Source organism: Streptomyces sp. NPDC006283 (genome assembly GCF_040613325.1).
In the GTDB taxonomy this organism is placed as follows: Bacteria; Actinomycetota; Actinomycetes; order Streptomycetales; family Streptomycetaceae; genus Streptomyces.
The window spans coordinates 1-57,671 of the sequence record NZ_JBEXRZ010000013.1; the positions used below are offsets into that span (position 1 = coordinate 1).

Consider the following 57,671-nt stretch of genomic DNA (forward strand, 5'->3'; position numbering starts at 1 on the left):
CGGTCGAAGGGGCGGATACACTCGCTCGGGGACAGCGCGCGAAGCTGGCTGAAGACGCTCCATAGCGTGATGTCGTGGCAGTGGTGTACGCCGCCGCCGCCGCAAGCTGGCCACCCGCGCCGACAGCGCGTTCCCCGAGGCCGCCGCCCGACCGCACCCGCAGCCGACGGCGGCGCCCGTTCCGGTTCCGGCGACGCCGACGGCCGCCCAGCAGAACGGGCCCCGGATCCCCGCCGACCGCACCGACAGCCGCACCGAGGGCAGGGCTTACGCGATAGGGGCGCCGGACGAGGGTGCGGAGGGGCCCCAGCCGTTGGACGGCCCCGGTGGTGCGGTCGAGGTCGCCAACCGGCCCCAGCCGTTGCCCGTCGACGACGAGCTGCCCCCGGAGCCGCTCGACAACCCGCGGCGGCTGCTGGTGTGGCCCGCCCCCGATGTCTCCACGCAGCAGGCGCTCAGCGACCGCGGCTACCGGCCGGTCGTCGTGCACTCGCGCGAAGAGGTCGACGCGCAGATCGCGGCGTTCCCGGCCGCTCTGTTCGTGGACCCGCTCACCGGGCCGATCACCCGGACCGCGCTGCAGTCGCTGCGGCAGGCCGCCGTGGCCGCCGAGGTACCGGTGCTGGTGACGGCTGGGCTCGGGCAGGCCACGCGCGAGGCCGCGTACGGCGCCGACCCGGCCGTGCTGCTCAAGGCGCTGGCCCCGCGGGACAGCGAGCAGCACCCGTCGCGTGTGCTGCTGATCGAGGAGCACGAGGAGATCGCCCTCGCGTTGACCTCCACCCTGGAGCGGCGCGGCATGCAGGTCGCGCGGGCGGGAGCGGACGCGGACGCGGTCACGCTCGCGACCCAGATGCGGCCCAACCTGGTGGTGATGGACCTGATGCAGGTACGCCGCCGCCGTGCCGGGATCATCGACTGGCTGCGCGCGAACGGCCAGTTGAACCGCACGCCGCTGGTCGTCTACACCTCGGCCGGCCTCAACCAGGCGGAGCTGCCGCGGCTGTCCTCGGGGGAGACGGTGCTGTTCCTCGCGGAGCGCTCCACCAGCGACGAGGTGCAGGCCCGGATCGTCGACCTGCTGGCGAAGATCGGCACCAACTGAGACCGGCCCGAAGGGGACCAACCGAAACCGGCCCGACCAGGACCGGCACCAACTGAAACCGGTATCAACCAACACGAAGGGGGCCGGCGGTGACGACCGCCGGCCCCTCACGCATCTCTTCCGCTGCTACAGCTCGGTGACGTCCAGCTCGCCGTCCGCGTACTGCCTGCGGATGACCTTCTTGTCGAACTTGCCGACGCTGGTCTTCGGCACCGCCGGTATCACCGCCCAGCGCTCCGGCAGCTGCCACTTGGCGATCTTCGCGGACAGGAACGTCCTCAGCGTGTCGTAGTCCGCGGTCGAACCCTCCTTGAGGACGACCGTGGCCAGCGGACGCTCGCCCCACTTCTCGTCGGGTACGGCGACCACAGCAGCTTCCGCGACCTCGGGATGGGCCATCAGCGCGTTCTCCAGCTCGACGCTGGAGATCCATTCCCCGCCCGACTTGATGACGTCCTTGGCGCGGTCGGTCAGGGTCAGGTAGCCGTCGGTGCTGATCACGCCGACGTCGCCGGTCTTCAGCCAGCCGTCCTCGCTGAACTTGTCCTGCGGCCGGAAGTCCTCGCCGCCCGCGCCACCGTAGTACGCGCCGGCGATCCAGGTGCCGCGCACCTCCAGCTCGCCGGCCGACTCGCCGTCCCAGGGCAGGATCTCACCGCCCGGGCCGACCAGCCGCGCCTCCACACCGGCGGGGAAGCGGCCCTGCGTGATGCGGTACGGCCACTCCTCCTCCGCGCTCAGACCGGCCGGGGGGTGGGCCATCGTGCCGAGCGGCGAGGTCTCCGTCATGCCCCAGGCGTGGCAGAGCCGTACGCCGAGCTCGTCGTACGCCTCCATGAGGGAGGGCGGGCACGCGGCGCCACCGATGGTGACCTGCTTCATAGACGACAGGTCGCGGGGGTTCGCCGTGACCTCGGCGAGCAGGCCCTGCCAGATGGTGGGGACGGCCGCGGCGTGGGAGGGCTTCTCCCGCTCGATCATGTCCGCGAGCGGCGCGGGCTGCAGGAAGCGATCGGGCATCAGCATGTTGATGCCGGTCATGAATGTGGCGTGCGGCAGGCCCCAGGCGTTCACATGGAACTGCGGCACGACCACGAGGGTGGTGTCGCTGGCGTTCAGGCCCATCGACTCGGCCATGTTGACCTGCATGGAGTGCAGGTAGATGGAGCGGTGGGAGTAGACGACGCCCTTGGGGTCGCCGGTGGTGCCGGAGGTGTAGCACATGGCCGCGGCGCTGCGCTCGTCCAGTTCCGGCCAGTTGAAGCTGGTCGGGCGGCCGGCGATCAGCTCCTCGTACTCGTGGACCTGCGCCTCGGTGTCGGCGAGGAGGGAGCGGTCTCCGGGGCCGGAGACGACGATGTGCTCGATCGTCGGCAGATGCGGCAGCAGCGGGGCGAGCAGGGGAAGCAGGGAGCCGTTGACGATCACGGCACGGTCCGCGGCGTGGTTGACGATCCAGACGAGCTGCTCCGCGGGCAGACGGAGGTTCAGCGTGTGGAGCACGGCGCCCATGGAGGGGATCGCGAAGTACGCCTCGACGTGCTCGGCGTTGTTCCACATCAGGGTGGCGACCCGCTGGTCGCCGTCGATGCCGAGCTCGTCGCGCAGGGCGTTGGCCAGCTGGGCCGCCCGCCTGCCGGCCTCGGCGAAGGTGCGCCGCTGCGGCTCGGGCTCCCCCGTCCAGGTGGTGATCTGTGATGTGCCGTGGATCGTCATCCCATGCTGGAGGATGCGGGTCACAGTCAGCGGTACGTCCTGCATGGTGCTCAGCACGGCGTCCTCCCGGTGGGCGCTAGCGCTACGTGGCAGAAAAGGTGGGAAGATTCTGCGCACATACCACGCGGTATGTCACTACCCAGGGGTAAGGAATCCCGGCACATCCCCGCGCAATGCCGCACAACAGCGCACAGAGGATCGCGTCGGCGGCCCTGTGGCGTGGCCTGAAACAGGCCTCAGCGAACCGGGGAGAGCCCCGGGTCCTCGCGGAGCTTGCCGAGCGCACGGGAAACGGCGCTCTTGACCGTACCGATCGAGACGCCGAGCACCTCGGCCGTCTGTGCCTCGCTCAGGTCCTCGTAATAGCGGAGCACGACCATCGCCCGCTGGCGGTCCGGCAGCTTCATCACCGCGCGCCACATCGCGTCGTGCAGCACCTGCTGCTCTGCGGGATCGGTCGCCGGCACGGTCTCCGGTTCCGGGAGCTCGTCACAGGCGAACTCGTCCACCTTGCGCTTGCGCCACTGCGACGTACGCGTGTTCACCAGGGCGCGGCGCACATATCCGTCGAGCGCTCGATGGTCCTCGATCCGCTCCCACGCGACATAGGTCTTGGTGAGCGCTGTCTGCAGCAGATCCTCGGCGTCACTCGGATTCGAGGTCAGTGACCGCGCGGTGCGCAGCAGCACGGGCCCCCGCGCCCGTACGTACGACGAGAACGATGTGTACGGCGTGTACGACGGCACCGGCGCGGCGGCCTTGGAAGCGCTCGTACAGACTGGCGTGGTCATGACTCCACGCTAGGAGCGGACCCCCGGCCGCGGATCGGCCCCAGGTCCCGAAGCCTTGTCCCCCTCAGGTTGTAGGGGTGGCGCGGGCTGCACCTCCTGAAGGTGGAGGGCACCCTCAGGGGCTAAGCCCGTCGGCCCCGAGGACGAGCCCCGAGGTGGGGACGCCGGTGCCCGCCGTGACCAGGGCCCTGGCCGCGCCCGGGATCTGGTTCACCGACGTGCCGCGCAATTGCCTGACCGCCTCGGCGATGCCGTTCATCCCGTGCAGATACGCCTCTCCCAGCTGTCCTCCATGGGTGTTCAGCGGCAGCACGTCCGCTGCCACGAAGTCGGCGCCCTCCCCCGGCTTGCAGAAACCGAACTCCTCCAGCTGCATCAGCACGAACGGCGTGAAGTGGTCGTAGACGATCCCCACGTCGATATCGCCCGGGGCGAGACCGGAGGTCCGCCACAGCTGTCGGGCGACGACGCCCATCTCGGGCAGGCCGGTGAGATCGTCACGGTAGAAACTGGTCATCTGCTCCTGGGCCCTGCCCGCACCCTGCGCGGCGGCGAGGATCACCGCAGGCGGCCGAGGCAGGTCCCGGGCCCGCTCGACACTGGTCACGACGAGCGCCTGGCCGCCGTCGGTCTCCTGACAGCAGTCCAGGAGCCGTAGCGGCTCGACTATCCACCGGGAGGCGGCATGGTCGGCCAACGTGATCGGGCGGCCGTGGAAGTACGCGGCGGGATTCGTGGCCGCGTACCGCCGGCCGGCGACCGCGACCTGGCCGAACGCCTCCGGGGTCAGCCCGTACGCGTACAGATAGCGCTGGGCGGCCATCGCCACCCAGGAGGCGGGAGTGAGCAGGCCGAAGGGAAGGTTCCAGCCGAGGGCGGCGCCCTCCGCCGACGGCTCCCTGTGCTGCACTCCGGAACCGAAACGCCGACCGGAGCGCTCGTTGAACGCGCGGTAGCAGACGACGACATCGGCGATCCCCGCGGCGACGGCCAGCGCCGCCTGCTGCACGGTGGCGCACGCCGCACCTCCGCCGTAGTGGATACGGGAGAAGAAGGACAGCTCACCGATGCCCGCGGCCTGGGCGACGGTGATCTCGGGGCTGGTGTCCATCGTGAAGGTGACCATGCCGTCGACGTCGGCAGGGCAGAGACCGGCATCGTCGAGCGCGGCACGCACGGCCTCCACGGCGAGCGTCAGCTCACTGCGTCCCGAGTCCTTGGAGAACTCGGTCGCGCCGATGCCCACGACGGCCGCCCTGCCACCAAGAGTGTCCTTTCCCCGGATGCTCATGCGCCGGCCTCCGGGAGGGTCGGCAGGGTCGGGAGGGTCGGGAGGGTTACCGTCACCGTGCCGGTGACGTGGTTGCCGAGGCTGTTGGCGCCGACCACCCGCACTTCGGCCGTCGTCCCGTCGAAGGCGCCGATCGTGCCGCTCAACACCATGGTGTCGCCCGGGTAGTTGGGGACGCCGAGCCGTATGGCGACCTTACGGAGCACGGCACGGTCGCCGAAGTAATCGGTGACGTACCGGCCGACGAGGCCGTTCGTGGTCAGGATGTTCATGAAGATGTCGGGCGAGCCCTTCTCCTTGGCACGCTCCGCGTCGTGGTGAACGTCCTGGTAGTCACGTGAGGCGAGTGCTCCGGCGACGATCAGCGTGCGCGTGACGGGAACGGTCAGGGGCGGCAGCTGCGTGCCGGCGGGAGGGACCGGACCGGTCGGGCCCGTGGCGGTCGTCGGGGTCATCCTGGTCTTCCGGGTCATCGGGTTTCCTCCTTCGCGAGCAATGCGCCTGGTTCGGACAGAACTTCGACGCCGAGCCCACGACAGGCGGTCGGCGGGAGTCGATGTCAGCCGTCACCGCCCCGTGCTCCCCGGAAGACGGGCAGCTCGAACTCGCCCTCCACGCTGAGGAATTCCAGCTCCACCGGCATACCGATGCGCACCGCGTCGTACGGCACACCCACCACGTTGCTGACGAATCGCACGCCCTCCGCCAGCTCGATCAGGCCCACCGCGAACGGCGGATCGAACGCCGGGAACGGTGGGTGGTGCATGACCACGTAGGAGAAGACGCTGCCCAGGCCGCTCGCCTCGACCGTGTCCCACTCGGGCGAGCCGCAGGAACCGCACCCCGGCAGCCAGGGCAGGCGAAGCGTCCCGCAGCCGCCGCACCGCTGGATGAGCAGCCGCTGCGCGGCCACTCCTTCCCAGAATCCGGCGTTGTCCCTGTTGATCACCGGCCGCGGGCGCGTTCCCTTGGGCCTGCGCTCCCGGGGGGCGTACTTGAGGATCCGGAAGCGGTGCGTGCCCGCGAGCCGGCCACCGGCTCGCACATCCATCCGGGTGGTGACGAAATAGCCCGTCCCCAGCTTGGTCGTCTTGCGCTCCGACACGGACTCGATCACCGCCTCGAAGGTGATCCGGTCGCCGGGCCGAACGGGCCGCACATACTCCTGCTCGCAGTCGGTGGCCACCACGGAGCTGTACCCGGCGCCGTCGAGCAGCGCGAACAGCTCGTCCTGCGCGGCGGTCCGACCAGTGTGACCCGTAAGACCACCCATCGTCCACGCCTGGAGCATCGTCGGCGGCGCGACGGCGTCCGGCCCGGCGTAGGCGGGGTTGGTGTCCCCCATCGCCTCGCACCAGTGCCTGATCATCGGCTCGTTGACGAGATCCTTGCCCACGCCGGAGGTGACGGCGGCCCGGCCCTCGTACGTCCGCAGCTGTGCGTGCAACTCGTCCGTAACCACGCATCTGACTGTCCGTCAGTTTTGTGGTCCCGTCAAGGTCACGACAGCGGGCCGACGCCCCCGCGCCGGAACACGCCTGCGCGACGGCGCCCCCAAGCACCGCCGCGCAGACGATCACCCCCGGCTCAACCTCTCGACTCCTCCCCTCGACTCCCCCTCTCCTGACGCCCCTCCCCTCGGGCCGGCCCTCCCCTCCGGCTCACCCTCCCCTCGAGCCGGCCGTCACCACAGGCCCGTCGTCCGCGAACCCGCTGTTGTCGGCCTGGGCGACGCCACCGAGGAGCACGATCGTGAGGGGCGGGGCGGCGGCAGCGGCGAGGACGCGGGTGCGGGCTGAACGGATGCTTGCCATGTCTTTTCCTCCATGTACCGGAACTGCTCAAGTGCTTCGCTTTTCGGCGCGGTTGACCGTCCGCTTCGGGCTTGATCACGACGTCGCGAGATCAGAGTTGCCCACGCGATCCCCGTCGAACCACCCCGGACGGGGCATTCGCTCGCAAGCGTGATGACTTGTCGATAAACCCTCTTCTTGCTCGCGAGATCGCCATGAGCGCATCACCCCTTGGGGCCACGGGCCCGTTCGGGCCGAAATCAAGCCTTCACCCCGCATTCGGCCCGCCTCCCCTTCCCTTCCTCGAACATGTGTACGAACATGGAGCCATGGCCATTACCACCCGGCAGACCGCCACACTGGCCCTCGCCCACGCTCTCTCCGCCGCCGAGCGCGGGCTCCCCGTCATTCCCCTGTCCGCGACCAAGCTCCCCGCCCTGCGCTCGCCGCACCGTGGCGAAGCCCAGCCGGTTCTTTGCCGTGGCGAATGCGGCCTCCCCGGCCACGGCGTCCACGACGCCACCACGGACCCCGCGGGCGTACGCGCCCTGTTCGCCGCCGCACCCTGGGCCACCGGCTACGGGATCGCGTGCGGACGCCCGCCGCACCACCTGATCGGCATCGACCTCGACACCAAGTCCTCGACCGACTCCATGGCCGAACTCCAGCACCTGGCGCTGCGGCACCTGTTCACCATCCCGGAGACGGTCACCGTCCTCACCCCCAGCGGCGGCCGCCACCTCTGGCTGACGGGTCCGTCCGACGTCGTCGTCCCCAACTCGGCGAGCCGGATCGCTCCCGGCATCGACGTCCGCGGCACCGGTGGCTACCTCGTCGGCCCTGGCTCGGTCACCGCCCACGGCGCCTACCGACTCGCACCGGACACGGCACATCTGCCGCCCGCACCCTGCCCACGCGCCCTGCTGCGCCTCATCACGCCCCCGGCCCGCCCGCGCTCCACGCCCGCACCGGCCCACGAACGGGGGCAGGGCCTCGTCCAGTTCGTCCTCGCGGCACACGAGGGCCAGCGCAACACCCGGCTGTTCTGGGCGGCCTGTCGCGCGTACGAGAACGGGCTGGGCGACTCCCTGGCGGAGGCCCTCGTCGACGCGGCAGTCCGCGCCGGCCTCACCGAACGCGAGGCCCGCACCACGATCGCCTCCGCCGACCGCCTCACCTCCGGCCGCGGCCTCCGCTGACGCCTCGCCCTGCTCCGGTAACGGCGGTTCAACGGGCCGCTCGGCCCCGGCGGATATTCCCGGCAATGACCTTCACCGCGTACCTGCACGAGTCGGCTCATCCCTGATGCCACTCCGGCGGAGCGAGTACAAACCTTCTCTACGGGTTCAAGGCGGCCCGGCTCCAGCGTCGGGCCCCGACGCTCCTGCCTCCGTCCCGCTCCGGGCCCCGGCTCCGCCGGCCGCGCGGCTGAGCGAGGCATGGGGGCGACCCTAGTCAGGACCCACAGCACACGCGGTCACTTTCGTAGTCCGGCATAGGCGCCCCCGTGCCCCTCGCGTGCCCCATCGAGCAGGAACCCACGGGCTAGAGCGGTCGGTCACGGGGAGCGGACACGGGAAAGGCCCCTGACCGTGTCACCTGGTCAGGGGCCGTTCACCTGGCGGTGGGTGTGGGATTTGAACCCACGGTGACTCGCGCCACGACGGTTTTCAAGACCGTTCCCTTAGGCCGCTCGGGCAACCCACCTTCGCTCCGCCCACCTGGGACGGAGCGAATACAGCGTACCGGCCTCGCGCGGTGTGCGGGGGCCGTGGTCCGCCGGCGGCCCTCGAAGTCCTGCGGTGCCCCGCCCCGCCGGGGCCGACGTGCGCGGCGGGGCGAGCAGGAGAACACTGAAAAGGGTGGGGCCACTCCGCGCCCGTACCGATCCGGGCACGATGGATTCGCGCACCACGCCCCCGCCCACCCGCCTGGACGTCATGCGCCTTCATCCGTCCGCCAGTTCTCCCGGCCTCACATCCCACACAGAGGTGTTCGGCCATGGGCGGTATCAACGGAACGGCTGTCGCAAGTCTGCGCGAGGCACTGCGGGGACCCGTCGTCGGCCCGCAGGATCCGGGCTACGACGAGGCCCGCAGCATCTACAACGCCATGATCGACCGGCGGCCCGCCGTCTTCGCCCAGTGCACGGACGTGGCGGACGTGCAGGCGACGCTCTCCGTTGCCCGGGACACCGGCGCCGAGCTGGCGGTGCGCGGCGGCGGGCACAGCGGACCGGGGCTGTCTCTGGTCGACGACGGGCTCGTGCTCGACCTGACGCCGATGCGCTGGGTCAGGGTGGATCCGGAAGCGAAGATCGTCCAGGTCGGTGGGGGCAGCGAACTCGGTGACGTGGACCATGCGAGCCATGCCTTCGGCCTCGCCGTGCCGTCCGGGATCATGTCGACGACCGGCGTGGGCGGTCTCACGCTCGGTGGCGGCCACGGCCACCTCACCCGCAAGTACGGCCTGACGATCGACAGCCTGCTTTCCGCCGATGTCGTCCTCGCCGACGGCAGCTTCGTCACCGCGTCGGCAAAGAACCATCCGGACCTGTTCTGGGCCCTGCGGGGCGGTGGCGGCAACTTCGGCGTCGTCACCTCGTTCACCTTCCGGCTGCACCCCGCGCACACGGTCGGGGTCGCGGTGACCGTGTGGCCGGTCGACCGCACGCCCGAGGTGCTCCGCTGGTACCGGGAGTTCCTGCCTGCCGCGCCGGAGGACCTCAGCGGGTTCTTCGCTGTGCTGGCCGTGCCGCCCGGGCCGCCGTTCCCCGAGTCGATCCACGGGCAGAAGATGTGCGCGGTGGTGTGGTGCTACACGGGCGACCTCGAAGGCGACCGTCTGGAGCAGGTGCTCGCCGTGGTGAACGAACCGGCACCGCCCGCCTTCCACTTCACCACCCCCATGCCGTACCCCGGCCTGCAGACCATGTTCGACGAGCTGATCCCCAAGGGGCTGCAGTGGTACTGGAGGGGCGACTTCTTCGATTCGATCTCCGACGCCGCCGTCGACGTGCACAGCAGGTACGGGGAGGGCCTCCCGACCGGCCTGTCGACGATGCACCTGTATCCGGTGGACGGTGCGGCCCACCGGGTGGGTGCCGACGACACGGCCTGGGCCTACCGGGACGCCGTCTGGTCGGGCGTGATCGGCGGGGTCGACCCCGACCCCCTCAACGCCGAGCTGATCCGGCAGTGGTGCGTCGACTACTGGGCGGACCTGCACCCGCACTCGATGGGCGGCTCCTACGTCAACTTCATCGGCGAGCAGGAGAGCGCGGACCGGGTCCGGGCCACCTACCGCGGCCACTACGACCGGCTCGCCTCGGTCAAGCACGCCTACGACCCGGACAACCTCTTCCGCGCGAACCAGAACATCCCGCCGGCGACGGTGTGACGCGGTGCCCGTCGGTGACGGGACACACACTCGCCCCCGGGGCGCGGCAGCATCCCGGGGGCGAGAGGGTGACTCAGCAGGGCGGGTGGGTGGCTCTGGTGGGACGAGTGGGTCAGCTGTCGCCCTTGCGCTCGCCGAGGACCAGTTCCACGGACTGCGGCTTGCCGTCCCGTTCGAAGGTCAAGGAGACCTTGTCACCGGGCTTGTGCGTCCAGATCTCGCTGATCAGGGTCGGGCCGCTGTCGATCGGCTTGCCGTTGAACTTGGTGATCACGTCGCCGGGCTCGAGTCCGGCCTCCGCCGCCGGTCCGTTCGGGGTCACCGCCGGGCTGCCGCCCGAGCCCTCCTCCGTGATCTTCGCGCCGGAACCCTGCTCCGACATGTCGACCGTGGCGCCGATCACCGGGTAGACCGGCTGGCCGGACTTGATGAGCTGTTCCGCGACCGTCTTCGCCTGGTTGACCGGGATGGCGAAGCCGAGACCGATGGAGCCCGCCTGGCTCTGGCCGTAGCCGCCGCTGCCCGCCGACTGGATGGCCGAGTTGATGCCGATCACCGCGCCGCGCGAGTCCAGCAGGGGGCCGCCGGAGTTGCCCGGGTTGATGGACGCGTCGGTCTGCAGCGCGCTCATGTACGAGTTCTTGCCGCTGGAGCCGTCGCCGGAGGCGACCGGGCGGTTCTTGGCGCTGATGATTCCGGTGGTGACGGTGTTCGAGAGACCGAAGGGCGCGCCGATCGCGATGGTCGAGTCACCGACCGCGACCTTCTCGGAGTCGCCGAGGGCGAGCGGGTGAAGGCCCGAGGGGGGGTTCTTCAGTTTGAGGACGGCGACGTCGTAACCCTGTGCGCGGCCGACCACTTCGGCGTCGTACTTCTTCCCGTTGGAGAAGATCGCCGACACGGTGCCGCCCTCCGCGGCGGAGGCCACCACGTGGTTGTTGGTGAGGATGTGGCCTTCCTTGTCGTAGACGAAGCCGGTGCCCGTGCCGCCTTCGCCCTCGCCTTCGGGGCCGTCGATGCCGCCGCCGCCCGCCTTGGCCTCGATGGTGACCACGCTGGGCAGCGCGCCCGCGGCGACCGCGGCGACGGTCCCCGGGTCGCGCTTGAGGTCCTGGGGGCTGGTCGCGGACACCGTGGTGGAGCTGGAGCTGTTGTCGTTGCGCTCGGCCGCCCAGTAGCCGATGCCGCCGCCCACTCCGCCGGCGACCAGCGCGGCGACCAGGACGGCGGCGGCCACTCCGCCGGAACGCTTCCGCCGGGGCTGCGGCTCCGGGACAGGCGTGCCCCAAGCGGGACCTCCGCTGCCGCCGCCCCCGTAGGAGGGGAGCGCGGGCGGCGGCGCGGGCCAGTCGGCGCCGGCGTGCTGCGCTTCCATGGGCGCGGTTGTCGGTGCCGTCGGCGGGGTCTGTCCGCCGACGACGGGGATCGGCGCCGTGGCGGGCTCGGGCTGGGGGGAGCGCCCGGCCTGCGCAGCCGAGGCTCCCGCCGTCGGTTCATGGGCGGGCGGGGCGGGGTGCGCAGGAGTGGACGGCGAAGGGGCGCCGGAGGCGGAGTCCGCCGCGTCGTGCGCCGACTGGTGCGGTCCGGCTTCCGGCGCCGGGGACGTCGGGCCCTGGGGAGCGGCGCCCGGCACAGGAGGTACGGACGGGGCGGCCGGGACCGCGTTGCCCTCGTTCTCGGTGCTCACAGCTCTTTCTCCTCAGGTTCCACGTCGAATTCCACAGATTCCGCGTCGGTCTCCGGGCCGGGCGAGGAGCTCCCCCGCGGCCGGCGGGCGGTACGTCGTCATGACTTCCGCTGTTCAAGTGTGCGGGGTTCGTTCAAGTGTCGGGGGTCAGCTTTTCCCACAGCACGTCAGGCCACTGTAAGCAGGACCTGTGCGTATTCCGGCAATCCTTTACTTCGGACAATACGGGCGCACTTTCACAGCGCCCTTCGGGTCACCCCCGCCACCGCCCCGGACGCGGAGGAAACGCTTTCCGGCACCTGGCACCCGCCTGCCCCGTCGCGGTGACACCATGACGCGGTGACCCAAGCACGACAGCACAGCATCCAGGTCGTCGCCCACCGCGGCGCCTCCGAAGATGCCCCCGAGCACACCCTGGCGGCCTACCGCAAGGCGATCGAGGACGGCGCGGACGCCCTTGAGTGCGATGTACGGCTCACCGCCGACGGTCATCTGGTCTGCGTCCACGACCGCCGCATCAACCGGACCTCCAACGGGCGGGGCGCCGTGTCCGCCCTCGAGCTCGCGGACCTCGCCGCCCTCGACTTCGGCTCCTGGAAGGACGCGGCGGAGAGCCCCGACTGGAAGGACCCGTCCCTCACCTCCGTGCTCACTCTGGAACGGCTGCTGGAGCTGGTGGCCGACGCCGGGCGCCGCATCGAGCTGGCCATCGAGACCAAGCACCCGACCCGCTGGGCCGGCCAGGTCGAGGAGCGGCTGCTCCACCTGCTGGGGCGCTTCGGCCTGGCCTCACCGGTGTCCCCCGCCGACTCCCCGGTGCGCATCATGAGCTTCTCCGCCCGCTCGCTGCACCGGGTCGTGCTGGCGGCGCCCACTGTCCCCACGGTGTACCTGATGCAGTTCATGACGCCCCGGATGCGCGACGGACGGCTGCCGGCCGGCACACGGATCGCCGGTCCGGGGGTACGGATCGTACGCAACCACCCCGAATACGTCGCCCGCCTCCACAACGCGGGCCATCGCGTCCATGTCTGGACCGTCAACGAGCCGGAGGACGTCGAACTCTGCGTGGAACTCGGGGTGGAGGCCATCATCACCAACCGTCCCCGACAGGTTCTGTCTCAACTCGGCCGCCTTTGACTCGTTTCACTGGGAGTGCACCGGCGCGTTCGGGGCGTATTCGAGCATGTCGAATGCGTCACAGGTCCGGGCTTGGCCGGTTTCCGGTCCAGTCCATTGGGGCATTCACACCGTGGCGTGGGGCAAAGGAGGTCTCGGGGGTGGCGTTTGTGGTGGCACAGGAGGTGCCAACGTCGTCGAGCATGGCCGTACCCCATGGCCCTGCGGGCGTGGGCGAGGCGCGACACAGGATGCGCGAACAGTTGAGCCGCAGCGGGGTGTCGGAAACGGTCGTCGACGACGCAGTTCTGATCCTTTCCGAGCTCCTCAGCAATGCGTGCCGACACGGCAGACCGCTGGGACATGCCGACGCGGGCGACGGAGACGTACGGGCGGCATGGCGAGTCGACAAGGCAGGCCGGCTCACGGTCGAGGTGACGGACGGAGGCGGGCCGACCCGGCCTGTTCCGTCCACGCCCTCGGTCACCGCACGCGGCGGCCGCGGGCTCAACATCATCACAGCGCTGGCGCAGGAGTGGGGCGTTCGCGACAGCGCGACCGGTGAGGTCACAGTGTGGGTGATCGTCACGGACGGGCACCGCCGCGAGGACTTCGCTACGCGCGTCGCCGGCCCGTCCTTCGACTTCGCGGACGCCTTCGAAGACCTCGACTGATGCCCCGGGTCGGCGGCCTGGGGCCGGATCCGCCCGCCCCAACCGGTGCGGATCCGACTGCCGGACCGAAGCGGATACGACCGCCGGACCGAAGCGGATATGACCACCGCGGGCCATGCGCGACGACCGTCGGCGGTGACCGGTCGAAGACACCACGGCCGGCCCGCATCACCCCGGCAGCGGCGCCACGTTGGGACCGCACCGGCCCGCTGCTCACCCGCGAAGGCGGCGTACGGCTAGGCTCGCGCCCGACACAGCACCGCCGCAATCGGGAGAAAGCCACACCATGGCCAAGAAGCGCCCCCAGACGAAGGCGACGAAGCCTCAGCTCAAGAACGGGGCCGGCGCCACAGGCGTCAACGAGCCGGTTCCGGTCGTGGGAGCCCGCGAGCCCTGCCCCTGCGGCTCCGGCCGCCGCTACAAGGCGTGTCACGGCCGGGCGGCCTCGCACGCCCTGACCGAGCTGGTCCAGCGTCCCTTCAAGGGCCTGCCCGGCGAATGCGACTGGGTGGCCCTGCGCGAACTGGTTCCGGCCGCGACGGTCGAGCTCACCCTCAAGGACGGCCTGCCCGAAGGTGTGCCGTCGGTGACGCTAGCGACGGTACTTCCCATGGCGTGGCCCGCGTTGCGCCGCGACGACGGTTCGGTTCTGCTCGGTCTGCAGAACGACACTCCGACGGGTGACCTCAGCCGCGACCTGGCCGCCACCCTGCAGCGGGCCCTCGAGGCCGCGCCCGGCACGCCGGTCACCACCCGTGGCGCCGCTGCCGAGGGCGTGCGCCTCCAGGACCTCCTCGCTGCGGACGCCGCTTTCGAGCCGACCGTGCACTCCGGCTTCGAATTCTGGGTTCCTGATTCGGCCGAACAGGCGTCCCCGGAGGTGGCCGCCTCCCTCGAGCGTGCGAACGCGGCCGCGATTCCGACCGTGAAGCTTGCCGGTGTCGACGCAGCGTACTGGTGCGAGACCCCGGAGAAGAACCACTTGCGCTGGGTCATGCCGCACCCCGAGGAGCGGCTCCTCGACGCCCTGGCCAGGCTGCACGCCGCGGGCAGCTCGTCGCTCGGGGAGGGAACCCGGCTGGTCGGCTCCTTCCGTGCGCACGGCCTGGTGGTTCCGGTGTGGGACCTGCCGAGCGGGATGGGCGCCGAGGAGTGCGAGAAGCCCGCCGCCGAATTCGCCGAGCGGCTGGCCTCCGCGCTCGAGTCCGACGCTCCGCTCACCACAGAGGAGCGCCGCGCACGCGGCGGTCTCACGAACCGCCAGGTCACCCTCGGCTGAGAGTGACGATTACCGCCGCCCGACGGGTGACACCAGTCACAACTCGCTCAATCGGCAGGTAAATCAATGTCCGAATACGAGAGATCGAATTTGCGAACCACGGATCTCTTGTTACCGTTCTAGAAGCCCGGTCGCTGGTGCATCCCCCGTCGCCAGCGATCGGGCGTTTCCATTTTCCGCGACGCCTCGCCCGACTCAACGGCCTCCGTCGTCACGGGAGTTGCTCACGGAGCGCAACAACAGCGGCTCATCGCCCGTTCCTCCGGAAGCAGCGAACTCGGCCACCGCCCAGTAGGCGGAAGCAGTGCCGCGCGAAGGCTCACGAGGTGTTTCACAGGTGCGCGGCTCGTCGCCCGCCTCCACCCTGCAGTTGGTCTGCAGAGTGCGGCCCCCCGGCCCCATCAGAGTGAGTACGGACGCCAATTCCCTGCCCGTCGCATTGCGGTAATAGGTGCGGGCCCATGTTTGACCGTCGCGTGTCAGCACACAGGTCTGTGCCTCGACGCCGTCGGGAGAGGCGACTTCCGGCCCACATCGGGAAGCGGTCCGTGGGGCCGCGTGACGGCTGCCCTCGGACCCGCCTCCGGGGCCGCCCACCCCGGCCGCGTTCCCGGCGGCGGATGTCCCGGACATGGCAGGGCTCGGCAACAGGCCCGCGGTATCAGCCCCAGGGCCGCCCTTCGCGTCGCCCGCCGGAGCGGATCCTGCCTCGGCGGCCGGTCCCGGTCCGCCCGCCTGCCCGGCCGATGCCACGAGCGGCACCAACGCGGCGACCACCACGACGACAGCGAGCCCGAGCATGCGGAGATTCATGGGCCACCTGCCGACTGCGGGGAATTTCATGACGAGAGCAGCCCGAAGATATCGGCGCAGTACGGGCGCACAGCCGCCCGCGCGCCCATTTCCGTGACAACTCGCCCCATCGCTACCCGTACGAGTGACGAAGCCGGACCGAGGTGAGCGAGCCCCGACCGCACGTGCGGCGAGCCGGGCTCGGCGCCGTCCGCCAGGAGTGCGGATCCGCGGCGGCCGGTGCGTGCGATCGAAGACAGCCGGAAGCCCGAGCAGCGACGCTGCTCGGGCTCCGACGCAACGCGCGGACCTCTCGGAAAGACGGGGGACGGACGGACCAGGGCCCAGGTCCCCAGTCCGGGCGACAGGACCTAGTAGGCGAGCCGGCTGCCCTCTCCCGCCTCCGGCGGGTAGAGCCCGCTGTCGGGTGCGCTGCTCGCGCTCGCCTCGACGAGCGCGTCCACGACCGCTTCGACGTCCGGCAGCCAAGGCGCGGCGGAGCCGGGAAGCGGGGCCCGCTCCCAGCGCACCTGCCCCGCACCTGTCTCCGCCGGCGGCAGCACCAGATACCCGCCGCTGCCGTGGAAACGGAGCGAGCTCGGTACGCAGTCCTTGACGAAGAGCAGTTCGCCGAGCCGTTCCAGGCTGTACGGAGCCACCAGCAGCGACCACCGTGTGGGGGTCGCGACAATCGGCCCCAGGCGCATGTCCATCCGGTCCAGCACCGACAGTGCACGCGCGGCGGCGACGGCGGGCAGGCTCACCGCGCAGGGCGCGCCGCCTTCACCGGAGCCGCCGGGCCGGGAGGCGCCGGTGGCCAGAACGACCGGGGCGGTGGGCCGGTTGGTCCACCACCAGCGGATCATCCGCTCGTCAGTTGTGGCCGCGAGGATGCCGGGGTCGAAGGGGTGTGCGCCGGGGACGACGCACTCGGGGTCGGGACAGGCGCATGCGCGCCTGCGCTCCGTGCGGCTTCTTCCCTGGTCCTCCCGCCGGTCACTGCCGGCCGCTTTCAGTCCCACACCGGGAAGCACGGGCCATTTCCACTCGACGGCGCAGGTCAGCGCCGTTCCGAGCTGAACAGGCCCTTTCTTGCGCCGGTACCGGAGCCTGCGTCGCCTTCCGAGGATCTCGCGCATGAGCGCTCGTTCCTTTCCGTTGAACGCCGGGGTCCACATCACATTGGGGTGCAGCTCATTACTGTGCGTACAAGTGCGCGTACTGATCGGCGCTTCATCGCCCCTTGCCAGTGGCATGGGCGCCCCCTGTTTCGCCGGCGACAGGATCGTCGCCCCGGGGGCCGAACGTGGGCTGTGGTCCATTAAACGCGTGGCGAGGGGTGGCGCGCGCCTGGCGCTTGCTGTCCCGCTGTACTTCTTCCCCGCCACTCGGGGATGAGGCGCGGCCTCCGGCTGTTAGGACGCCCGGGCCCGCTGCCAGGTTCCGGGGCGCCTGCAACTGCCCCCGGCCATCACCGTTTACGTACCCAGCACGCTTGCAATGACGCTTCCCCCCGGGCCCTGAGCCCGGGAGTCCCCCTGCCGAACGCCCTCAGTCGACCCCAATCGACCTCCATCAGGTGCAATTTTCAGCCAAGTTAACAGGCCTTCGCATTCCCCGCGGACACCATCAATCCCACCGGGACAGTGCTGGACATCACCTTATGTGTGCGTGTAGATGTGGATGCATTGATAGCGGCGCAGAATGACATGGGGGTTTGCGATGCTATTGAGCAGAACGCACCTGCCGGAAAGCCGGCTGCCATGAGCGCCCCTCACCTGCCGAAAGTGGCTGGAATCGACTCAACAGTTCCCGCACCCACGCACACTCCCGCCCCCATGCCCCCCGTCCCCGCCGCACCCCCCGCGGCCGGAGCGGTACTTCAGGACCGGCTGGCCGGGTGGGTCTCCGATCTCACGACGCTCCACGAGCTCACCGAACGGCTGATCAGAACCGGCTCGCTCGACGACGCTCTCGACGAACTGCTCCGTGCCGGAGCAGCACTCGCCGGCGCCCGGCGCGGCATGGTCGTTCTCGAACCGCCCCGCGACCCCGCCCGCGACAGCAGCCCTCTGGAGGACGACCGGGGACCCGCCCTCGCCAAGGGCCTCGGCCTGACCCACTCCGACCTCGGCCACATCGAAACGGTGCCGCGCGGCGCCACGGCGTACGGCCGCATCCTGGACGGCCGTTGCTGCGGCCCGTCCGGCGTCCCGGAGCCCGTCGCCCATCCGGACCTGCTCGGCGACGACTCGCTCCACCCCCTCCACCGCGAGGTGGCCGTCCGCCTCGGCTACGCCGCGAGCTACACCGTTCCGCTGGCCACCGCGGAGTCCGGCACGCTCGGCGCGGCCGTCTGGTTCTACGACGAGCCGGCCGCACCGGTCGAGCGCCAGTGCCACCTCGTCGGCCTCTACATGCGCTATGCCACCGAGCATCTGGCCCGCCTGCTGGAACTCGAGCGGGCCCGTGCCACCGTCGCGACCGTGGCGGAGGAGCTGCTGCCCAGCCGCCTGCCCCGGGTGCCCGGTGTCCAGCTGGCCGCCCGGCACGTCCCCGGCCGGAACGGCGGCGGCGACTGGTACGACGCTCTGCCGCTGCCCGAGGGAGCGCTGGGGCTCGCGGTCGGGTCGGTCAGCGGCTGCGGCCCGAGTGCGCTCGCCGCGATGGGCAGGCTGCGGGCGTCCCTGCGGGCGTACGCGGTGATGGAGGGCGAGGACCCGGTCGCGGTCCTGTCCGACCTGGAGCTGCTGCTGCGGCTCACCGAGCCCGCGCGGACGGCCACAGCACTCTTCGCGTACGCCGAACCGGCAGCCAGGAAGATCGTGCTCGCCGGCGCCGGGCACACGCCGCCGCTGGTGATCGGCGAACGCCGCACGGAGTTCGTCGAGACGTCCCTGTCCGCCCCGCTGGGGATGCTCGCCTGCTGGGAGGCGCCGAGCGTGGAGCTGTCCCCCCAGCCGGGAGAAACGGTGCTGCTGTACACGGACGGGCTGCTGCGACGCACGGGCGACGCGATGGACCGCGCCTTCGCCCGGCTGCAGTCGGCGGCGGCGAGCGTCCCACGGGCGCTGCGCGACGATCCGGCGGCGATCGCCGACCACGTCCTGCGCACCCTGCTGCCGGAGGGCCGGGGCCGTACATCCGGCGGAACGGACGGCGGAGAGGACATCGTCCTGCTCGCCGCCCGGTTTGACTGATTCTTCACATCCATTCGGGTCGCCCACCGCTCACACATACGATGGACGCGTCCCCCTTGCCGACCACGGCGGGCGGGGACCGAAGTCGTTTCAGTGAAGGCCTGACAGGCCCCAGGAGGCAGACGTGGCGGAGGAGCTCACCCCGGAGACCCCGGAGGACGAGGAGCAGCCGATCAAGCAGCGCAAGAACGGGCTGTACCCGGGCGTTTCCGACGAGCTGGCCGAGAACATGACCACCGGCTGGGCGGACACCGAACTGCAGGGTCTCGAGCCCATCGCACAGGCCGAGCAGACCGCCGCCCGCCGGGCCGCGCTCTCCGCGCGCTTCCCCGGCGAGCGCCTGGTGATCCCCGCGGGCAACCTCAAGACGCGCTCCAACGACACGGAGTACAGCTTCCGCGCGTCCACCGAGTACGCCTACCTCACCGGCGACCAGACCGAGGACGGCGTCCTGGTCCTGGAGCCCAAGGGCGACGGCCACCTGGCCACCATCCACCTGCTGCCGCGCTCCAACCGTGAGAACGGCGAGTTCTGGCTGTCCGGCCAGGGCGAGCTGTGGGTCGGCCGCCGGCACTCCCTCGCCGAGGCCGAGCAGCTGCTGGGCATTCCGGCCGAGGACGTGCGCGAGCTGCCCGCGAAGCTGCGCGAGGCCACGGGTCCCGTGCGTGCCGTGCGCGGCCACGACGCCGGCATTGAGGCGGCACTGACCGACAAGGTCACCGCGGAGCGCGACGAGGAGCTGCGGGTCTTCCTCTCCGAGGCGCGCGCCGTGAAGGACGCGTTCGAGATCGGCGAACTGCAGAAGGCGTGCGACTCCACCGCGCGCGGCTTCGAGGACGTGGTCAAGGTCCTGGACAAGGCCGAGGCCACCAGCGAGCGCTATATCGAGGGCACGTTCTTCCTGCGCGCCCGTGTCGAGGGCAACGACGTCGGCTACGGCTCCATCTGCGCCGCCGGCCCCCACGCCACCACCCTGCACTGGGTGCGCAACGACGGCCCGGTCCGCTCCGGCGACCTGCTGCTGCTCGACGCGGGCGTGGAGACCCACACCCTCTACACCGCGGACATCACGCGCACCCTGCCCATCAGCGGCCGCTACACCGAGCTCCAGCGCAAGATCTACGACGCGGTGTACGAGGCTCAGGAGGCGGGCATCGCGGCCGTGAAGCCGGGCGCCAAGTTCCGCGACTTCCACGACGCCTCGCAGCGCGTGCTCGCCGAGAAGCTCGTCGAGTGGGGCCTCGTCGAGGGGCCCGTGGAGCGTGTTCTCGAGCTGGGTCTGCAGCGCCGCTGGACCCTGCACGGCACCGGCCACATGCTCGGCATGGACGTCCACGACTGCGCCGCCGCGCGCACCGAGGCGTACGTCGACGGCACCCTGGAGCCCGGCATGTGCCTCACCGTCGAGCCCGGCCTCTACTTCCAGGCCGACGACCTGACCGTGCCGGAGGAGTACCGCGGCATCGGCGTGCGGATCGAGGACGACATCCTCGTCACCGAGGACGGCAACAGGAACCTCTCGGCCGCACTGCCGCGCCGGGCCGACGAGGTCGAGGCCTGGATGGCGTCGCTGACGCAGGGCTGACCGGACGGAAGGTCCCAGGAGGGCGCGCGCTCACGACACGTCGAGCAGCGCGCCCTTCCGCCATTTCAGGACCTTGTCGAAGCTGACCACCGCGCCGCGCCCCGGCCTGTTGCGGACGTGGACGTGGTCGGCGAGCTGCTCGATCAGGCAGAGCCCGCGGCCGCTCTCCGCGCCGGGGGCCGGCAACGTCATGGGGCCGCCGCGCAGCGGGCCGCGCCGGGTGGGGAAGCCGGGCCCCGAATCGGCGACCTCGATACGGCACTTCTCGCCGTCCAGATAGGCAGTGACGCGGTACGCCTCGGACGCCTCGCCGGTGTCACGGCCGCCACCGTGCTCCACCGCGTTCGCACACGCCTCGGTCAGGGCGACCGACAGGTCGTAGGAGATGTCCGGATCGACGCCCGCGGTCTCCATGGTGCCCAGCAGCAGACGCCGGGCGAGCGGCACACTCGCAGCCTCGCGCCGCAAATGGAGGGACCACCAGATGCTCATGCTCCAGCCTCCTGGCCGCGGCTCGACATACCGATACGTATTGCCCGCCGCCACGGTCGGTAAGCGCCTCGTCGCAGTGACGGCCCTCGTTCGGCGGATGCGCATGCGCCGGCCGCCGGTGTATGTCGGCAAACGGGATCTTCCGGACCTGCCACACGGTGGCCGGCACCCGGGTGCGATGATGACCCGGCCATGTCCTCCATACGCCGAGCACGCGACGGAGCCGGTCTGCGGCTGCTGAGGGCCGCGGTGTTCACCGCGGTCTGCGTCGTGCTGTCCGCGACGGGACATGTGCTGGCCGCCTGCAAGGCAGTGCCCCTGTGGACCCTGGTTCTCGGTTTCGTCGGGGTGTTCGTCGTGGTGACGCCGCTCGCCGGGCGGGAGCGTTCGCTGCCGGCCATCGCGGGTGTGCTCACCGTGGGTCAGCTCGGTCTGCACACGATGTTCGCCGCCGGGCAGGGGCAGCTGCGGCTCGCGCCGACGGCGGACGACACCCTGATCAGGATGGCCGCGAAGCTGGTGTGCGGGGCGGGTGCCGCGTCCATGACCCCAGCCGACGCCCGTCGCATCGTCACCCTGGCCGGCGTCGACCCCGAAGCAGCCACCGCCCACGCACACATGGCGGATGCCGCGGCCGCTCCGGCGCTGCTGCCGACCCTGCCCATGGTGCTCGGTCATCTGCTGGCCGCGCTCGTGACCGGGCTGCTGCTGCGACGCGGCGACGCGGCACTGCTGCGACTGATCCGACTGTCGGCCGACTCGGCACACGAGGTGGCGGAGACCGCCTGGCTGCGCCCGCTGCGCGCCGCGCTCGCGCTCGTGAGGGCTCTGCGCGCCGGTCTGCGGAGGGCGTTCGGTGCCGGGCCGCGGCTCGCGCCCTCGGCGGACGGGCCACCTGCACCGACAGCGGCGCAGGAACTTCAGCACACGGTGATCAGGCGCGGGCCGCCGCCCGTATTCGTCCTCAGCGCCTGACGCGGCTCACTCGACAGGAGTGGTGCCGCGGTGCCCGCGCACACCCGTGCGCCGCCGGCACACCCACCTCTTCCTCACCGTGGAGCTTTCTGTCATGAACGTTTCCCGTCTCGCCGCCACGTCCGCCGTCGCCGCCACGTCCGTGCTGGTGTTCTCCGGCGCCGCCTTCGCGCACGTCGGCGTGCAGCCGCAGGGCGAGGCCGCCAAGGGCGGTTACGCGGTCGTCAACGTCAAGGTGCCCAACGAGCGCGACAACGCCTCGACCACCAAGGTCGAGATCAACCTGCCCACCGAGCACCCGCTGTCGTCCGTGATGCCGCAGCCGGTGCCGGGCTGGAAGGTCAAGGTCGAGAAGGCGAAGCTGGACAAGCCGCTCGAGGTGCACGGCAAGCAGATCACCGAAGCGGTCACCAAGGTCACCTGGACCGCGGACGGCGCGAAGATCGGTCCCGGCGAGTTCCAGCAGTTCCCGCTCTCCCTGGGCCGACTGCCCGAGGACGCCGACCAGATGGTGTTCAAGGCCATCCAGACGTACGACAACAAGGAGGTCGTGCGCTGGATCGAGGAGCCGACCGAGGGCGGCGAGGAGCCCGAGTCGCCGGCTCCCGTCCTCAAGCTGTCGGCCGCCTCCGACGACCACCACGGCGCGGACGCGACCGGCGCCGCCGCGAAGGACGACGCGAAGGCCTCCGGCCACGGCGAGGACGCGAAGTCCGAGACGGCGTCCAACGACAGCAGCGACTCCACCGCCCGCATCCTGGGCATCGTCGGCATTCTCGTCGGCGCCGCGGGCGTGGCCTTCGGCGTACTGGCCGGACGCCGCCGCTCGGCCTGACCGGTCCCGCACCGAACCCGTTTCGAAAGAGAATCTGATGCACAACCCCAAGAACGACGGGGAGACCCGCCGCAGCCGGCGCGCACCGCTGGTCGCGGCGGTCGCCGTCACGGCCGTGTTCGCCGTCGCGGCGAGCTTCGCCCTCACGCAGAACAACACGGACAACGGCAGCCCGGTCACCGATGTCTCCGCAGAGGCGAAGACCAAGGCGGCGACGGTGCTCACCCAGCCGTACACCAAGCCGGACCTCGTGCTGACCGACACCAGCGGGAAGAAGTACGACCTGCGCGAGGAGACCAAGGGCAAGCCGACGCTGATCTACTTCGGCTACACGCACTGCCCCGACGTCTGCCCGCTGACGATGAGCAACATCGCCGTCGCCAAGAAGCAGCTTCCCAAGGCCGACCAGGACAAGCTCCAGGTCGTCTTCGTCACCACCGACCCCGAGCGGGACACCCCCGCCGAGCTCGCCAAGTGGCTGCCCAGCGCGGGCGACCCGTCCTTCGTCGGACTGACCGGGGACTTCCCGACCATCCAGGCGGGCGCGCGGCAGATCGGCATCGGCATCGACGCGCCGAAGAAGGAGAAGGACGGGACGGTCGTGTCCATGCACGGCGCCCAGGTCGTCGCCTTCTCCCCGAAGACCGACCAGGGCTACGTCCTGTACGGCGAGAACACCTCGGTCGACGAGTACGCGAAGGACCTGCCGAAGCTGATCGAGGGGAAGAAGCCGTGAGGCGACGTGCTCCTCTCGTCGTCGCCGCCGCACTGGGCGCCGGCCTGGCGCTGGCCGGCTGCTCGGCCGACAGCGGGCCCGAGTTGAAGGTCAGCGGTGCGTTCATGCCGCAGCCCGTCGACGACATGGCCGCCGGCTTCCTCACCGTCGAGAACGGCGGCGGCAGCGCGGACAGGCTCACCTCGGTCACCAGCACCATCTCGGACGACGTCACGATCCACGAGACGAAGGACCAGAAGATGCGGGAGGTGAAGGCCTTCGACATCCCCGCGGGCGGCACGCTCGACCTCGAACGAGGCGGCAGCCACATCATGTTCATGTCGCTCAAGCAGCAGCCGAAGCAGGGCGAAAAGGTCTCGGTCGAACTGCACTTCGAGAAGTCCGGCCCGATCAAGGTCGAACTTCCCGTGAAGGAGACCACCTACAACCCGCAGAAGCACTGAGCACCGAGGGACTGATCACGTGATGACAGCCACCGCCCCGCGCTTCGGCCCGTCCCCGGTCCGGGTGCTGCTCGCCGTGACCGTGCTGGTCGGCACGCTCCTCGGCGCACTGCTGGCCGGCGCGAGCCCCGCGTCGGCGCACGCCGCGCTCACAGGAAGCAATCCGAAGGACGGGGCGGTGGTGGCCACCGCGCCCAAGGAGGTCACCCTCACCTTCTCCGAGCAGATCGCCATGGGCGACGACTCGATCCGGGTCCTCGAGCCGAGCGGCAAACGCGCCGACACCGCCAAGGTCCGCGATCTCGGCACAGGCGGCACCGTCGCCTACGGTGTCGATCTGCACGCCGGGCTGCCCGACGGCACCTACACGGTCGCCTGGCAGGCCGTCTCCGCGGACAGCCACCCCGTGCGCGGAGCGTTCACCTTCTCCATCGGTGCGCCTTCCAGGACCGAGGTCGCAATGCCCGACGAGGAGGCCGGCGGCGGAGTCGTCGGCGTCCTGTACGGCATCGCACGCTACGCCGCCTACGGCGGATTCATCCTGCTCGCCGGCGGCGCCGCCTTCGTGCTCCTGTGCTGGCAACGCGGTGCCGCGGTCCGGCCGGTGCAGCGCCTCGTCGTCCAGGGCTGGGTCGCCATGACCGCTTCGACCCTGGCGATGCTGCTGCTCCGCGGGCCCTACACCCGCTCCGGCGGCCTCGGGGACGTGCTCGACCTCGGGGAACTGCCAGCCGTCCTGGAGACCAAGACGGGCGCGGCGCTCGTCTCACGGCTGCTGCTGCTCGGCGCGGCCGCACTGTTCGTCGCGGTCCTGTTCGGCGCGTACGCCCGCACGTCCCCCACCGACCTGCCCGACGACGCTTCGAGCCGTTCGGGCGAGGACAGGGCCACGCAGAAGGATCTGACCTTCGGTCTCGGCATCGGCGGCACGGTCGTCGCGGCCGGGATCGCAGGAACGTGGGCGCTGTCCGAGCACGCCTCGACCGGCATCCAGCCCGGCATCGCGATGCCCGTCGACGTACTGCACCTGCTGGCCGTCGCGGTCTGGCTCGGCGGTCTCGCCACCCTGCTGACCGCGCTCTACCGGTCACCCGACGTCGAACGGCGGGCGGTCCGGCGCTTCTCGACCGTCGCCTTCATCAGCGTGATCGTGCTCACCGTGACCGGCCTGTACCAGTCGTGGCGGCAGGTCGGCTCGTGGTCGGCGCTGACCGGGACGTCGTACGGGCAGCTGCTGCTGATCAAGGTCGGACTCGTCGCGGTGATGGTCGGCGTCGCGTGGATCTCGCGGCGCTGGACCCGTCGGCTCGCCGACGTGAGCGCGGAGGCGACGGAGGACGAGCTCGCCGACGTGAGCGAGGAGGCCGACGGGGACAAGAAGGGAACGGTCGGCCAGGACGACGGCACGACGTCCGACGTCGACCCGAAGCGCGCCGCGCAGCTCGCCCGCCAGAAGGCCGCCGTGGCGACGGCCGAACGCAGGCGGAACAGGGACGCGGACAACGAGCGTTCGGGGCTGCGCCGTTCCGTGCTGGCGGAGACGGGCATCGCGGTGGTGCTGCTGGCCGTGACGACGGTGCTCACCTCCACCGAGCCGGGCCGTACGGAGGAGGAGGCCGCCAAAGGCGGCGCCTCACAGGCCGCCCCGGCGAGGCCCGCGGGCCCCGCCGAAATCACGATGCCCTTCGACACCGGCGGCCGGAACGGCAAGGGAACCGTACGGCTCAGTCTCGACCCGGCGCTCTCCGGCGCCAACGACATGCACGTCTGGATCGAGTCGCCGGACGGCAAGGCGCTGGACGCCCCCGAGGTGAAGGTCTCCTTCACCCTGAAGGCGAAGGAGATCGGCCCGCTGCCGATCACTCCGGACCGCCTCACCGCGGGACACTGGACCGCGAGCGCCGTCCAGATCCCGATGCCGGGCGACTGGCAGGTCAAGGTGACCGTGCGGACATCGGACATCGACCAGACGACCATCGACAAGAACATCAAGATCGGTTGAACCACCCGTGACACCCGTGACACCTGCGACATCCGCCGACGGCCCACCGGCGAGCGGCGGCGACATCTCCCGGCGGCGCCTTCTGGGCACCGCCGGCGCCGTCGGCGCGACCGGGCTGGTGCTCGGGGCGGCGGGAGGCGCTGTCGCCTACGCGGCAGCGGACGAGAGTCCCACGGCCCTGGCCACGGTCGGATCCACGGGCATCGCCTTCCACGACCGCCCGCACCAGGCCGGCATCACGGAGCCGCAGCAGGCGCACGGCCATCTGGTCGCCTTCGACCTTTCCCCCGGCGCGGGACGCAAGGAGGCGGCGGCCCTCATGCGTCGCTGGTCGGTGCTGGCGGGCGAGCTCATGGCGGGCAGACCGGCGGGCGACGGCGACACGGGTGTCGCGCTGGACGCCGGGCCGTCGTCGTTGACCGTCACCTTCGGGTTCGGCCGTTCCTTCTTCGGCCGCACGTCCCTGGTGGCGCAACGGCCGCCGGGCCTCGATCCACTGCCCGCCTTCTCCGCCGACCAGCTGGACGCGCGGCGCAGCGACGGTGATCTGTGGGTGCAGATCGGCGCGAACGACGCGCTGGTCGCCTTCCACGCCCTGCGCGCGGTCCAGAAGGCGGCGGGGGAGGCCGCCCGGGTCCGCTGGCAGATGAACGGCTTCAACCGCTCGCCCGGTGCGACCACGCAGCCCATGACCGCGCGCAACCTCATGGGCCAGGTCGACGGCACCGGCAACCCGAAGCCGTCGGAGCCGGACTTCGAGAAGCGGCTCTTCGTTCCGGCCGGCACCGACCACCCCTGGCTCGAGGGCGGCTCCTACGCCGTCGTGCGCCGTATCCGGATGCTGCTCGACGACTGGGAGAAGCTCTCCCTGGCGAAGCAGGAACGTGTCATCGGGCGGCGCAAGTCCGACGGCGCCCCGCTGACCGGCGGCACGGAGACGACCGAGCTCGACCTGGACAAGGCCGGCCCCGACGGAAAGCTCGTCGTCCCCGACAACGCGCACGCCCGTATCTCCGCGCCGGAGCAGAACGGCGGCGCGGCCATGCTGCGCCGGCCGTTCTCCTTCCACGACGGGATCGCCGCGGACGGAACGCCCGACGCGGGGCTGCTCTTCATCTGCTGGCAGGCCGATCCGCTGCGCGGATTCGTGCCGGTGCAGCGCAAACTCGACCGGGGCGACGCCCTGTCCGCGTTCATCCGTCACGAGGCGAGCGGGCTGTTCGCGGTGCCGGGCGGGCCGAAGAAGGGCGAGTACGTGGGACAGCGGCTGCTGGAGTCGTGATGCGCGGTTCCGCGGCCCATTAGGGTGACGGTATGTCGGCCACGCGCTTCACCTATCTCGGTCCCGAGGGCACCTTCACCGAAGCCGCCCTGCGCACTCTCCCCGAAGCCGCCACCCGGGAGCTGGTCCCGATGCTCTCCGTGCCGGCGGCGCTCGACGCCGTACGCGCCGGTGAGGCCGCGGCCGCTCTCGTACCGATCGAGAACTCGGTCGAGGGCGGCGTCACCGCCACACTCGACGAGCTGGCGTCCGGCGAGCCGCTGATGATCTACCGCGAGGTGCTGCTCCCCATCGCCTTCGCGCTGCTGGTGCGCCCGGGAACGACACTCTCCGAGGTGAAGACCGTGACCGGGCATCCGGTCGCGCAGCCGCAGGTGCGGAACTGGCTGCGCAAGAACCTGCCGGACGCCCTGTGGGAGTCCGCCGCCTCGAACGCCGACGGCGCGCGGCTGGTGCAGGAGGGGCGCTACGACGCCGCCTTCGCGGGCGAGTTCGCGGCCGCCACCTACGGGCTGGTGCCCCTGGTCACCGAGATCCATGACGCGGAGAACGCGGAGACGCGCTTCGTCCTGGTGGGACGGCCGGCCAGGCCGTCGGCGCCGACCGGGGCGGACAAGACCTCCGTGGTCATCTGGCTGGGCGACGACCACCCGGGTGCGCTGCTGGAGCTGCTGCAGGAGTTCGCCGTGCGCGGGGTCAACCTGATGCTGATCCAGTCGCGACCGACGGGCGCCGGTATCGGCAACTACTGCTTCGCCGTCGACGCCGAAGGTCATATCGCGGACCGGCGGGTGGGCGAGGCCCTGATGGGGCTCAAGCGGATCTGCCCCAAGGTGCGCTTCCTCGGCTCGTACCCGCGCGCCGGAGTGACGGCGGCGGACGTACGGCCGCTGCGGGCCGGCACGTCGGACACGGAGTTCACGGCGGCCTCGGACTGGCTGGCGCGCTGCCAGGACGGCCGGGCCTGAGTCGGCGGGCGGCTCGGCCACCGGTCCTACCTGCAGATTTTCGTTATCCACAGATCTTGTCCACAGGCACGCGTCTCGACCTGGGGACAAGTCGACAACAGGACGTCACGAGGTCGACAAATCGGCTCACCCGCCTTCTTTCGTCCACAGAACGGCAGGTCGAACCTGTCACCCGCATTCCATTGATCAACTCTTTGGGGCGAGGAATTCCCACCCGAATGAGTGCGTGACGCCGGTTTGGGATGGGAATCCTTCGGCGCGCGGACCGGTCCCGGAATGATCACTTCCGCAATCCACAGATCCACCACACAGCCTGTGGATAACCGCTCCGATCCCGGTGCCCCTGTGGACAAGCCCCCCACGAGAGCCGGGGAACACAAAGGATCATGATCGGTCCAAGGGCGGCCCCGCTGCCCCTTTCGACGAAAAGCGCCGCGATTACCGACGCCCGCGGATGCGTTTTGCCGCCCCTTAATGAATTCCGGCAAGTCTCGCAAAAAGGGTGAAGAGACACGCGTGCCGATATGCGGTGGGGTGGGGCGAGTGCGCACCGGTAGCCTGGTGGGGTGATTGACCTTCGCCTGCTCCGTGAGGACCCCGACCGTGTTCGCGCCTCCCAGCGCTCCCGTGGAGAGGACGTCGGCCTCGTCGACGCCCTGCTCTCCGCCGACGAGCGGCGAAGGTCCTCGGGCCTCCGCTTCGACGAGCTGCGCTCCGAGCAGAAGTCGCTCGGCAAGCTCATCCCCAAGGCCACGCCCGACGAGCGCGCCGAGCTGCTCAAGAAGGCCGAGCAGCTGAAGACGGACGTCAAGGCGGCGGAGGCCGAGCAGAACGACGCCGACGAGGAGACCCGCCGGCTGCTGCTCCAGCTCGGCAACATCGTCCACGAGGACGTCCCGGTCGGCGGCGAAGAGGACTTCGTCGTCCTCGAGACGCACGGCACGATCCGCGACTTCGGCGCCGAGGGCTTCGCGCCCAAGGACCACCTGGAGCTCGGCGAGGCGCTCGGCGCCATCGACGTCGAGCGCGGCGCCAAGGTGTCCGGCTCGCGCTTCTACTACCTCACGGGTGTCGGCGCGCTTCTTGAGCTCGCCCTGGTCAACGCCGCCATCGCGCAGGCCACGGAGGCCGGCTTCATCCCGATGCTGACCCCGGCGCTGGTCCGTCCGCGCGCCATGGAGGGCACCGGCTTCCTGGGCCAGGCCTCGGAGAACGTGTACCACCTGGAGAAGGACGACTACTACCTGGTCGGCACGTCCGAGGTACCGCTCGCCGCGTACCACATGGACGAGATCATCGACGCCGACAAGCTGCCGCTGCGGTACGCGGGCTTCTCGCCCTGCTTCCGCCGCGAAGCCGGTACGTACGGCAAGGACACCCGCGGCATCTTCCGGGTCCACCAGTTCGACAAGGTCGAGATGTTCTCGTACGTCGCCCCGGAGGACGCCGAGGCCGAGCACAAGCGTCTCCTCGACTGGGAGAAGCAGTGGCTCACCTCCCTGGAGCTGCCGTTCCAGGTGATCGACGTGGCCACCGGCGACCTGGGGGCCTCCGCCTCGCGCAAGTTCGACTGCGAGGCGTGGATCCCGACCCAGGGCAAGTACCGCGAGCTCACGTCGGCGTCCAACTGTGACGGCTTCCAGGCCCGCCGGCTCGCGGTGCGCATGCGTGACGGCAAGAAGGTGCAGCCGCTGGCGACGCTGAACGGCACCCTGTGCGCCGTGCCGCGCACCATCGTGGCGATCCTCGAGAACCACCAGCTCGCCGACGGCTCCGTACGGGTGCCGGAAGTGCTGCGCCCGTACCTCGGGGGACGCGAACTGCTGGAGCCGATCTCCAAGTGAGCCCCGCTCCCTTCCCGTACAAGCTCGTCGCCACCGATCTCGACGGCACACTGCTGCGGGACGACGACACGGTCTCCGAACGCACACGTGACGCACTCGCCGCAGTCACCGCGGCGGGCGCCGCGCACATCATCGTCACCGGGCGGGCCGTGCCGTGGACCCGGCACATCCTGGACGACCTGGGATACGACGGTCTGGCCGTGTGCGGGCAGGGGGCGCAGGTCTACCACGCGGGCGAGCACCGGCTGCTGACCTCCGTCACGCTCGACCGGCAGCTGGCCGGCCTGGCGCTGTCCAAGATCGAGGCGGAGGTCGGACCGCTGCTGCTGGCGGCGAGCCGCGACGGACTCGAGGGCGACGTGCTGGTCGGCTCCGGCTACCGGGTGCAGGAAGGCCCCCTGCCGTACGTGCCGATGCAGGATCCGACCGATCTGTGGGCCGCCCCGCTCAACAAGGTCTACATCCAGCATCCGACGCTGGACGACGACGAGCTGGCAACGGCCGCCAGGGCGACGGTCGGCAGCCTGGTGGACGTGGTCATGGCGGGCGCGGGCGTCGTGGAGATCCTGCCGCTGGGGCTCAGCAAGGCCACCGGCCTGTCGCTGGCAGCACGGCGGCTCGGGCTGCGTGCGTCGGACACGATCGCCTTCGGCGACATGCCGAACGACATTCCGATGTTCGGCTGGGCCGCGCACGGTGTGGCGATGGCCAACGCGCACGACGAACTGAAGGCCGTGGCCCACGAGATCACCGCGTCGAACGAGCACGACGGCATCGCGGTGGTACTGGAACACCTGCTGGCGGGCTGAGGCGTCCGGGAGGGGGCGGCCCGCGCGGATGCGCGCTCGAAGCGGCCGCCCCCTGGGCGGCCGCCCGGCGGCCGTGCGGAGTGCGATGACTACTCCGCGGCCTGCCAGGTGCCGCCTCGACGGGAGCGCGACGGACCGGGACTCGAACTCCTGGTCATCGCCGTGCTCCTCTCCCGGTCGGTGGCGCCGGTCGCACTGGCGTGCTGTACCGGCTATGCAACTCTGCCGGGCCTGCCGTGGTGGCGCCACCGATTAATCAGCGCCTCAAGGACGCCTGATCAGCGCTCGTTCAGCGCCTCCTGCGCCGTCGCAGATCCCGCAGCTGCCGGGCGAAGTCGTCCATCCTGGCGTCCATCCGGATCATGTCGTCGGACAGCTCGCACAGCCGGTTGCTCATCGCCGCGACGACCCGGTTCGTGGCATCGAGCCGTTGGTCGAGGCTGTCGAGGCGCTGGGACATCCGCTCCAGCACCGGCCCGAGTTCCTGCAGTGCCGTCCCGACACCGGCGAGGCACTGCTCGAGGTTCGTGACGCGCCGGTCGAGGGACGCGTAGCCCTCACGCCAACCTTCCTCGGCGTCGAGGAGGTATGTGCGCACCCGGCGGGCGATGTCGCTGTCGCGCAGAAGCATGGCCACGTTGAGCACTGCCCGGCGCGTGAAGAGGGTGAGGCTGGAGCGGCGCTGTGGATAACTTCCCTCGCCCTCGGATGAGAGGGACACGTTGTCCCTCTGATATTTGCCCAGGTCAGAGCCCTTCACCACCTGCATTCCGTTCTCGGTGAGCTCATCCCGATGGCGTTGCGTCACCTTCTTGATGACCTCTGTGGATACTTCGAAGTACCGCGCGACCCCCTCTGTGGACACGTGGACGCTGTCAGGAAGCAGCCGCAGGGCCTTCACCTTGTCGAGGGCCTCTACCCGCCCCACATGCTCGACGCGCATCGCGCGCGACTCGAGCAGGGCGATTTCCGATGGCATGGGATGCCTTCCGTTCGTGATCCGTCATGGACGGCCCTCCCCGGGCCCAGGGGCGGAGGTCGGCTCACGGTGCAATCCACTCAATGACCGGCCCGGACGGTGTGCTCACCGCCGGCACCGGCAATCCCCGACTTCACGAACCCTCGACGTCACGAACTCCAGTTGCCTCCACGCACACTGAACAACGAGCCGATAAACGTACAGTTACGCGATACGCCTCGGCCCCCGCCCGCAGGGGCAGGGGCCGAGGCTAGGCGAGGCCGTCACGGTCGCCGTCTCACTCCCGGTCGGCTCACTCCTCGCCGGCGAGCTTGAGGACCCGGAGCTTCTGGCCCGCGTACCAGGTGGCCACCACCGTGACGCCCACCAGCAGCGCGATCGCCGCCGGCATGCCCACGTCGGAGCCGATCAGCCCCTCGCCGCCGATCTTCTCCGCGAGCGACAGCGACCACTGCTGGACACTGAGCGTGCGGGCGCCGGCCACCAGGCTGCCGAAGAGCGTCTCCCACACCAGGGCGTAGACGAGTCCGATGACCACGGCGTGCCGGCTGACCGTGCCGAGGAGGAGGAAGAGGGCGCTGTACGCGACGGACGCGACGAGCGCCGCCACCGTGTAGGCGATGGCGACCTGTTGGCCGTTGCCGTTCAGGATGAATCCGGCGATGAACGTGGGCACCGCGGAGAAGGCCATCGTCACGGCGATCGCGACGATCAGCTTGGTGAAGATGATCGTCGGCCGCTTCACGGGCTTGGCGAGCAGGTAGACGATCGAACCGTCGTCGATCTCGGGGCCAATCGAGCCGGTGCCCGCGATGACTCCGATCAGCGGCACCATCGTGGCGAGGGCGAACCCGCCGAGCACATCGGCGGCGACCTGGTCGTCCGCGCCGTTGAAGGCCCGCACGGCTGCCGCGATCAGCAGCAGCAGTCCCGGCAGCACGAACAGGATCGCGGCCCGGCGCCTGCCGAGAACGGCCCGATAGGTGAGCCGGGCGACTGTGGGGTCGTACATGGACGTCACAGCTCCTTTCAGGCCGCTACGAGGTAGGAGAAGACCGACTCGAGGGACTCGTCGGAGGGGGAGACCGTGAGCAGCCGGATGGAGTGCTCGCGGGCGACCTTGGGAAGCAGCTCGGTGAAGCGGCCGAAGTCGACGGCCTGGACGCGCAGCGCGCCCTCCGCCAGGTCGACCTCGATGCCCGCCGTCGACGGGTCCGCGATGAGGGCCGCGGCGAGCGCCCGGTCGTCGCTGGATCGTACGAGATAGCGGTGCGGCCGGTCCGTCATGAGCCGGCGGATGCGGCGGAAGTCCCCGCTCGCCGCGTGGCGGCCGGCGACGATCACCTCGATGTGGGAAGCGAGTTGCTCGACCTCCTCGAGGATGTGCGAAGAGAACAGGACCGTGCGGCCCTCCGCACCCATGCGCCGCAGCAGGTCCATCAGCTGCATGCGCTGGCGCGGGTCCATGCCGTTGAACGGCTCGTCGAGCAGCAGCACGGACGGCTCGTGAACGAGCGCGGACGCCATCTTCACCCGCTGGCGCATGCCCTTGCTGTACGTCGAGATCTTGCGGTCCTGCGCGTACTCCATCTCGACCGTGGCGAGCGCCTTCTGGGCCTCTTCGGCGCCCAGGCCGTGCAGTTCGGCGTTGGCGACGACGAACTCGCGTCCGGTGAGGAAGTCGTACATCGCCTCGCGCTCAGGGACGATGCCGATCTGCCGGTACACCGACTCGTTGCGCCAGATCGGGGCCCCGTCGATGGTGACGGTGCCGTTGGAGGGGGCGAGAAAGCCGCCCATCATGTTGATGAGGGTGGACTTTCCGGCACCGTTGGGGCCGAGGAGGCCGGTGACGCCCGGACCGATGGTCATGGTCACGTCGTTGACGGCCACGACGTTGCCGAACCACCGCGAGGTGTTGTCAATGCTGATGGTGGTCACAGCCCGACCTTTCGGTAGCGGCGCATGAGGACGCCGTACGAACCGGCGACGAGCGCGAGGAGGACGAGCAGGTAGACCACGCCCGCCCCGGCGCCGGGGCCCTCGCCGCCAGGGAACGCGGATTCGGCACCGAGGAAGGCGGTCTGCACCCCGTCGATGAGCGTGACCGGCGAGAACAGACCGAGCCACTTGATGACCCCGGCCGACCCGGTCTCCCAGGCGATGGCCTGGACGGTGGAGACCGCGCCGTAGGTGATGGTGAGCGTCGCGATCACGGCGGCGACGCCGAATCCGCGGCGCGGCGTGAACGCGGCGAGCACCAGCCCGATCCCGCCGAAGAGGACGGACAGGAGAGCCACGGACACCATGCCCTGCGCGAAGCCCTTCGTCTGGTCGGCGAAGTCGAACTCGGCCAGCAGCGCGCCCAGATAGAGGATCACCAGCGGTGTCGCGGTGAGCACGAAGACGGCGGATGCCATGGCCGCGAACTTGGCGAGCACGTAGTCGACGCGTTCGATCGGGCGCGAGAAGTACAGCGGTACCGATTTGAAGCGCAGGTCGCGGGAGACGGACTGCGGTGCCTGGGCGGCGAGGAACAGGGCGATGAGCGCCTGCATGATGATCGCGAAGCGCGTGTACTCGACCGGCAGGTCCGACATCGTCGGTACCGAGATCGCGACCGCCACCATGATCGCGGCGACCAGGCACATGATCCCGAGCAGAATCATCGGCAGGACCTTGGACTTGGCGGATCGGCCGAGTCCGAAGGCGCCGCGCAGCGACTGCGAGTAGAGCGAGCGGCGGGCGTAGCCGCGGCCGAGGCGGGGGCCGTCGTAGTTGCGGTATCCGATGTTGTGGATCCGCGTCGTCTCGGGGGCCTGGCCGCCGTGCGTGTGGGTGCTCATCGGCTCTGCACCTCCATGGCCTGCGCGGCCTCCGGGCGGAAGACCTCCGCGATGTGATGGCGTCGCTGTTCCATCCGGACGAGCCCGAGACCGAGATCGGCGACCGTGTCGCGCACGATGTCGTACGTCTCCTCGCCGGTCGCCTCGAGGAGCAGGATGTGGCCCGCTCCGGGCAGGCCGTCCTCCGTGCGCTCGTGCAGCTGGAGCCCGGCGGCGGCGAGCGCCGCCCGGAGCGCGGCCGTACCGTCGGGGTGGGTGTCGGAGTCGGTGACCTCGACGGCGAGCGTGGTGGTGATCTGCGTGAAGTCCTTGGTGGAGCTGGAGCGCAGCAGCGTGCCACCGTCGATGACGACGACGTGGTCGCAAGTGCGCTCGAGCTCGCCGAGCAGGTGCGAGGTGACCAGGACCGAGATGCCGAAGTCGGTGTGGACGCGGCGGATCAGGCCGAGCATCTCGTCACGGCCGACCGGGTCGAGACCGTTGGTCGGCTCGTCGAGGAGGACCAGCTGCGGGTCGTGGACCAGCGCCTGGGCGAGTTTGACGCGCTGTTTCATGCCGGTCGAGTAGCCGCCGATGGGGCGGTACCGCTCCTCGTACAGACCGACATGGCGCAGGGTGTCCGCGGTGCGTTCCCGCGCTGCCGTCGGGGGGAGGCCGGACATGCGCGCCATGTGCACGACGAACTCGGTGGCCGAGACGTCGGGCGGCAGACAGTCGTGCTCGGGCATGTAGCCGACACGCTCACGGATCTCGGGGCCGCTCGTGGCGACGTCCAGTCCGAGCACGGCGGCCCGCCCCTCCGTGGCGGGGGACAGTCCCAGCAGGATCTTGATCAACGTGGACTTGCCGGCTCCGTTGGCGCCCACCAGTCCGGTCACACCGGGGCCGATGTCCAAGGAGAGCCGGTCAAGCGCGGTCACCCGGGGGAACCGCTTGCTCAGGCTTTCGGTCGCGATCACAGTCACAGTTCGAAGGTAGTGGCGCGCGGCACACCTGACGTCAGCCTCGCGGCTCTATCCGTCTCCGACTCAAGAGGTACAGGCCCGTAGGGGCAAGGCGACCGAAGTGCACGGCGTCCCCGGGTTGTGCACACCCCTTGACGCAGCCGCCGGGCATTGTCACATTCATCAGTGTCAGGTTACGGCTCGTATCGCGCGGGAGACGGACGGTGGCATGGCCTCAGCAGTGACAGCCGAGCGGGCCGCGGAGCTGCGCGGTTTCCGAGACGTCCAGCGCCTGGCTTACGAGTGCGCGGAAGCCGTCGCGGCCCAGCTGAAGCCCGGTGTGACCGAGCGCGGGGCGGCGCGGATGCAGCGGGAGTGGCTGCGCGAGCGCGGAGTGCGGGACTGGTTCCATCTCCCCTTCGCCTGGTTCGGGGACCGCACGGCGTTCACGGACTTCCGGTCACCTCTGCAGTTCTTCCCGACCGACCGTGTCCTGGAGGCGGGGATGCCGTTCATCCTGGACATGGCGCCGGTCCTGGGTGGCTGCACCGCGGACATCGGCTACTCGGGCTGCCTCGGCCCGAGCCCCCTCCACGACAAGCTGCTCGCCGATCTCGAGGCGCACCGTGAGCTGATCCTGCGCGAAGTGCGGGAACGCCGGCCGCTGCGCGAGATCTACGGAAGCGTGGACCGGCTGATGGCCCGCCAGGGGTACGCCAACAGGCACCGCGCCTACCCGTTCGGAGTGATCGCCCACAAGATCGACCGGGTACGGGACCGCCGCTGGTCTCCGAGCCTCTTCGGATTCGGCACCCAGGCACTGAAGGGCCTCGCGAGGGACGCGCTGCACGGCCACCGCGAGGGCTGGTCCCCGCTGTGGAGTCCCTACAAGTTCTCCGACCATCCGCCCCGGCCGGGGCTGTGGGCGGTCGAACCGCACCTCGGGTTCCGGGGTACGGGCGCGAAGTTCGAGGAGATCCTGGTCGTCACCGACTCCAAGGACCCCGAGCAGAGCGCTTTCTGGCTGGACGACGATCTGCCGCATGTGCGGCGTTGGGCACAGGAGAGGAACCGGTGAGCGTGGGAGCACTGTCGGGGGCGCGCGAGCGACGGGTCCGTACGGGAGGAATCGAGCTGTGCGTCGCCGAACTGGGCGACGAGGCACAGCCGACCGTGGTGCTGGTCCACGGGTATCCGGACAGCAAGGAGGTCTGGTCCGAGGTCGCGGGCCGGCTGGCGGACCGCTTCCATGTGGTGTTGTACGACGTCCGGGGACACGGCCGCTCCACGGCGCCGACCCCGCTGCGCGGCGGCTTCACCCTGGAGAAACTGACGGACGACTTCCTGGCGGTGGCCGACGCGGTGAGCCCCGACCGGCCCGTGCACCTCGTCGGCCACGACTGGGGGTCCGTGCAGGCCTGGGAGTTCGCCACGGTCGCGCGTACAGAGGGCCGCATCGCCTCCTTCACCTCCATGTCCGGCCCGTCGCTGGACCACTTCGGACACTGGATCAAGCGGCGGATGAGCCGCCCCACCCCGCGCAGGGTCGGACAACTCCTCGGGCAGGGCGCGAAGTCCTGGTACGTGTACATGCTGCACACACCGGTGCTGCCCGAGCTGGTCTGGCGAGGCCCGCTCGGCAAACGCTGGCCGAAGATTCTTCAGCGCCTCGAGAAGGTGCCCGCGGGCGGATATCCGACGGCTTCGCTGCCTCAGGACGCCGCCCACGGCGCATGGCTCTACCGGGACAACGTCCGGGCCCGGCTGCGCCGCCCCCGCACCGATGCCTACGCCCACGTGCCCGTCCAGCTGATCACCCCGACCGGTGACGCGTTCCTGTCCGAGCGGCTCTACGACGACCTGGGCGAATGGGTGCCCCGGCTGACCCGCCGGTCCGTGGTCGCCAAGCACTGGGTGCCGCGGACACGGCCGGACCAACTCTCCTCATGGATCGCGGAGTTCGTGGACGCACACGAGGGAGGACCGAGCAGGCCGGCGGGGCCGGGGCCGACGGCGAAGCCGGCCGCCGGGGTGTACGCGCAGCGGTTCGGCGGACAGCTCGTCCTGGTGACGGGCGCGGCGAGCGGCATCGGACGGGCCACGGCGTTCGCCTTCGCGGAGGCCGGGGCGCGCATCGTGGCCGTGGACCGGAACGCGGAGGGCGCCGCCAGGACGGCGGAGATGTGCGGGCTCATCGGCGCCCAGGACGCCTGGGGCGAAGTGGTCGACGTCAGCGACGAGCAGGCCATGGAGAAACTGGCCGAGAAGGTCGCCGCCGAGTACGGCATCGTCGATGTGCTGGTCAACAACGCCGGGATCGGACTGTCGGGCACCTTCCTGGACACCAGCTCGGAGGACTGGAAGAAGGTCCTCGACGTCAATCTGTGGGGCGTGATCCACGGCTGCCGGATCTTCGGCGGACAGATGGCGGAGCGCGGCCAGGGCGGCCACATCGTCAACACCGCCTCGGCCGCCGCCTATCTGCCGTCCAGGACCCTGCCCGCGTACAGCACGTCCAAGGCGGCGGTGCTGATGCTCAGCGAATGCCTGCGGGCCGAGCTGGCCGGCCGCGACATCGGCGTCACCGCGATCTGCCCCGGCATCATCAACACCGGCATCACCTCCACTGCCCGCTTCGCCGGAGTGGACGAGATGGAGGAGAAGCGGCGGCAGAAGAAGGCGGCCCGCCTGTACGGGCTGCGCAACTACCCTCCGGAGAAGGTCGCCGACGCGATCCTGCGGGCGGTGGTGCGCAACCAGGCGGTCGTGCCGGTCACCCCCGAAGCCAGGGGCGCGCACTTCATGTCACGGTTCATGCCGGGGGCGCTGCGCGCGTTGACCAGGCTCGAGCCGAGGCTGTGAGCAGCGCAACCGGCCGTCATGGAGGGAGCGGAGAGCCGCGGCTGTGAGCAGCGCAGCCGGCCGTCGTGAAGGGAGCGAATGTGTCCGAGCAGTCAACAGCCGAGTACCGGATCGAGGACCTGGCCCACCACAGCGGCGCCACGGTCCGCACGATCCGGGCCTATCAGGACCGAGGGCTGCTCCCCAAGCCCGAGCGGCGGGGCCGTTCCAACGTGTACGGCTCCGCGCACCTCACCCGTCTGCGCCAGATCGCCGATCTCCTCGAGCGGGGCTACACCCTCGCCTCGATCAAGGAGCTGCTGGACGCCTGGGACACCGGCCGCGGCCTGGGCGGTGTGCTCGGACTCGTGGCCGAGGTGCAGGGGCCGTGGACCGACGAGGAGGCAACCAGGATCTCCCGGAAGGAACTGGAGCGCAGGTTCGGCGGTGCACCCGACGAGGACGCCTTCGCCGACGCGGTGGAGCTCGGCGTACTGGAACCGATTCCCGGGCGTGAGGACGAGTTCCTTGTCCCGAGCCCCCAAGAACTGTCGGTGGCGGCCGAGTTGCACTCGGCGGGCGTACCACTGACGGCGATTTCCGGGCATCTGAGGGAGGTTCGGGAGCAAGTGGAACATATCGCTTCCCGATTCCTGGAGTTCACCACCGAGCATGTCTTCGCCCGCTTTCTCGAACACGGACCGCCGACCGACGACGACGCGGCAGAAGCGGCGGCTCTCGTGCGACGGCTTCGCCCCCTCGCCCGACAGACGCTCGACGCCGAACTGGCGCGCGCCATGCAGACGTTCGCCACCCTGCACCTGCAGCAGCACCTCATGGCCGACGGGCCGCCTCCCGCCGAGGAAAGGCCCACAACGGCCACCCTGCCGGCAGAGACAATGCGCGCTGTACGCGGTCTGGTTGGTGCGGACAATGCAGACGCCTTCGTCCAAGCAGCCACCGAAAGAGAGCTGCACGCCAGGACGTTGGACGACCTGGCGGCAACGCACCGCAGGAACAGACACATTGGGCAAAAGGACTAAAAGTCATGGGCGTTGTCCACAGAGTCGCCAATTCGCCTGTGGATAAGGCGAGTTGGTTGTGGATCAAACCTTCGAGCTGAAATTTTTTGAGTGGCGTCGCCGACATCCGACCCGGCACGCTGACCCCATGAACGCAGGACCCGCCGACACGCCCCCCGACGAGAGGCGCACCGTCAAGGTGTCGAAGTACCTCTCGAAGCATCTTCGCCACCAACCCGACCGCATCGGCATCACCCTCGACGCGAACGGCTGGGTGCGCATCGACGAGCTGATGCGGGCCGCGGCCGAGCACGGCTTCCGGATCACCCGGGCCGAGCTCGACCACGTCGTCGCGGTCAACGACAAACGGCGCTTCACGATCGACGGCGACCGCATCCGCGCCAACCAGGGCCACACCGTCGAGGTCGACCTCGCCCTGCCTGCGGCGGAGCCTCCCGAGTACCTGTACCACGGGACCGTCGCCCGCAGCCTGGACGCGATCCGCGCCGAAGGCCTGCAGCCCATGAACCGTCACGACGTACACCTGTCGCCCGACCGGGAGACCGCGACGCGCGTCGGTGCGCGCCGCGGCAAGCCGGTCGTCCTCCCCGTGCACGCGGGCGCGCTCCACCGGGCGGGCCATATCTTCCGGGTGAGCGCCAACGGCGTCTGGCTCACCGACTCCGTGCCCCCGGAATTCATCCGCTTCCCCGGGGACCGGTAGACCACCGGCCCGGCCGCCGGGCTCGCGCGCCGCCGGCGGCCCGGCTGATCCCCCCACCGGGCCCGCGCGCCGCGGGCGGCCCTCAGCCGCCGAGCTGGGCCAGGCCCTCGGTCGCGATCTGCTCGAAGACGGCCTGATCGGCCGCGAAGTCGGAGTCGGGGATGGGGGCGTGGATCGCGATCTCGGTGAAGCCGAGTTCGAAGTGCCTGCCCGCGAAGTCCACGAACGCGTCCAGCGACTCGAGCGGTCGGCCGCGGTCCGGCGTGAATCCGGTGAGCAGGATCTTGTCCAGCTCACCGACGCTCCTGCCGCTGTCGGCACACGCCTTGGCGAGTTTGTCGATCTGCCCGCGGATGGCGTCGCGGGACTGTTCGGGCGTGCCCGTCTCGAAAAGCTTCGGGTCGCCGGTGGTCACCCAGGCCTGCCCGTACCGCGCCGCGAGCTTCAGCCCGCGCGGGCCGGTCGCGGCGACCGCGAACGGCAGTCGCGGCCGCTGCACGCACCCGGGGATGTTGCGCGCCTTGACCGCGGAGTAGAAGGCGCCTTCCTGCGTCACGGAGTCCTCGGTCAGCAGCCGGTCGAGCAGCGGGACGAACTCGGCGAACCGGTCGGCGCGTTCCCGCGGTGTCCAGGCCTCTTGGCCGAGCGCCGTGGCGTCGAAACCCACACCGCCCGCGCCGATGCCCAGCGTGATCCGCCCACCCGAAATGTCGTCCAGGGAGATCAGCTCCTTGGCCAGGGTCACCGGATGCCGGAAGTTGGGGGACGTGACGAGCGTGCCGAGGCGCAGTCGCTCGGTCGCCGTGGCGGCGGCCGTCAGTGTCGGCACCGCGCCGTACCAGGGGCCGTCGCGGAAGGTCCGCCACGACAAGTGGTCGTACGTGTACGCGGTGTGGAAACCGAGCTGTTCGGCGCGCAGCCACTCGTCGCGGCCGCCACGCCGCCAGGGACGGACAGGAAGAATCACGGTGCTCAGACGCATGCCTTCGAGCGTACGTGCCCGAGCGGTCCCCGATGCCGTCCACTCACATGTGCGCCCTCTCGCACGCCCGTGCACACGGTACGGGAGAATGAATCTGTGACCTCAGCTACCGATCCTCACCGCCTGCCCCTCACCACGCCCCGGCTGATCGCCACCGACCTCGACGGAACGCTGCTGCGGGACGACAAGTCGGTCTCCGACCGGACGATCGCCGCACTCGCAGCCGCGGAGGAGGCCGGGATAGAGGTCTTCTTCGTCACCGGCAGGCCGGCCCGCTGGATGGACGTCGTCAGCGACCACGTCCACGGCCACGGCCTCGCGATCTGTGCGAACGGCGCGGCGGTGGTGGATCTGCACTCAGGCGGGAGGCTGCTGGAGGTCCGCGATCTGCCCCGGGCGACCGCCATGGATGTCGTACGGACGTTGCGCACCGCCGCGCCCGGCACCTCGTTCGCGGTCGAGCTGACCACCGGCATCCACTACGAGCCGGACTATCCGCCCTTCCATCTCGACCCGGGCGCCACCGTCGCCACGGCGGAGAAGCTCCTCCACGAGGAGCAGCCGGGCGAAGGCGCCCCCGTGATCAAGCTGCTCGCCCACCACCCCGACCTGGTGCCCGACAGCTTCCTCACCCTGGCCCGTACCGCGGCGGGTGAGCTCGCGTCGTTCACCCGCTCCAGTCCGACGGCGCTGCTGGAGGTCAGCGGCCTGGGTGTGAGCAAGGCGAGCACCCTCGCGCTCTGCTGCGCACAGCGCGGCATCTCCGCCGACGAGGTCGTGGCGTTCGGTGACATGCCCAACGACGTGGAGATGCTGACCTGGGCGGGTACCTCCTACGCGATGGGCAACGCGCACCCGGATGTGATCGCGGCCGCGTCCGGGCGGACGGTCGCCAACAACGAGGACGGCGTCGCCGTCGTCATCGAGCAGATCCTCGCCCGCCGGCTGCAAGAGCGCCGGGTCTGACCCGCACGACGCCGGCCGCGCCGGTGTCGCGGCCGTCCTGCATCAGGTGCGGCCGGGCCGACAGGCCCGGCGCTGACGGGCCTGGCGCCGACGGGCCCGGCGCCGACGGGCTCACAGAGTGACGCCGCGTTCGCGCAGCCAGGCCACCGGATCCACCCCCGACCCCAGATAGGGCGTGAGCCGCGCCTCGAAATGCAGGTGCGGCCCCGTCGAGTTGCCCGTCGTACCCGCCTGGCCGATCCACTGGCCGGTGCGCACCTGCTGGCCCTGGTCGACGGCGACGGACGCCAGGTGCGCGTACTGGGTGTAGTAACCGTCCGTGTGCGCCACGACGACCTGCATGCCGAAACCGCCGCCGCAGGAGACGCTGACGACCCGCCCGGCCCCGACCGACCGCACCAGAGCGCCGATTCCGAGGGCGAAGTCCTGGCCCGTGTGCCGATGCGCCCAGAGCGCGCCCACGCTGTCGAAGCCCGCGGACAATGCGTAGTGCTCCACCGGCGCCACCCACTCGGGGCCCGCGGGCGGTGCCGGCTTCTCGGGCCGCACGGCACCGGCGCACTTGCCCGCCGCCGCACTGCGGTCCGCCTCCGCCTGCAGCTCCCACTGCGCGGCCTCGAGCTTGGACTCGATACCCCGTTTGACGGCCGCCAGCCGCGCGTGGCGTACGGCGAGATCGTGCCATGCGGCGGTGGCCTCCTCCTCTGCCGCCCGGAGTTCCCGCTCGGCCTTCCGCGCCCGGGCGAGCAATCGGCTCACCGCCTGTTCGGCCTGCCCGGCGATGCGGAAGCCGCGCAGCAGGGCGTCGGGGTCGTCGACGAGCAGAAGGCGGCCGACGAAGGCGAGCGAGCCGCCGGTCCGGTACTGCTCCCGCGCGACGGCTCCGACGGCGTCGTGGATCGTGCCGCGGCGTTGCCGCTCCTGCGCCAGCCTGTCCTGAAGACGGTCGGCAACGGCGCGCTGCCGGTCGGCCGCACGCTTTCCCCGCTCGTACTGCTCCGTCGCCTTGGCCACGTCCTCGTAGAGCCGTGTCACAGCGATGCCGGTGGGCGGCGCCGGCGCGTCGTTCGCCACGGCGGAGGGCACCGGCGCACCGAGAAGCGCGCACAGCACCACCGGGATGATCAGCAGCCGGTCGCGGTGTCTCAAGCACATCCAGGGATCGTCGCCCGGGATCGACGGGATCTCGGGGACCGGTGCGGTGTCGTGGGGCCACCTGGCCCAGTTACCGCCGCAACTCGGGGGACAAAGCCCGGCGGCCGCCACGACCCCGGACCGAACGGCGGGGCGGGCTGGGCGGGGCCGGACGGCGGGGGGCCCGGCAGGCTCGGCGGCCGCTACGACCCCGCACCGGGCGGCGGGGCAGGCCCGGCGGGCCCGGCGGGCACTACGACCCCGGACCGGAAGGCGCGGCAGACCCGGCAGACCCGGCGGGCACTACGACCCCGGACCGGAAGGCGCGGCAGACCCGGCCGGGCCGGCGGGGCCGGAAGGCACGTCGGGCACTACGAGCCAGGACCCGAAGGCGTGGCAGGCGGGGCGGGGCCGGAAGGCACGTCGGGCCCGGACCGCAATGGCACCTCCCATGACACCGTGGTCCCTGCGCCGTCCTCCCCGATGCCCGGCCCGCACTCGCTCGATCCGCCCAGCGACTCGGCCCGCCGTGCGAGATTCCGCAGCCCGCTGCGCCGGCCGCCGGCCGGAAGGCCGATCCCGTCGTCCGCGACCGTCAGCCGTACCCCGGCTGTGCCGTCCGGGAGCTTCGTGGTGGCGTCGACGACCACCTCGATGTCTGAGGCACCCGCGTGCCGGAAGGCATTGGACAGCGCCTCGCGCAGTGCCGCGATCAGGTTCTTGCCGGCGAGTTCGCCGACCGCCGAGTCGACCGGTCCGACAAAGCGGTGGGCGGGCCGGAAGCCGAGGGGGACAGCCGCCGTGTTGATCTCCCGCATCACGCGCGTGCGCAGGCCCGACGGCGCCTCGGCCGGGCCCTGTTGCTGGGCGAAGACGGCCGTGCGGATTTCCTGGATGGTGACGTCGAGTTCGTCGACCGCGCGCCCGACGCCGTCGCGGACGGCGGGGACATCGGACTCTCGTTGTGCGCTCTCCAGCATCACCCCGGTGGCGAACAGCCGCTGGACGACGAGGTCGTGCAGATCGCGGGCGATGCGGTCCCGGTCCGCCAGTACCGCCAGCCGCTCCCGGTCTCGCTGGGCCTGCGCCATCATCAGCGCCAGAGCGGCCTGGGAGGCGAACTGCGTGGCCAGCGTGCGCTCGGCTTCCGTGAACCGGCGTGCCCCCGCGTGCCGTGGGGTGGCGAGTGCGCCCAGCACCCGGCCACCGCTGTGCAGGGGCAGCAGCATGCTGGGCCCGTACTGCCTCGCCACCCTGCTGAGCAGCCGTGGATCGCTGGCCGCGTCCGTGACGAACACCGCTTCCCCTGCCAGCAGTCGGGCGACGACAGGGCTGTCCGCGGGCACCTCCACACCGAGCGACGCGGCCGGCTGGTCGGCGGCGACGGCCACGACTTCGAGGCCGCCTTCCGGCGTGGTGAGCAGCACGATCCCGGCGGCCGACTCGGCAAGTCGGCGCGCCTGTTCGGCGACGACGAGGAGCGCTTCGTCCGCGTCGCCGCCGGAGAGCAGGGCGGTCGTGACGGCCACGGAACCGTCGATCCACCGCTCGCGCCGCCGTGCGGCCTCGTAGAGCCGGGCATTGCCGATGGCGATCCCGGCCTCCGCGGCGAGCACCCGCACCATGTGGAGGTCGTCGACGCCGAAGGGGCCGCCGCCTGCCTTCTCCGCGAGGTAGAGGTTGCCGAAAACCTCCCCCTGCACTCGGACGGGCACGCCGAGGAAGGAGCGCATCGGCGGGTGGCCCGGAGGGAATCCGGCGAAGCGCGGATCGGTCGTCAGGTCGGAGAGCCGTATCGGCACCGGGTCGCGGATCAGCGCGCCGAGCAGTCCCCGCCGCCCGTCGGGACGGCGCCCGATACGCCGGACCACTTCCTCGCTCACGCCCGACGCCACGAAGTCGGCCAGGCCTTCCCCCTCGGGGTCGACGACGCCAATCGCGGCATAGTGCGCGTCCGCCAGGTCCGCGGCCGTCCGGCAGATCCGGTCGAGCGTGGCGTGCAGCTCGAGCCCGGTGCCGACCGTCCGCATGCACTCCAGAAGCTGCGGCACCCGAGCGGTGACGCCGGCGGACGGGCCCGGGAGGCCACCCGCCTCCCCAGCGGTGACGCCGGCGGACGGGCCCGGGAGGCCACCCGCCTCCCGGGCTGCGGCGTCGAGCGGACCCTCCGGTTCGGACGCGTTCATGCCCCGAGACTAAGTAGTCCCATTTGACAGGGAAAGTCGGGTGTCGAGCTGGTCCGCGGCCCGCTCCCCCTGCAGCATGCTCCGCAGTGGCCCCTCCACCACGGCGAGGTCTTCGTACGCACCTCGCTGCACGACCCGCCCCGCGTCCAGGACAACGATCTCGTCGACCGTCTCCAGACCGCGCAGCCGATGCGTGATCAGCACGACGGCGGGCGCGGGCCCCGCCGCCTCGCACTGCGCGTCCGTGCCGGTGCCTCGCCCTGCAGCCCGCGCCGCGGCCGCCCGGCTCTCGGTCGCCGTCAGCAGATCGGCGGTGAGCGCGTCGGCCGTCGCCAGGTCAAGATGCTCGGCGGGCTCGTCCAGCACCAGGACCGGGAATCCGGCGAGCAGTGCCCGCGCCAGGGCGAGCCTCCGGCGCTGGCCTCCCGACAGCTGGGCGCCGTGCTCACCGACGAGTGTGTCGAGACCGTCAGGAAGGCCGTCGACCCACTCCAGCAGCCGGGCCTCGTCGAGAGCCCGCCGCAGCTCCTCCCGCGTCGCGTCCGGCCGGGCGATCCGCAGGTTCTCCCGAACGGAGCTGTCGAAGAGATGGGCGTCCTGGGCACACAGCCCGACGAACCGCCGCACCGCGTCACCGTCCATCGACGCCGCGGGCACACCGCCGATGGTGTACATCCCCTCGCCGCAGTCCAGGAACCGGAGCATCACCTGCGCGAGCGTCGTCTTGCCCGAGCCCGAGACCCCCACGACCGCGACCCGCTTCCCCGGGGTCAGCGTCAGGTCGAAGCCGCTCAGCGCGTCCCGTTCCTGGTCCGGGTAGCGGGCGCCGACCCCGCGCAGCTCCAGGGGGAAAGCCGTCTCGGGGAGAGCAGCCGGCCGCTCCGGCTCCCGCACGAGCACAGGGGCGTCGAGCACCTCGTACACCCGCTCCGCGCTGCGCTCGACGCGCCGTCGGTACTGCACGGCGAGCGGCAGCGCGGCGACCGCTTCGAAGGCGGCCAGCGGTGTGAGCACGACGACCGCGAGGCTGACCCCGTCGAGACGGCCCGCTCGTACGGCCAGCACACCGACCAGCGCGGCACAAACCACTGTCAGACCGCAGACGAGGGCGGAGAGCCCGCCGCCGAGCGCGGTGGCGGCGGACTGCCGGGCGGCGATGCGGGTCAGGTTCCGGTCCGCCTCGCGCGTCGACGCCAGCCGCCGCGGGAGGGCACCGGCGACGGCCAGTTCAGCCGTCCCTCCGAGCAGGTCGACGATTCTGGTCGTCAGAACACCTCGGGCCGACGCGAGTTGCCGTTCCGCGCGCCGGGCGAGGATCCCGCCGGTCAGCGGTACGCCGATTCCCGCCACGAGCAGCCCCACCGCCAGGGCCACCCCTGCCTCCGGCAGCAGCCAGGCCGTGAACCCGACGGACGCCGCGCCCACGACGACGGCCGTCCCCGCGGGCAGCATCCAGCGCAGCCAGTAGTCCTGGAGGGCGTCCACATCGGCGACGAGACGGGAGAGCAGATCGCCGCGGCGGGCACGGCCCAGGCCGGCGGGCGCGATGCGTTCGAGCCGGCCGTACACAGCGACGCGCATTTCGGCGAGCGTCCGCAGCACGGCGTCGTGCGACACCAGACGTTCCGCGTACCGGAAGACGGCCCGCCCGATCCCGAACGCCCGGGTGGCCGTCACGGCCACCATCAGATGAAGTACCGGCGGCTGCTCCGAGGCCCGGGAGATCAGCCATCCGGAGACCGCCATGAGCCCCACGGCCGAGCCGAGGGCGAGGCTGCCCAGCAGAAGGGCCAGGCCGAGGCGCCCCCGGAGGTGGTCCGCAGCGGCGCGCACCCGCACCAGCGGCGACCGTCCGCTGCGGACCGGAGCGTTTCGGGGAGCCGCCGGCTCAACGCCTGTCTCCGGTATCGCCTCCGCACCGGGGTTCGTCCGCGTCGTCCGGTCCGTCACATGTGCTTCGGTCGGCCTGGTGTCCGTTGTCGCGGCCGGGCGGGTGAGAGTGACGACGCGGTCCGCCACGGCCAGCAGGGCGGGCCGGTGGACCACCAGCAGCACCGTCCGGCCCCGAGCCAGTCGGCCCACCGCTTCGACGATGTCCGCCTCGGTCGCTCCGTCCAGCGCGGCTGTCGGCTCGTCCAGCAGCAACAGCGGCCGGTCGGCGAGGAACGCCCTGGCCAGGGCGAGCCGTTGCCGCTGGCCGGCCGAGAGCCCCGAGCCGTCCTCGCCGATCGGCGTGTCCATGCCTCGGCGGAGCGCGGCGACGAAGTCGTACGCCCCTGCCGCCCGCAGCGCTTCCCGCACCGCCGCGTCGTCCGCGTCCGGGCGGGCGAGCCGTACGTTCTCCGCGATCGTTCCGGCGAAGAGATACGGGGTCTGCGGCACCCAGGCGATCCGGTCCCGCCAGCGGTGGACATCCAGCTCGGCCAGGTCGGTTCCGCCCACCCGTACGTGCCCCTCGGCCGGCTCCACGAAGCCGAGCAGGACGTCCAGCAGCGTGGACTTCCCGACCCCGCTCTCCCCGACGAGCGCGACCGTCTCGCCGGGCTCCACCACCAGCGAGACCGAGTCCAGCGATGCCTCGTCTCGGCCCTTGTGCCGAACGGTCACCGCGTCCAGCTCCAGCCGGAGCGTCTCGGGCACCGGGCGTTCGCCGGATTTCCGCGGAGCCGTCTCGAGGACCTCGAAGATCTCCTGTGCCGCGGAGAGCCCCTCCGCCGCGGCGTGGAACTGCGCCCCCACCTGCCGGAGCGGCAGATAGGCCTCCGGCGCGAGGATCAGGATCACCAGCCCGGTGTACAGATCCAGATCACCATGGACCAACCGCATGCCGATTCCCACGGCCACCAGAGCAACCGAGAGGGTCGACAGCAGCTCCAGGGCGAACGACGACAGGAACGCGATCCGCAGCGTGCGCAGGGTCGCCTGCCGGTACTGGGAGGTGATGGCTCGAATCGAGTCCGCCTGCGCCTTCGCCCGCCCGAAGACCTTCAGCGTGGGCAGGCCCGCGACGACGTCGAGGAAGTGACCGGAGAGCCGGGACAGCAGACGCCACTGCCGGTCCATGCGTGACTGCGTGGCCCACCCGATGAGCACCATGAAGACCGGAATCAGCGGCAGGGTCAGCACGATGACCGCGGCCGAGATCCAGTCCTCCGTGACGATCCGGGCGAGCACCGCGACCGGCACCACCACCGCGAGTCCGAGCTGCGGCAGGTACCGCGCGAAGTAGTCGTCCAGCGCGTCCACGCCCCAGGTGGCAAGCGCGACGAGCGTTCCGGTGCGTTGCCCGCTCAGCCGGCCCGGCCCCAGTTCGGCCGCCCGCTCCAGCAGCCGTCGTCGGAGCTCCGACTTCACGGCGGCGCTCGCCCGATGTGCGGCGAGCTCGGTCAGCCAGGAGACGGCCGCCCGCCCGACCGCCACCGCCGCCAGCAGCGCAAGCGGGGTGGACAGGTCGGAGGCGGACAGGCCGCGCTGGAAGGCCCCGACGACCACCTCGGCGATGAGCATCGCCTGGGCGATGACCAGTGCCGCTCCGGCGAGCCCGAGCACCACTACGGCGGCCAGGAAGATCCGGGTGGCCCGCGCGTACCGGAGCAGGCGCGGGTCGATCGGTTTCACGTGAAACATCCCCCGCTAGTGGGCGTCGGCGATGTGCTGGGTGCCGATCCGCTTGCGGAACACCCAGTACGTCCAGCCCTGATAGAGCATCACCAGCGGTGCGGCGATGGCCGCCAGCCACGTCATGATCTTCAGGGTGTACGGGCTCGACGAGGCATTGGTGACCGTGAGGCTCCAGGCGGGGTCGAGCGAGGACGGCATGACGTTCGGGAAGAGCGCGAGAAACAGCATCGCCACAGAGGTGGCGATAGTGACCCCGGACAGGGCGAACGACCAGCCCTCGCGACCCGCCTTGATGGCAGCGACAGCACCGGTCAGCGCCAGCACCGCGACGACCAGCGCCACGAGACTCTTGCCGTCGCCGCGTGCGGCCTGGGTCCACAGCAGGAACCCGAGCGCCGGCACAGCCGTGAGCAGCCCCAGCCTCCATGCGAGCGCCCTGGCCCGGGTCCTGATGTCGCCGACCGTCTTCAGCGCGGCGAACACAGCGCCGTGGAACGTGAAGAGAGCGAGCGTGACCAGTCCGCCGAGCAGCGCGTACGGGTTGAGGAGATCGAAGAACGTGCCGACGTACTCCTTGTTCTCGTCGATCTTCACCCCGCGCACGATGTTGCCGAAGGCCACGCCCCACAGGAAGGCGGGCAGCACCGAGGTCCAGAAGATCGCATGCTCCCAGTTGGTCTGCCAGCGCTCCTCCTCCCGCTTGTGCCGGTACTCGAACGCGACGCCCCGCACGATCAGGCACACCAGGATGAACAGCAGCGGGAGGTAGAACCCGGAGAAGAGCGTGGCGTACCAGTCGGGGAAGGCCGCGAACGTCGCCCCGCCCGCGGTGAGCAGCCACACCTCGTTGCCGTCCCAGACCGGCCCGATGGTGTTGATCAGCACACGCCGTTCGGAGCGGTCCCGCGCCAGCAGTTTGGTGAGGACGCCGATCCCGAAGTCGAAGCCCTCCAGGAAGAAGTAGCCGATCCACAGAACGGCGATGAGTACGAACCAGACGTTGTGGAGTTCCATGCCTCAGCAGCTCCTCTGCGGCCTCAGTAGGAGAAGGCCATCGGCCGGTCGGCGTCGCTGTCGTCGCCGCCGATCTTGGTGGGCGGGGCGAGGTCGGCATCCGTGAGCTCGGGCGGCCCGGCCTTGACGTACTTCACGAGCAACCTGACCTCGATCACCGCGAGCACCGCGTACAGCGTGGTGAAGACGGCCATCGAGGTGAGCACCTCGCCCTGGGAGACCCCGGGGGAGACCGCGTCACGGGTGCGCAGCACGCCGTAGACGACCCACGGCTGCCTGCCCATTTCGGTGAAGATCCAGCCCCAGGAGTTGGCGATCAGGGGGAAGGCCATGGTCCACAGGGCGATCAGCCAGTACCACTTGCCCAGGCGGGGGCTGAGTGCCTTGTTCCTGAAGAGCACCAGATTCGGGACCTCGTCCTCGCCGGTCCGCAGGGCGGGAGGCAGCAGGAACTTCCTCCGCGTCAGCCAGAGTCCGATCATTCCGATGGTGAGAGACGCCATGCCGAAGCCGATCATCCAGCGGAAGCCCCAGTAGGCGACGGGGATGTTGGGGCGGTAGTCGCCGGGACCGTACTTCTCCTGGAGTTCCTCGTTGACGTCGTTGATGCCGGGAACGTACGAGTCGCAGTCGCTGTGCGCCAGGAAGGACAGCAGGCCGGGGATCTCCACGGCGACCTTGTTGTGCCCCTCGTCCACGTCTCCGTAGGCGAAGACGGAGAAGGGCGCCGGCGCCTCACCGTCCCACAGCGCCTCGGCGGCCGCCATCTTCATGGGCTGCTGCTCGTACATCACCTTGCCGAGGAGGTCACCGCTGACAGCTGTCAGCAGCCCGGCTGCGGCGACGGTGACCAGTCCCACCCTCAGCGAGGTCCGCATCACGCGAATGTGCTTCCTGCGGGCCAGGTGGAAGGCCGAGATGCCGGCCATGAACGCGCCGCCGACCAGGAAGGCCGCCGTCATGGTGTGGAAGAACTGGGTCAGCGCGGTGTTCTGGGTCAGGACCAGCCAGAAGTCGGTGAGCTCGGCCCGCCCTCGTTCCTCGTTGATCCGGTAGCCGACCGGGTGCTGCATCCAGGAGTTGGCCGCCAGGATGAAGTACGCGGAGAGGATGGTGCCGATGGAGACCATCCAGATGCAGGCCAGGTGGATCTTCTGGGGCAGCTTGTCCCAGCCGAAGATCCACAGCCCGATGAACGTGGACTCGAAGAAGAAGGCGATCAGCGCCTCGAAGGCGAGCGGGGCACCGAAGACGTCGCCGACGAAGCGTGAGTAGTCGGACCAGTTCATGCCGAACTGGAACTCCTGGACGATGCCCGTGACCACACCCATGGCGATGTTGATCAGGAAGAGCTTGCCCCAGAACTTGGTGGCCCTGAGGTACTTCTCCTTGCCCGTACGCACCCAGGCGGTCTGCAGGCCGGCGGTGAGCGCGGCGAGCGAGATCGTGAGGGGGACGAACAGGAAGTGGTAGACGGTGGTGATGCCGAACTGCCATCGCGCCAAGGTCTCGGGCGCCAGAGCCAGGTCCACGTCGTCTCTCCTTACGTCGCCGTGGTCACAGCGGCAGCCGACCCCTCCCGTTCCATCCGTTTACGGGAGAAAACAGGGTCCGCTTGTGAACGCGTTCACATTCACAAGCATTATGACTCACACGAATTCCGCACCTTCTATCGGGGGGTCCCTCGCAAGGGCCCTTCCCAAGAACTTCAACATATTGTTGAATTTGGCTCATGCAGATACGGATCTCCTGGCCGAGCGGACACCTGACCGCCACGATCGACGAAACCCCCACGAGCAAGGCGCTCATGGGGGTTCTGCCGTTCTCCGCGACGGCCCGGACATGGGGCGAGGAGGTCTACTTCCAGACGCCCGTCTCCGTCACTCAGGAGTCGGACGCCCGCCAGGTGGTGGAGCCCGGCACCGTCGCCTTCTGGACCGACGGCGACGCCCTCGCCCTCCCCTACGGGCCCACCCCGATCTCCCTCGGGGAGGAATGCCGCCTCGCCGCTCCCTGCAATGTGCTCGGCAGGATCGACGGCGACCCCCGCCGGTTGGCACGGGTCAGGGCCGGCGACCCGGTCCGGGTGGAGTGTGTGACCCAGGACTGAGGCCGGCGCCGGCCACCACTGGCCGAGGGGCCGGCAAAGCCGGCCCCTCTTCGCTCCGACGCCCCGGGCAGGCCCCTACAGACCCTTGCGGAATGTCTCCGCCGTGTGCAGGAAAACGTCCATCGCCTCGGACTCGCCGATGGTGACGCGCACGCCCTCGCCCACGAACGGCCGGACGACGACGCCCGCCTTCTCGCATGCCGCGGCGAAGTCCAGTGTGCGCTCACCAAGGCGCAGCCAGACGAAGTTCGCCTGGGTCTCGGGCACCGTCCAGCCCTGCTCGACCAGGCCCTCGTACACCCGGGTGCGCTCGCAGACCAGCGATCCGACTCGTCCGAGCAGCTCGTCCTCGGCGCGCAGCGAAGCCACCGCCGCGTCCTGCGCGAGCTGCGTGACGCCGAAGGGCACCGCCGTCTTCCGCAGTGCCGCCGCCACCGGCTCATGGGCCACGGCGAAGCCGACCCGCAGGCCGGCCAGGCCGTACGCCTTGGAGAAGGTGCGCAGCACCGCGACGTTCGGGCGGTCGCGGTAGATCTCGAGGCCGTCGGGAACCTCCGTGTCGCGGATGAACTCCCGGTACGCCTCGTCCAGCACCACCAGCACATCGGAGGGCACCTGGTCGAGGAACCGCTCCAGCTCCGCACGGCGGACCACGGTGCCGGTCGGGTTGTTGGGGTTGCAGACGAAGATCAACCGCGTCCGGTCGGTGATCGCGTCGGCCATGGCGTCGAGGTCGTGCACCTCCCCCTCGGTCAGCGGCACCTGCACGGAGGTCGCCCCGCTGATCTGCGTGATGATCGGGTACGCCTCGAAGGAGCGCCAGGCATAGATCACTTCGTCGCCGGGCCCGGAGGTCGACTGGAGCAGCGACTGTGCGACGCCCACCGAGCCGGTGCCTGTCGCCAGGTGCGTCACAGGCACCCCGAACCGGTCCGCGAGCTCGTTCATCAGACCCGTGCAGGCCATGTCGGGGTAGCGGTTGAAGTTCTGCGCCGCCGCCATCGTGCTCTCCATCACGCCCGGCAGCGGCGGGTACGGGTTCTCGTTGGAGGACAGCTTGTAGGCCACCGGGCCGCCGGCCGCCGCCGGCTTGCCCGGCTTGTACGTGGGGATGCCGTCCAGCTCGGCGCGCAGCTTGGGGCTCGTCTCGCTCACCGCAGGTCCTCCTCGACCGTCCGTGCAGATCGGTACCGCTCAACCAATACTGCTCACCTTATGAGGATTCGCCGCCGCTGCGAATGGCCGGGCGCAAGGAACAGCGGCGGCGGTCTCGGCGAGCCTTCCGACGGGCGCGATCGAGGGGAGCGCTTCTTGCTCGGCGCGCGCCGGTGGCTCGCGCCGTGGCGCGCATCACCCGTAGTGATGAGTTGAGACCTCTTCGAGACATGGAGCGTTCGCCAGGCCCTGCAGGCCCCACGCCCGGCACCGCCCACCCATGGCATCCAACTGGCTTGTTTTCCAAGGGGGTTAGCTCATAATGATCATGCAGAAACGTGCCTGTCAACGTGCGCATATGCGACCGGCCCTACCACCTGCGCGAGCCCTACTATCGGCTCGCCATGACAGCAGCAGGGAAGCATCAGGTGAGCCGGACGGACACATCCCGCCGAGGCCCCAGACAGGGCCGGGCAGGCATCAGGGACGTGGCCGCCGCGGCCGGGGTCTCCATCACAACCGTCTCCGACGCCCTCAACGGCAAGGGCCGGCTGCCGGACGCCACCCGCAGACACGTCCGCGAGGTCGCCGAGCGACTGGGCTACCGCCCGTCCGCCGCGGCCCGCACCCTCCGTACCGGCAAGTCGGGATTGATCGGCCTGACGGTGACGACATACGGGGATGAACCTTTCACCTTCACGGAGTTCGCGTACTTCGCCGAGATGGCCAGAGCCGCGACCTCTGCCGCGCTCGCCCGTGGCTACGCGCTGGTCATCCTGCCCGCCACCTCACGCCATGACGTCTGGTCGAACGTCGCCCTCGACGGCACCATCGTGATCGACCCCTCCGACCACGACCCGGTCGTCACCGAGCTGGTGCGACAGGGCCTGCCCGTCGTCTCCGACGGCCGTCCGGCCGGCACGCTCCCGGTGACCGCCTGGGTCGACAACGACCACGAAGCCGCCGTCCTCGACCTGCTCGACCATCTCGCAGACGCCGGCGCCCGCCGGATCGGGCTGCTCACCGGCACCACCACCGACACCTACACACGGCTGTCGACCACCGCCTACCTCAGCTGGTGCGAGCGGGTCGGACAGGATCCGGTGTACGAGTCCTACCCCGCCCACGACCCGTGCGCCGGAGCCGTCGCCGCCGACCGGCTGCTCGCCCGCCCCGACCGGCCCGACGCCGTGTACGGGCTCTTCGACCCCAACGGCACGGACCTGCTCGCCGCGGCCCGCCGCTACGGACTGCGCGTCCCCGACGATCTGCTGCTCGTGTGCTGCAGCGAGTCGACCGTCTACGCCACCACCGAGCCACCCATCACCACGCTCTCGCTGAAACCGCGGCGGATCGGCACGGCAGTCGTCCAGCTCCTGATCGACGCGATCGAGGGAATCGACGAGGACCGGCCGGTCGAGCAGGTGATACCCACCGAATTGATCGTCAGGACCTCGTCGCAACGCCGCTCTCCGCGGACGACGGTGAGCGCCCCACGGTCTCCGGCGAAGGACTAGTCCGTCCCGTATCCGTCCCGCATGAAGGACTAGACCTTAACAATTGGGACGAAACAACCGGCAAACCAGGGGATGAGCAAGGATTCACCACCCCTGGTGCGTCACACACCGCCTGGCTCATTCCTATGATGGGCGAACGACACCGCGGACCACCCCGACCAGGCTGGGCCGAGAGGTGAACGGCGGCGCGACGGTGGTGGAGGGGTCGATGACTCAGGGGGCCGGTCAAGGACCCGTGGTGCGGACGGCGACGTTGCGCGATTTCCGCGTACCGCCGTACGCGCAGGTGCCCGTGCAGTCGCACTCGGCGGACCCCGTTCACGCGGGACACGAGGGACACCCGGGGAACGCCTTCCCCGAGGGTGAACCCCCGGAGGGCTACACCCCGACGGCGCGTGACCTGCCGGTCATCGTCAGGGGCGGACCCGGCGACACCGTCCAGGTCCAGGTCGACCCCGCCGACACGCCGGTCCCCGACGGCCGCGGCCCGCTGTACGTCGTCGGCGACGTCCACGGCTATCTGGACGAGCTCCTCGCGGCCCTCGCCGCGCAGGGCCTCGTCGACGCTGAAGGACGCTGGGCCGCGGGCAACGCACGCCTGTGGTTCCTCGGCGACTTCACCGACCGCGGCCCCGACGGCATCGGCGTGATCGACCTCGTCATGCGCCTTTCGGCCGAGGCCGCGGCAGCGGGCGGCTACTGCAAGGCCCTGATGGGCAACCACGAACTGCTGCTGCTCGGCGCCAAACGTTTCGGCGACACCCCCGTCAACTCCGGGGCGGGCACCGCCACCTTTCAGGCGGCCTGGCTTCTCAACGGCGGCCAGAAGGCGGACATGGACCGGCTGCAGGAAGTGCACCTGCAGTGGATGGCCCGGCTCGACGCGGTCGTCGAGGAGGACAGCCACCTGCTGCTGCACTCCGACACGACCGCGTACCTCGAGTACGGCTCCACGATCGCGGACGTCAACGACACCGTGCACGCGATCCTCACCCGTAACGACGCCGACGAGTGCTGGGACCTGTTCCGCAAGTTCACCAAGCGTTTCGCCTTCCGCGACGAGGGCGGCCCGCAGGCGGTGCGCGAACTGCTCGCCGCGTACGGCGGCCGGCGGATCGTGCACGGCCACAGCCCCATCCCGTACCTGCTGGGCGAAGTGGGCACCGAGGACGGCGAGGACGGGGAGCGCCCGGTGGTCGACGGTCCGCACGTCTACGCGGACGGGCTCGCGATCGCCATGGACGGCGGCGTGACCATGGCCGGAAAGCTTCTTGTCCAGCAGCTCCCGCTGGCGAACTGAGCCGACTCGCGGCAGGCGATTTGCACAAACCCCCTGTCACCCTGTGCCGTAACCGCTCTACCATCGGCTTATCCGTAGCAGACTCTCCTCCGTTTCCGCCCAACTGCCCGGTAACAGCGGGCAGTCCGGCCCGACGGAGCATCGGGGGATGCACATGAACAGCGCTCCGCACCTGCTGACCGAGGACCGCGCCGAGTACGAGCGAGTCCTCGACGACGCACTGCGCAACGCCCATGAACGCCCGGATCTGGCCGCTGTGGGACTGCGCCTGAACACCGAGCAGCTCCGCACCATGGCACTGAACGCGACGGCACTGATCACCACCTCGGCCGCCGCCGAGTACGAGCACTACGTGCAGGTGCGCCGCGACATGCGCACTCCCTCGTTGGCCGACTCGGTGCGCGGCTCCGTGTCGGTACCGGCCGTGGGGGAAGCCGCCGAGGGCGGGGCCGGCTTCGCCGCCGTCATTGCCGTGCTCGCCCCTGTCCTCGCCGGGACCGCAGCGGCCATATTCCTGCTCGTCGGCTACATCCTGAAAATGCTCAGCCCCACCCCGTCCTTCGCCGACGCCCTGCTCACGGCCGGATGGTTCTTCGGCGCGCTCACGGCAGCGGGCATCCTGGTCGCCGCGGTGGGGCTGCTGCTGACCGCGCTGCGCAACGGCGCCGCCCAGGTGGCGGACACCGCGCCCTCCGGCGAACTGCCGGACGAGGTCGCACGGGCCAAAGAGGCCTGGCGACACGCCCTGCTGGAGCGCGGCATCCTGCCCTTCCTGCGGGCAGCCCTAGCCGACCCGAGCGCCGACCCGTCGTCCGCGAGACCGCCGCGGCCGGTGAGCCGCATGCCGAAGATCGGCTACAGCGGGCCGGACTTCTCCAGCCCCGCGGACGGTTCGGGTCAGGGACAGCGCCCGACCTTCACCAGCCCGGACTTCACCAGCCCGGACTTCGGCGGCCCCGAGCACCGGCCGGAGTGATCCCGGCCGGTGCCGCTGCGCGTCGCCGCGCCCCCCGTGCCCGGCGAGCCGTCCGCCCGCACTCCGCGGCGCGTCGCGTCAGTCCGCGATGGGCAGGTAGACCCGGTTGCCCGAAGCGGCGAACTCCCTGGACTTCTCCGCCATGCCCGCCTCCGCGGCTGCCGCGTCTGCCTCCCCCAGGCCGCCCCCGTGCTTGCGCCTGATGTCCTGGGAGATCTTCATCGAGCAGAAGCCAGTCGTGGATACCGGCCCTACTCATGGCCGGCGGCCTGGAAAGAGGGCCATGGCCATGTGCGTCACCCCGTATCGCAGCGTTCCTGGCCCGTCTGCGGGTCTTCCGTGGCGATCGGGTGCGTCCGGCCGATGCCGGTGTCGATGAGGATCTGCTCGGCCGTGGCGTTGTCGGCGCGGACGGCCCGGGCCATCGCTGCGCGTGCCGCGTCAGGCGGCGTGTCCGGTGGGATCACCAGCAGGGAGAAGTAGTCTCGCTCGCCTCGGGTGATGAGGACGGTGTCGTCACCGACGGGGAAGGAGTCG

48 protein-coding genes, 1 tRNA gene and 1 pseudogene (1 of these 50 running past the window's edge) are annotated in these 57,671 nt (G+C 70.6%); 26 read left to right on the top strand and 24 right to left on the bottom strand.

Annotated features, from left to right (window positions below; translation table 11 throughout):
- Positions 1 to 253 precede the first annotated feature (253 nt).
- A pseudogene (locus ABZ070_RS04865) lies at positions 254 to 1,105 on the top strand (response regulator); the annotation flags it as partial.
- A 126-nt stretch (positions 1,106 to 1,231) separates the two neighbouring features.
- On the opposite strand, the gene ABZ070_RS04870 reads toward ABZ070_RS04865, so the two are convergent.
- The 6 genes from ABZ070_RS04870 to ABZ070_RS04895 form a co-directional block, all read right to left on the bottom strand.
- Positions 1,232 to 2,878, bottom strand: a complete 1,647-nt coding sequence (locus ABZ070_RS04870) for a long-chain fatty acid--CoA ligase (RefSeq protein ID WP_356629967.1) — start codon at positions 2,876 to 2,878, stop codon at positions 1,232 to 1,234.
- A gap of 179 nt (positions 2,879 to 3,057) precedes the next feature.
- Positions 3,058 to 3,612: a SigE family RNA polymerase sigma factor gene (locus ABZ070_RS04875; protein WP_356629969.1), complete on the bottom strand. Its 555-nt coding sequence runs from the start codon at positions 3,610 to 3,612 to the stop codon at positions 3,058 to 3,060.
- Between the two features lie 115 nt (positions 3,613 to 3,727).
- Complete coding sequence (locus ABZ070_RS04880; RefSeq protein WP_356629971.1) at positions 3,728 to 4,903, bottom strand: lipid-transfer protein; 1,176 nt, start codon at positions 4,901 to 4,903, stop codon at positions 3,728 to 3,730.
- Positions 4,900 to 5,358 (bottom strand): MaoC/PaaZ C-terminal domain-containing protein, encoded by a 459-nt coding sequence (locus ABZ070_RS04885; RefSeq protein WP_356630074.1) that lies wholly within the window; start codon positions 5,356 to 5,358, stop codon positions 4,900 to 4,902. The genes ABZ070_RS04880 and ABZ070_RS04885 overlap by 4 nt, the downstream gene beginning before the upstream one ends.
- A gap of 104 nt (positions 5,359 to 5,462) precedes the next feature.
- Positions 5,463 to 6,365: an OB-fold domain-containing protein gene (locus tag ABZ070_RS04890; RefSeq protein ID WP_356629973.1), complete on the bottom strand. Its 903-nt coding sequence runs from the start codon at positions 6,363 to 6,365 to the stop codon at positions 5,463 to 5,465.
- 199 nt (positions 6,366 to 6,564) lie between these two features.
- On the bottom strand, positions 6,565 to 6,717 hold the full coding sequence (locus tag ABZ070_RS04895; protein ID WP_356630081.1) for a hypothetical protein: 153 nt from the start codon (positions 6,715 to 6,717) through the stop codon (positions 6,565 to 6,567).
- Between the two features lie 308 nt (positions 6,718 to 7,025).
- On the opposite strand from ABZ070_RS04895, the gene ABZ070_RS04900 reads away from it, so the two are divergent.
- Positions 7,026 to 7,895 carry a bifunctional DNA primase/polymerase gene (locus ABZ070_RS04900; protein WP_356629975.1) on the top strand — a complete coding sequence of 290 codons (870 nt, stop codon included), beginning with the start codon at positions 7,026 to 7,028 and terminating at the stop codon, positions 7,893 to 7,895.
- Between the two features lie 420 nt (positions 7,896 to 8,315).
- Here ABZ070_RS04900 and ABZ070_RS04905 read toward each other — a convergent pair.
- Positions 8,316 to 8,403, bottom strand: a tRNA-Ser gene (locus ABZ070_RS04905).
- A 294-nt stretch (positions 8,404 to 8,697) separates the two neighbouring features.
- On the opposite strand from ABZ070_RS04905, the gene ABZ070_RS04910 reads away from it, so the two are divergent.
- Positions 8,698 to 10,095: an FAD-binding oxidoreductase gene (locus ABZ070_RS04910; protein WP_356629977.1), complete on the top strand. Its 1,398-nt coding sequence runs from the start codon at positions 8,698 to 8,700 to the stop codon at positions 10,093 to 10,095.
- Positions 10,096 to 10,207: 112 nt separating this feature from the next.
- Here ABZ070_RS04910 and ABZ070_RS04915 read toward each other — a convergent pair whose 3' ends face one another.
- Positions 10,208 to 11,782: a trypsin-like peptidase domain-containing protein gene (locus ABZ070_RS04915; RefSeq protein WP_356629979.1), complete on the bottom strand. Its 1,575-nt coding sequence runs from the start codon at positions 11,780 to 11,782 to the stop codon at positions 10,208 to 10,210.
- 339 nt (positions 11,783 to 12,121) lie between these two features.
- Between ABZ070_RS04915 and ABZ070_RS04920 the strand changes: the two genes are divergently transcribed.
- The 3 genes from ABZ070_RS04920 to ABZ070_RS04930 all read left to right on the top strand — a co-directional run bounded on the left by ABZ070_RS04920 (position 12,122) and on the right by ABZ070_RS04930 (position 14,854).
- Positions 12,122 to 12,922, top strand: coding sequence for a glycerophosphodiester phosphodiesterase (locus tag ABZ070_RS04920; protein ID WP_356629981.1), 801 nt, complete (start codon positions 12,122 to 12,124; stop codon positions 12,920 to 12,922).
- A gap of 53 nt (positions 12,923 to 12,975) precedes the next feature.
- The gene (locus ABZ070_RS04925; RefSeq protein ID WP_356629983.1) at positions 12,976 to 13,575 is read left to right on the top strand and encodes an ATP-binding protein; all 600 of its coding nucleotides are present in this window, start codon (positions 12,976 to 12,978) and stop codon (positions 13,573 to 13,575) included.
- Positions 13,576 to 13,861: 286 nt separating this feature from the next.
- Complete coding sequence (locus ABZ070_RS04930; RefSeq protein WP_356629985.1) at positions 13,862 to 14,854, top strand: DUF5926 family protein; 993 nt, start codon at positions 13,862 to 13,864, stop codon at positions 14,852 to 14,854.
- Between the two features lie 1,163 nt (positions 14,855 to 16,017).
- On the opposite strand, the gene ABZ070_RS04935 is transcribed toward ABZ070_RS04930, so the two are convergent.
- On the bottom strand, positions 16,018 to 16,785 hold the full coding sequence (locus tag ABZ070_RS04935; RefSeq protein WP_356629987.1) for a bifunctional DNA primase/polymerase: 768 nt from the start codon (positions 16,783 to 16,785) through the stop codon (positions 16,018 to 16,020).
- 507 nt (positions 16,786 to 17,292) lie between these two features.
- Between ABZ070_RS04935 and ABZ070_RS04940 the strand changes: the two genes are divergently transcribed.
- Both ABZ070_RS04940 and ABZ070_RS04945 read left to right on the top strand, forming a co-directional pair.
- Positions 17,293 to 18,846 carry a PP2C family protein-serine/threonine phosphatase gene (locus ABZ070_RS04940; protein WP_356629989.1) on the top strand — a complete coding sequence of 518 codons (1,554 nt, stop codon included), beginning with the start codon at positions 17,293 to 17,295 and terminating at the stop codon, positions 18,844 to 18,846.
- Positions 18,847 to 18,970: 124 nt separating this feature from the next.
- Positions 18,971 to 20,431 (top strand): aminopeptidase P family protein, encoded by a 1,461-nt coding sequence (locus tag ABZ070_RS04945; RefSeq protein ID WP_356629991.1) that lies wholly within the window; start codon positions 18,971 to 18,973, stop codon positions 20,429 to 20,431.
- 30 nt (positions 20,432 to 20,461) lie between these two features.
- Here ABZ070_RS04945 and ABZ070_RS04950 read toward each other — a convergent pair whose 3' ends face one another.
- Positions 20,462 to 20,923, bottom strand: coding sequence for an ATP-binding protein (locus ABZ070_RS04950; protein WP_356629993.1), 462 nt, complete (start codon positions 20,921 to 20,923; stop codon positions 20,462 to 20,464).
- A 192-nt stretch (positions 20,924 to 21,115) separates the two neighbouring features.
- On the opposite strand from ABZ070_RS04950, the gene ABZ070_RS04955 reads away from it, so the two are divergent.
- From ABZ070_RS04955 to ABZ070_RS04995, 9 genes are all read left to right on the top strand, one after another.
- The gene (locus ABZ070_RS04955) at positions 21,116 to 21,898 is read left to right on the top strand and encodes a hypothetical protein (protein ID WP_356629995.1); all 783 of its coding nucleotides are present in this window, start codon (positions 21,116 to 21,118) and stop codon (positions 21,896 to 21,898) included.
- A gap of 94 nt (positions 21,899 to 21,992) precedes the next feature.
- Entirely contained in the window at positions 21,993 to 22,733 is a 741-nt protein-coding gene (locus ABZ070_RS04960) for a YcnI family protein (RefSeq protein ID WP_356629997.1), read from the top strand.
- A 37-nt stretch (positions 22,734 to 22,770) separates the two neighbouring features.
- Positions 22,771 to 23,469 carry an SCO family protein gene (locus tag ABZ070_RS04965; protein WP_356629999.1) on the top strand — a complete coding sequence of 233 codons (699 nt, stop codon included), beginning with the start codon at positions 22,771 to 22,773 and terminating at the stop codon, positions 23,467 to 23,469.
- Positions 23,466 to 23,912, top strand: a complete 447-nt coding sequence (locus tag ABZ070_RS04970) for a copper chaperone PCu(A)C (protein ID WP_356630001.1) — start codon at positions 23,466 to 23,468, stop codon at positions 23,910 to 23,912. Before ABZ070_RS04965 ends, ABZ070_RS04970 begins: the two co-directional genes overlap by 4 nt.
- 22 nt (positions 23,913 to 23,934) lie before the next feature.
- The gene (locus ABZ070_RS04975; protein ID WP_356630003.1) at positions 23,935 to 25,914 is read left to right on the top strand and encodes a copper resistance protein CopC; all 1,980 of its coding nucleotides are present in this window, start codon (positions 23,935 to 23,937) and stop codon (positions 25,912 to 25,914) included.
- Between the two features lie 16 nt (positions 25,915 to 25,930).
- A complete protein-coding gene (gene efeB, locus ABZ070_RS04980; RefSeq protein WP_356630005.1) occupies positions 25,931 to 27,196 on the top strand; it encodes an iron uptake transporter deferrochelatase/peroxidase subunit in 1,266 nt (421 codons plus the stop codon).
- A 32-nt stretch (positions 27,197 to 27,228) separates the two neighbouring features.
- The gene (gene pheA, locus ABZ070_RS04985) at positions 27,229 to 28,164 is read left to right on the top strand and encodes a prephenate dehydratase (RefSeq protein WP_356630007.1); all 936 of its coding nucleotides are present in this window, start codon (positions 27,229 to 27,231) and stop codon (positions 28,162 to 28,164) included.
- A gap of 566 nt (positions 28,165 to 28,730) precedes the next feature.
- Positions 28,731 to 30,008, top strand: a complete 1,278-nt coding sequence (gene serS / locus ABZ070_RS04990; protein ID WP_356630009.1) for a serine--tRNA ligase — start codon at positions 28,731 to 28,733, stop codon at positions 30,006 to 30,008.
- A complete protein-coding gene (locus tag ABZ070_RS04995) occupies positions 30,005 to 30,817 on the top strand; it encodes an HAD family hydrolase (RefSeq protein WP_356630011.1) in 813 nt (270 codons plus the stop codon). Before serS ends, ABZ070_RS04995 begins: the two co-directional genes overlap by 4 nt.
- 289 nt (positions 30,818 to 31,106) lie before the next feature.
- Here the strand turns inward: ABZ070_RS04995 and ABZ070_RS05000 are convergent, their stop codons facing one another.
- The 5 genes from ABZ070_RS05000 to ABZ070_RS05020 form a co-directional block, all read right to left on the bottom strand.
- Positions 31,107 to 31,796: a hypothetical protein gene (locus ABZ070_RS05000; RefSeq protein WP_356630013.1), complete on the bottom strand. Its 690-nt coding sequence runs from the start codon at positions 31,794 to 31,796 to the stop codon at positions 31,107 to 31,109.
- Positions 31,797 to 32,088: 292 nt separating this feature from the next.
- A complete protein-coding gene (locus ABZ070_RS05005) occupies positions 32,089 to 32,808 on the bottom strand; it encodes an ABC transporter permease (protein ID WP_356630015.1) in 720 nt (239 codons plus the stop codon).
- Positions 32,809 to 32,825: 17 nt separating this feature from the next.
- Entirely contained in the window at positions 32,826 to 33,737 is a 912-nt protein-coding gene (locus ABZ070_RS05010) for an ABC transporter ATP-binding protein (protein WP_356630017.1), read from the bottom strand.
- Positions 33,734 to 34,642: an ABC transporter permease gene (locus ABZ070_RS05015; RefSeq protein WP_356630019.1), complete on the bottom strand. Its 909-nt coding sequence runs from the start codon at positions 34,640 to 34,642 to the stop codon at positions 33,734 to 33,736. Before ABZ070_RS05015 ends, ABZ070_RS05010 begins: the two co-directional genes overlap by 4 nt.
- Entirely contained in the window at positions 34,639 to 35,601 is a 963-nt protein-coding gene (locus ABZ070_RS05020) for an ABC transporter ATP-binding protein (protein ID WP_356630076.1), read from the bottom strand. Before ABZ070_RS05020 ends, ABZ070_RS05015 begins: the two co-directional genes overlap by 4 nt.
- Before the next feature lie 214 nt (positions 35,602 to 35,815).
- Between ABZ070_RS05020 and ABZ070_RS05025 the strand changes: the two genes are divergently transcribed.
- From ABZ070_RS05025 to ABZ070_RS05040, 4 genes are all read left to right on the top strand, one after another.
- Complete coding sequence (locus ABZ070_RS05025; protein WP_356630021.1) at positions 35,816 to 36,664, top strand: M24 family metallopeptidase; 849 nt, start codon at positions 35,816 to 35,818, stop codon at positions 36,662 to 36,664.
- Positions 36,661 to 38,448 (top strand): SDR family oxidoreductase, encoded by a 1,788-nt coding sequence (locus tag ABZ070_RS05030; protein ID WP_356630023.1) that lies wholly within the window; start codon positions 36,661 to 36,663, stop codon positions 38,446 to 38,448. The genes ABZ070_RS05025 and ABZ070_RS05030 overlap by 4 nt, the downstream gene beginning before the upstream one ends.
- A gap of 80 nt (positions 38,449 to 38,528) precedes the next feature.
- Positions 38,529 to 39,470, top strand: coding sequence for a MerR family transcriptional regulator (locus ABZ070_RS05035; protein WP_356630025.1), 942 nt, complete (start codon positions 38,529 to 38,531; stop codon positions 39,468 to 39,470).
- Between the two features lie 127 nt (positions 39,471 to 39,597).
- Positions 39,598 to 40,173 carry an RNA 2'-phosphotransferase gene (locus ABZ070_RS05040; protein WP_356630027.1) on the top strand — a complete coding sequence of 192 codons (576 nt, stop codon included), beginning with the start codon at positions 39,598 to 39,600 and terminating at the stop codon, positions 40,171 to 40,173.
- Positions 40,174 to 40,255: 82 nt separating this feature from the next.
- Here ABZ070_RS05040 and ABZ070_RS05045 read toward each other — a convergent pair whose 3' ends face one another.
- The gene (locus ABZ070_RS05045; RefSeq protein WP_356630028.1) at positions 40,256 to 41,155 is read right to left on the bottom strand and encodes an LLM class flavin-dependent oxidoreductase; all 900 of its coding nucleotides are present in this window, start codon (positions 41,153 to 41,155) and stop codon (positions 40,256 to 40,258) included.
- 96 nt (positions 41,156 to 41,251) lie between these two features.
- On the opposite strand from ABZ070_RS05045, the gene ABZ070_RS05050 reads away from it, so the two are divergent.
- Positions 41,252 to 42,121 carry a Cof-type HAD-IIB family hydrolase gene (locus tag ABZ070_RS05050; protein WP_356630030.1) on the top strand — a complete coding sequence of 290 codons (870 nt, stop codon included), beginning with the start codon at positions 41,252 to 41,254 and terminating at the stop codon, positions 42,119 to 42,121.
- 111 nt (positions 42,122 to 42,232) lie between these two features.
- Here ABZ070_RS05050 and ABZ070_RS05055 read toward each other — a convergent pair whose 3' ends face one another.
- The 5 genes from ABZ070_RS05055 to ABZ070_RS05075 all read right to left on the bottom strand — a co-directional run bounded on the left by ABZ070_RS05055 (position 42,233) and on the right by ABZ070_RS05075 (position 51,608).
- Complete coding sequence (locus ABZ070_RS05055; RefSeq protein ID WP_356630032.1) at positions 42,233 to 43,276, bottom strand: M23 family metallopeptidase; 1,044 nt, start codon at positions 43,274 to 43,276, stop codon at positions 42,233 to 42,235.
- 350 nt (positions 43,277 to 43,626) lie between these two features.
- Complete coding sequence (locus ABZ070_RS05060) at positions 43,627 to 45,441, bottom strand: GAF domain-containing protein (protein WP_356630034.1); 1,815 nt, start codon at positions 45,439 to 45,441, stop codon at positions 43,627 to 43,629.
- A gap of 9 nt (positions 45,442 to 45,450) precedes the next feature.
- Positions 45,451 to 49,059, bottom strand: a complete 3,609-nt coding sequence (cydD, locus tag ABZ070_RS05065; RefSeq protein WP_356630036.1) for a thiol reductant ABC exporter subunit CydD — start codon at positions 49,057 to 49,059, stop codon at positions 45,451 to 45,453.
- Positions 49,060 to 49,074: 15 nt separating this feature from the next.
- Positions 49,075 to 50,076 carry a cytochrome d ubiquinol oxidase subunit II gene (gene cydB, locus ABZ070_RS05070; RefSeq protein WP_356630038.1) on the bottom strand — a complete coding sequence of 334 codons (1,002 nt, stop codon included), beginning with the start codon at positions 50,074 to 50,076 and terminating at the stop codon, positions 49,075 to 49,077.
- A 23-nt stretch (positions 50,077 to 50,099) separates the two neighbouring features.
- A complete protein-coding gene (locus tag ABZ070_RS05075; RefSeq protein ID WP_356630040.1) occupies positions 50,100 to 51,608 on the bottom strand; it encodes a cytochrome ubiquinol oxidase subunit I in 1,509 nt (502 codons plus the stop codon).
- Positions 51,609 to 51,808: 200 nt separating this feature from the next.
- Between ABZ070_RS05075 and ABZ070_RS05080 the strand changes: the two genes are divergently transcribed.
- Positions 51,809 to 52,186, top strand: a complete 378-nt coding sequence (locus ABZ070_RS05080) for a cyclophilin-like fold protein (RefSeq protein ID WP_356630042.1) — start codon at positions 51,809 to 51,811, stop codon at positions 52,184 to 52,186.
- Between the two features lie 75 nt (positions 52,187 to 52,261).
- Here ABZ070_RS05080 and hisC read toward each other — a convergent pair whose 3' ends face one another.
- A complete protein-coding gene (gene hisC / locus ABZ070_RS05085; protein WP_356630044.1) occupies positions 52,262 to 53,341 on the bottom strand; it encodes a histidinol-phosphate transaminase in 1,080 nt (359 codons plus the stop codon).
- A gap of 404 nt (positions 53,342 to 53,745) precedes the next feature.
- Here hisC and ABZ070_RS05090 point away from each other — a divergent pair, with 404 nt between their 5' ends.
- From ABZ070_RS05090 to ABZ070_RS05100, 3 genes are all read left to right on the top strand, one after another.
- Positions 53,746 to 54,858, top strand: a complete 1,113-nt coding sequence (locus ABZ070_RS05090; protein ID WP_356630046.1) for a LacI family DNA-binding transcriptional regulator — start codon at positions 53,746 to 53,748, stop codon at positions 54,856 to 54,858.
- Between the two features lie 208 nt (positions 54,859 to 55,066).
- Positions 55,067 to 56,158, top strand: a complete 1,092-nt coding sequence (locus tag ABZ070_RS05095; protein ID WP_356630048.1) for a metallophosphoesterase — start codon at positions 55,067 to 55,069, stop codon at positions 56,156 to 56,158.
- Positions 56,159 to 56,306: 148 nt separating this feature from the next.
- Positions 56,307 to 57,134, top strand: coding sequence for a hypothetical protein (locus tag ABZ070_RS05100; RefSeq protein ID WP_356630050.1), 828 nt, complete (start codon positions 56,307 to 56,309; stop codon positions 57,132 to 57,134).
- A 78-nt stretch (positions 57,135 to 57,212) separates the two neighbouring features.
- On the opposite strand, the gene ABZ070_RS05105 is transcribed toward ABZ070_RS05100, so the two are convergent.
- Positions 57,213 to 57,356 (bottom strand): thiamine biosynthesis protein ThiC, encoded by a 144-nt coding sequence (locus tag ABZ070_RS05105; protein ID WP_356630052.1) that lies wholly within the window; start codon positions 57,354 to 57,356, stop codon positions 57,213 to 57,215.
- Positions 57,357 to 57,430: 74 nt separating this feature from the next.
- Positions 57,431 to 57,671, bottom strand: the end of a protein-coding gene (locus ABZ070_RS05110) for a DUF5994 family protein (RefSeq protein WP_356630078.1). The gene runs 284 nt beyond the window's last position; 241 of the gene's 525 nt are visible here — the last part of the coding sequence; its start codon lies beyond the right edge, outside the window; its stop codon occupies positions 57,431 to 57,433.

Bases quoted from the DNA above. Each gene is read 5' to 3' on its own strand.
- ABZ070_RS04875 (WP_356629969.1), bottom strand. From the start codon at position 3,612: ATGACCACGCCAGTCTGTACGAGCGCTTCCAAGGCCGCCGCGCCGGTG.
- ABZ070_RS04880 (WP_356629971.1), bottom strand. From the start codon at position 4,903: ATGAGCATCCGGGGAAAGGACACTCTTGGTGGCAGGGCGGCCGTCGTG.
- ABZ070_RS04885 (WP_356630074.1), bottom strand. From the start codon at position 5,358: ATGACCCCGACGACCGCCACGGGCCCGACCGGTCCGGTCCCTCCCGCC.
- ABZ070_RS04895 (WP_356630081.1), bottom strand. From the start codon at position 6,717: ATGGCAAGCATCCGTTCAGCCCGCACCCGCGTCCTCGCCGCTGCCGCC.
- ABZ070_RS04900 (WP_356629975.1), top strand. From the start codon at position 7,026: ATGGCCATTACCACCCGGCAGACCGCCACACTGGCCCTCGCCCACGCT.
- ABZ070_RS04910 (WP_356629977.1), top strand. From the start codon at position 8,698: ATGGGCGGTATCAACGGAACGGCTGTCGCAAGTCTGCGCGAGGCACTG.
- ABZ070_RS04925 (WP_356629983.1), top strand. From the start codon at position 12,976: ATGCGTCACAGGTCCGGGCTTGGCCGGTTTCCGGTCCAGTCCATTGGG.
- ABZ070_RS04930 (WP_356629985.1), top strand. From the start codon at position 13,862: ATGGCCAAGAAGCGCCCCCAGACGAAGGCGACGAAGCCTCAGCTCAAG.
- ABZ070_RS04935 (WP_356629987.1), bottom strand. From the start codon at position 16,785: ATGCGCGAGATCCTCGGAAGGCGACGCAGGCTCCGGTACCGGCGCAAG.
- ABZ070_RS04950 (WP_356629993.1), bottom strand. From the start codon at position 20,923: ATGAGCATCTGGTGGTCCCTCCATTTGCGGCGCGAGGCTGCGAGTGTG.
- ABZ070_RS04955 (WP_356629995.1), top strand. From the start codon at position 21,116: ATGTCCTCCATACGCCGAGCACGCGACGGAGCCGGTCTGCGGCTGCTG.
- ABZ070_RS04960 (WP_356629997.1), top strand. From the start codon at position 21,993: ATGAACGTTTCCCGTCTCGCCGCCACGTCCGCCGTCGCCGCCACGTCC.
- ABZ070_RS04965 (WP_356629999.1), top strand. From the start codon at position 22,771: ATGCACAACCCCAAGAACGACGGGGAGACCCGCCGCAGCCGGCGCGCA.
- ABZ070_RS04975 (WP_356630003.1), top strand. From the start codon at position 23,935: ATGACAGCCACCGCCCCGCGCTTCGGCCCGTCCCCGGTCCGGGTGCTG.
- pheA (WP_356630007.1), top strand. From the start codon at position 27,229: ATGTCGGCCACGCGCTTCACCTATCTCGGTCCCGAGGGCACCTTCACC.
- ABZ070_RS05000 (WP_356630013.1), bottom strand. From the start codon at position 31,796: ATGCCATCGGAAATCGCCCTGCTCGAGTCGCGCGCGATGCGCGTCGAG.
- ABZ070_RS05005 (WP_356630015.1), bottom strand. From the start codon at position 32,808: ATGTACGACCCCACAGTCGCCCGGCTCACCTATCGGGCCGTTCTCGGC.
- ABZ070_RS05015 (WP_356630019.1), bottom strand. From the start codon at position 34,642: ATGAGCACCCACACGCACGGCGGCCAGGCCCCCGAGACGACGCGGATC.
- ABZ070_RS05025 (WP_356630021.1), top strand. From the start codon at position 35,816: ATGGCCTCAGCAGTGACAGCCGAGCGGGCCGCGGAGCTGCGCGGTTTC.
- ABZ070_RS05040 (WP_356630027.1), top strand. From the start codon at position 39,598: ATGAACGCAGGACCCGCCGACACGCCCCCCGACGAGAGGCGCACCGTC.
- ABZ070_RS05045 (WP_356630028.1), bottom strand. From the start codon at position 41,155: ATGCGTCTGAGCACCGTGATTCTTCCTGTCCGTCCCTGGCGGCGTGGC.
- ABZ070_RS05055 (WP_356630032.1), bottom strand. From the start codon at position 43,276: ATGTGCTTGAGACACCGCGACCGGCTGCTGATCATCCCGGTGGTGCTG.
- ABZ070_RS05060 (WP_356630034.1), bottom strand. From the start codon at position 45,441: ATGAACGCGTCCGAACCGGAGGGTCCGCTCGACGCCGCAGCCCGGGAG.
- cydB (WP_356630038.1), bottom strand. From the start codon at position 50,076: ATGGAACTCCACAACGTCTGGTTCGTACTCATCGCCGTTCTGTGGATC.
- ABZ070_RS05080 (WP_356630042.1), top strand. From the start codon at position 51,809: ATGCAGATACGGATCTCCTGGCCGAGCGGACACCTGACCGCCACGATC.
- ABZ070_RS05090 (WP_356630046.1), top strand. From the start codon at position 53,746: ATGACAGCAGCAGGGAAGCATCAGGTGAGCCGGACGGACACATCCCGC.
- ABZ070_RS05095 (WP_356630048.1), top strand. From the start codon at position 55,067: ATGACTCAGGGGGCCGGTCAAGGACCCGTGGTGCGGACGGCGACGTTG.
- ABZ070_RS05100 (WP_356630050.1), top strand. From the start codon at position 56,307: ATGCACATGAACAGCGCTCCGCACCTGCTGACCGAGGACCGCGCCGAG.
- ABZ070_RS05105 (WP_356630052.1), bottom strand. From the start codon at position 57,356: ATGAAGATCTCCCAGGACATCAGGCGCAAGCACGGGGGCGGCCTGGGG.